General features: G+C 66.9%; 53 protein-coding genes (1 of these 53 running past the window's edge). 42 read left to right on the forward strand and 11 right to left on the reverse strand.

Features of this window, described 5'->3' with window-relative positions; genetic code table 11:
* Positions 1-52 precede the first annotated feature (52 nt).
* The 3 genes from ACV229_RS23285 to map are packed head-to-tail and all read right to left on the reverse strand — an operon-like array spanning position 53 to position 5,427.
* Complete coding sequence (locus ACV229_RS23285; RefSeq protein ID WP_448085467.1) at positions 53-1,972, reverse strand: pseudouridine synthase; 1,920 nt, start codon at positions 1,970-1,972, stop codon at positions 53-55.
* Between the two features lie 16 nt (positions 1,973-1,988).
* Positions 1,989-4,565 (reverse strand): [protein-PII] uridylyltransferase, encoded by a 2,577-nt coding sequence (locus ACV229_RS23290; protein WP_448085468.1) that lies wholly within the window; start codon positions 4,563-4,565, stop codon positions 1,989-1,991.
* A 46-nt stretch (positions 4,566-4,611) separates the two neighbouring features.
* On the reverse strand, positions 4,612-5,427 hold the full coding sequence (gene map / locus ACV229_RS23295) for a type I methionyl aminopeptidase (protein ID WP_448085469.1): 816 nt from the start codon (positions 5,425-5,427) through the stop codon (positions 4,612-4,614).
* A 417-nt stretch (positions 5,428-5,844) separates the two neighbouring features.
* Here map and rpsB point away from each other — a divergent pair, with 417 nt between their 5' ends.
* The 16 genes from rpsB to ACV229_RS23375 all read left to right on the forward strand — a co-directional run bounded on the left by rpsB (position 5,845) and on the right by ACV229_RS23375 (position 21,493).
* Complete coding sequence (rpsB, locus tag ACV229_RS23300) at positions 5,845-6,585, forward strand: 30S ribosomal protein S2 (protein ID WP_448085470.1); 741 nt, start codon at positions 5,845-5,847, stop codon at positions 6,583-6,585.
* Between the two features lie 162 nt (positions 6,586-6,747).
* Positions 6,748-7,629, forward strand: coding sequence for a translation elongation factor Ts (gene tsf, locus ACV229_RS23305; protein WP_448085471.1), 882 nt, complete (start codon positions 6,748-6,750; stop codon positions 7,627-7,629).
* Between the two features lie 156 nt (positions 7,630-7,785).
* On the forward strand, positions 7,786-8,499 hold the full coding sequence (gene pyrH, locus ACV229_RS23310) for a UMP kinase (RefSeq protein ID WP_448085472.1): 714 nt from the start codon (positions 7,786-7,788) through the stop codon (positions 8,497-8,499).
* Between the two features lie 116 nt (positions 8,500-8,615).
* The gene (gene frr, locus ACV229_RS23315) at positions 8,616-9,176 is read left to right on the forward strand and encodes a ribosome recycling factor (protein WP_448076033.1); all 561 of its coding nucleotides are present in this window, start codon (positions 8,616-8,618) and stop codon (positions 9,174-9,176) included.
* A 49-nt stretch (positions 9,177-9,225) separates the two neighbouring features.
* Entirely contained in the window at positions 9,226-10,008 is a 783-nt protein-coding gene (gene uppS, locus ACV229_RS23320; RefSeq protein WP_448085473.1) for a polyprenyl diphosphate synthase, read from the forward strand.
* Positions 10,002-10,826, forward strand: a complete 825-nt coding sequence (locus ACV229_RS23325; protein ID WP_448085474.1) for a phosphatidate cytidylyltransferase — start codon at positions 10,002-10,004, stop codon at positions 10,824-10,826. The genes uppS and ACV229_RS23325 overlap by 7 nt, the downstream gene beginning before the upstream one ends.
* A gap of 16 nt (positions 10,827-10,842) precedes the next feature.
* Positions 10,843-12,039, forward strand: a complete 1,197-nt coding sequence (locus ACV229_RS23330) for a 1-deoxy-D-xylulose-5-phosphate reductoisomerase (RefSeq protein WP_448085475.1) — start codon at positions 10,843-10,845, stop codon at positions 12,037-12,039.
* A gap of 11 nt (positions 12,040-12,050) precedes the next feature.
* Positions 12,051-13,424: an RIP metalloprotease RseP gene (gene rseP, locus ACV229_RS23335; protein ID WP_448085476.1), complete on the forward strand. Its 1,374-nt coding sequence runs from the start codon at positions 12,051-12,053 to the stop codon at positions 13,422-13,424.
* Between the two features lie 61 nt (positions 13,425-13,485).
* Complete coding sequence (gene bamA, locus ACV229_RS23340; RefSeq protein ID WP_448085477.1) at positions 13,486-15,795, forward strand: outer membrane protein assembly factor BamA; 2,310 nt, start codon at positions 13,486-13,488, stop codon at positions 15,793-15,795.
* A 64-nt stretch (positions 15,796-15,859) separates the two neighbouring features.
* Entirely contained in the window at positions 15,860-16,357 is a 498-nt protein-coding gene (locus ACV229_RS23345; RefSeq protein ID WP_448085478.1) for an OmpH family outer membrane protein, read from the forward strand.
* Between the two features lie 16 nt (positions 16,358-16,373).
* Positions 16,374-17,456, forward strand: a complete 1,083-nt coding sequence (gene lpxD / locus ACV229_RS23350) for a UDP-3-O-(3-hydroxymyristoyl)glucosamine N-acyltransferase (protein ID WP_448085479.1) — start codon at positions 16,374-16,376, stop codon at positions 17,454-17,456.
* A gap of 129 nt (positions 17,457-17,585) precedes the next feature.
* A complete protein-coding gene (gene fabZ / locus ACV229_RS23355; RefSeq protein WP_006495559.1) occupies positions 17,586-18,053 on the forward strand; it encodes a 3-hydroxyacyl-ACP dehydratase FabZ in 468 nt (155 codons plus the stop codon).
* A 58-nt stretch (positions 18,054-18,111) separates the two neighbouring features.
* Entirely contained in the window at positions 18,112-18,900 is a 789-nt protein-coding gene (gene lpxA / locus ACV229_RS23360) for an acyl-ACP--UDP-N-acetylglucosamine O-acyltransferase (RefSeq protein WP_448085480.1), read from the forward strand.
* 3 nt (positions 18,901-18,903) lie between these two features.
* On the forward strand, positions 18,904-20,073 hold the full coding sequence (gene lpxB, locus ACV229_RS23365; RefSeq protein WP_448085481.1) for a lipid-A-disaccharide synthase: 1,170 nt from the start codon (positions 18,904-18,906) through the stop codon (positions 20,071-20,073).
* Positions 20,070-20,714 (forward strand): ribonuclease HII, encoded by a 645-nt coding sequence (rnhB, locus tag ACV229_RS23370; RefSeq protein ID WP_448085482.1) that lies wholly within the window; start codon positions 20,070-20,072, stop codon positions 20,712-20,714. Before lpxB ends, rnhB begins: the two co-directional genes overlap by 4 nt.
* A complete protein-coding gene (locus tag ACV229_RS23375) occupies positions 20,711-21,493 on the forward strand; it encodes a TrmH family RNA methyltransferase (RefSeq protein ID WP_448085483.1) in 783 nt (260 codons plus the stop codon). Before rnhB ends, ACV229_RS23375 begins: the two co-directional genes overlap by 4 nt.
* Positions 21,494-21,592: 99 nt before the next feature.
* Here the strand turns inward: ACV229_RS23375 and ppsR are convergent, their stop codons facing one another.
* Complete coding sequence (gene ppsR / locus ACV229_RS23380) at positions 21,593-22,408, reverse strand: posphoenolpyruvate synthetase regulatory kinase/phosphorylase PpsR (RefSeq protein WP_448085484.1); 816 nt, start codon at positions 22,406-22,408, stop codon at positions 21,593-21,595.
* Positions 22,409-22,795: 387 nt separating this feature from the next.
* Between ppsR and ppsA the strand changes: the two genes are divergently transcribed.
* The 3 genes from ppsA to ACV229_RS23395 all read left to right on the forward strand — a co-directional run bounded on the left by ppsA (position 22,796) and on the right by ACV229_RS23395 (position 26,816).
* The gene (gene ppsA / locus ACV229_RS23385; protein ID WP_448085485.1) at positions 22,796-25,195 is read left to right on the forward strand and encodes a phosphoenolpyruvate synthase; all 2,400 of its coding nucleotides are present in this window, start codon (positions 22,796-22,798) and stop codon (positions 25,193-25,195) included.
* Positions 25,196-25,405: 210 nt separating this feature from the next.
* Positions 25,406-25,837: an NfeD family protein gene (locus ACV229_RS23390; protein WP_448085486.1), complete on the forward strand. Its 432-nt coding sequence runs from the start codon at positions 25,406-25,408 to the stop codon at positions 25,835-25,837.
* Positions 25,838-25,868: 31 nt separating this feature from the next.
* The gene (locus ACV229_RS23395; protein WP_448085487.1) at positions 25,869-26,816 is read left to right on the forward strand and encodes an SPFH domain-containing protein; all 948 of its coding nucleotides are present in this window, start codon (positions 25,869-25,871) and stop codon (positions 26,814-26,816) included.
* Between the two features lie 83 nt (positions 26,817-26,899).
* Here the strand turns inward: ACV229_RS23395 and smpB are convergent, their stop codons facing one another.
* Positions 26,900-27,346 (reverse strand): SsrA-binding protein SmpB, encoded by a 447-nt coding sequence (gene smpB / locus ACV229_RS23400; protein ID WP_017331942.1) that lies wholly within the window; start codon positions 27,344-27,346, stop codon positions 26,900-26,902.
* A gap of 97 nt (positions 27,347-27,443) precedes the next feature.
* On the opposite strand from smpB, the gene ACV229_RS23405 reads away from it, so the two are divergent.
* Both ACV229_RS23405 and ACV229_RS23410 read left to right on the forward strand, forming a co-directional pair.
* A complete protein-coding gene (locus ACV229_RS23405) occupies positions 27,444-27,881 on the forward strand; it encodes a type II toxin-antitoxin system RatA family toxin (RefSeq protein ID WP_448076051.1) in 438 nt (145 codons plus the stop codon).
* A gap of 4 nt (positions 27,882-27,885) precedes the next feature.
* Positions 27,886-28,209: an RnfH family protein gene (locus tag ACV229_RS23410; protein ID WP_448085488.1), complete on the forward strand. Its 324-nt coding sequence runs from the start codon at positions 27,886-27,888 to the stop codon at positions 28,207-28,209.
* Positions 28,210-28,294: 85 nt separating this feature from the next.
* Here the strand turns inward: ACV229_RS23410 and ACV229_RS23415 are convergent, their stop codons facing one another.
* The 3 genes from ACV229_RS23415 to ACV229_RS23425 form a co-directional block, all read right to left on the reverse strand.
* Positions 28,295-29,263 (reverse strand): DMT family transporter, encoded by a 969-nt coding sequence (locus ACV229_RS23415; RefSeq protein ID WP_448085489.1) that lies wholly within the window; start codon positions 29,261-29,263, stop codon positions 28,295-28,297.
* 116 nt (positions 29,264-29,379) lie between these two features.
* Positions 29,380-30,066 carry a Vgb family protein gene (locus ACV229_RS23420; RefSeq protein WP_448085490.1) on the reverse strand — a complete coding sequence of 229 codons (687 nt, stop codon included), beginning with the start codon at positions 30,064-30,066 and terminating at the stop codon, positions 29,380-29,382.
* A 31-nt stretch (positions 30,067-30,097) separates the two neighbouring features.
* Positions 30,098-31,318: a helix-turn-helix domain-containing protein gene (locus ACV229_RS23425; protein WP_448085491.1), complete on the reverse strand. Its 1,221-nt coding sequence runs from the start codon at positions 31,316-31,318 to the stop codon at positions 30,098-30,100.
* A 138-nt stretch (positions 31,319-31,456) separates the two neighbouring features.
* Between ACV229_RS23425 and ACV229_RS23430 the strand changes: the two genes are divergently transcribed.
* The 5 genes from ACV229_RS23430 (at position 31,457) to guaA (ending at position 37,222) form a co-directional block, all read left to right on the forward strand.
* Positions 31,457-32,221 (forward strand): DUF899 domain-containing protein, encoded by a 765-nt coding sequence (locus ACV229_RS23430; protein WP_448085492.1) that lies wholly within the window; start codon positions 31,457-31,459, stop codon positions 32,219-32,221.
* 94 nt (positions 32,222-32,315) lie between these two features.
* Positions 32,316-33,128, forward strand: a complete 813-nt coding sequence (locus tag ACV229_RS23435; protein ID WP_448085493.1) for a DUF2182 domain-containing protein — start codon at positions 32,316-32,318, stop codon at positions 33,126-33,128.
* A 270-nt stretch (positions 33,129-33,398) separates the two neighbouring features.
* Positions 33,399-34,859: an IMP dehydrogenase gene (gene guaB / locus ACV229_RS23440; RefSeq protein WP_448085494.1), complete on the forward strand. Its 1,461-nt coding sequence runs from the start codon at positions 33,399-33,401 to the stop codon at positions 34,857-34,859.
* Between the two features lie 6 nt (positions 34,860-34,865).
* Positions 34,866-35,492, forward strand: a complete 627-nt coding sequence (locus tag ACV229_RS23445; RefSeq protein ID WP_448085495.1) for a hypothetical protein — start codon at positions 34,866-34,868, stop codon at positions 35,490-35,492.
* A gap of 110 nt (positions 35,493-35,602) precedes the next feature.
* Positions 35,603-37,222 (forward strand): glutamine-hydrolyzing GMP synthase, encoded by a 1,620-nt coding sequence (gene guaA, locus ACV229_RS23450; protein ID WP_448085496.1) that lies wholly within the window; start codon positions 35,603-35,605, stop codon positions 37,220-37,222.
* 333 nt (positions 37,223-37,555) lie between these two features.
* Here guaA and ACV229_RS23455 read toward each other — a convergent pair whose 3' ends face one another.
* Positions 37,556-38,479, reverse strand: a complete 924-nt coding sequence (locus ACV229_RS23455; protein WP_448085497.1) for a LysR family transcriptional regulator — start codon at positions 38,477-38,479, stop codon at positions 37,556-37,558.
* A gap of 111 nt (positions 38,480-38,590) precedes the next feature.
* On the opposite strand from ACV229_RS23455, the gene ACV229_RS23460 reads away from it, so the two are divergent.
* The 4 genes from ACV229_RS23460 (at position 38,591) to ACV229_RS23475 (ending at position 42,694) form a co-directional block, all read left to right on the forward strand.
* Positions 38,591-39,196 carry an FMN-dependent NADH-azoreductase gene (locus ACV229_RS23460; protein ID WP_448085610.1) on the forward strand — a complete coding sequence of 202 codons (606 nt, stop codon included), beginning with the start codon at positions 38,591-38,593 and terminating at the stop codon, positions 39,194-39,196.
* 39 nt (positions 39,197-39,235) lie between these two features.
* A complete protein-coding gene (locus ACV229_RS23465) occupies positions 39,236-40,141 on the forward strand; it encodes an NmrA/HSCARG family protein (protein WP_448085498.1) in 906 nt (301 codons plus the stop codon).
* 122 nt (positions 40,142-40,263) lie between these two features.
* Positions 40,264-41,118: a pirin family protein gene (locus tag ACV229_RS23470; RefSeq protein WP_448085499.1), complete on the forward strand. Its 855-nt coding sequence runs from the start codon at positions 40,264-40,266 to the stop codon at positions 41,116-41,118.
* Between the two features lie 76 nt (positions 41,119-41,194).
* On the forward strand, positions 41,195-42,694 hold the full coding sequence (locus ACV229_RS23475) for a DHA2 family efflux MFS transporter permease subunit (protein WP_448085500.1): 1,500 nt from the start codon (positions 41,195-41,197) through the stop codon (positions 42,692-42,694).
* Positions 42,695-42,811: 117 nt separating this feature from the next.
* Here ACV229_RS23475 and ACV229_RS23480 read toward each other — a convergent pair whose 3' ends face one another.
* Entirely contained in the window at positions 42,812-44,065 is a 1,254-nt protein-coding gene (locus ACV229_RS23480) for a lipoprotein-releasing ABC transporter permease subunit (protein WP_448085501.1), read from the reverse strand.
* A 473-nt stretch (positions 44,066-44,538) separates the two neighbouring features.
* Between ACV229_RS23480 and ACV229_RS23485 the strand changes: the two genes are divergently transcribed.
* Positions 44,539-45,762: an MFS transporter gene (locus ACV229_RS23485; protein WP_448085502.1), complete on the forward strand. Its 1,224-nt coding sequence runs from the start codon at positions 44,539-44,541 to the stop codon at positions 45,760-45,762.
* A gap of 69 nt (positions 45,763-45,831) precedes the next feature.
* Here the strand turns inward: ACV229_RS23485 and ACV229_RS23490 are convergent, their stop codons facing one another.
* Positions 45,832-46,914: a LuxR C-terminal-related transcriptional regulator gene (locus tag ACV229_RS23490; RefSeq protein WP_448085503.1), complete on the reverse strand. Its 1,083-nt coding sequence runs from the start codon at positions 46,912-46,914 to the stop codon at positions 45,832-45,834.
* Positions 46,915-47,487: 573 nt separating this feature from the next.
* On the opposite strand from ACV229_RS23490, the gene ACV229_RS23495 reads away from it, so the two are divergent.
* From ACV229_RS23495 to ACV229_RS23545, 11 genes are all read left to right on the forward strand, one after another.
* Positions 47,488-47,760, forward strand: a complete 273-nt coding sequence (locus ACV229_RS23495) for a DUF4148 domain-containing protein (protein WP_448085504.1) — start codon at positions 47,488-47,490, stop codon at positions 47,758-47,760.
* Positions 47,761-48,024: 264 nt separating this feature from the next.
* A complete protein-coding gene (locus tag ACV229_RS23500; RefSeq protein WP_448085505.1) occupies positions 48,025-48,426 on the forward strand; it encodes a DnaJ family domain-containing protein in 402 nt (133 codons plus the stop codon).
* A complete protein-coding gene (gene tadA / locus ACV229_RS23505) occupies positions 48,423-48,998 on the forward strand; it encodes a tRNA adenosine(34) deaminase TadA (protein ID WP_448085506.1) in 576 nt (191 codons plus the stop codon). The genes ACV229_RS23500 and tadA overlap by 4 nt, the downstream gene beginning before the upstream one ends.
* A gap of 76 nt (positions 48,999-49,074) precedes the next feature.
* The gene (ldcA, locus tag ACV229_RS23510; protein WP_448085507.1) at positions 49,075-50,013 is read left to right on the forward strand and encodes a muramoyltetrapeptide carboxypeptidase; all 939 of its coding nucleotides are present in this window, start codon (positions 49,075-49,077) and stop codon (positions 50,011-50,013) included.
* A gap of 310 nt (positions 50,014-50,323) precedes the next feature.
* On the forward strand, positions 50,324-51,031 hold the full coding sequence (locus ACV229_RS23515) for a GntR family transcriptional regulator (protein WP_448085508.1): 708 nt from the start codon (positions 50,324-50,326) through the stop codon (positions 51,029-51,031).
* 149 nt (positions 51,032-51,180) lie between these two features.
* Positions 51,181-52,683, forward strand: coding sequence for an NCS1 family nucleobase:cation symporter-1 (locus tag ACV229_RS23520; RefSeq protein WP_448085509.1), 1,503 nt, complete (start codon positions 51,181-51,183; stop codon positions 52,681-52,683).
* Positions 52,684-52,693: 10 nt separating this feature from the next.
* On the forward strand, positions 52,694-53,548 hold the full coding sequence (locus ACV229_RS23525; protein WP_448085510.1) for an aspartate/glutamate racemase family protein: 855 nt from the start codon (positions 52,694-52,696) through the stop codon (positions 53,546-53,548).
* A gap of 146 nt (positions 53,549-53,694) precedes the next feature.
* Positions 53,695-54,648 (forward strand): allantoinase PuuE, encoded by a 954-nt coding sequence (gene puuE, locus ACV229_RS23530; RefSeq protein ID WP_448085511.1) that lies wholly within the window; start codon positions 53,695-53,697, stop codon positions 54,646-54,648.
* Positions 54,645-55,166, forward strand: coding sequence for a 2-oxo-4-hydroxy-4-carboxy-5-ureidoimidazoline decarboxylase (uraD, locus tag ACV229_RS23535; RefSeq protein WP_448085512.1), 522 nt, complete (start codon positions 54,645-54,647; stop codon positions 55,164-55,166). Before puuE ends, uraD begins: the two co-directional genes overlap by 4 nt.
* 60 nt (positions 55,167-55,226) lie before the next feature.
* Positions 55,227-56,240: an allantoicase gene (gene alc / locus ACV229_RS23540; RefSeq protein ID WP_448085513.1), complete on the forward strand. Its 1,014-nt coding sequence runs from the start codon at positions 55,227-55,229 to the stop codon at positions 56,238-56,240.
* On the forward strand, positions 56,237-56,597 hold the 5' portion of the coding sequence (locus ACV229_RS23545; RefSeq protein WP_448085514.1) for an ureidoglycolate lyase. 152 nt of this gene lie beyond the right edge of the window; the window shows 361 of its 513 coding nt (coding positions 1-361); its start codon is at positions 56,237-56,239; its stop codon lies off the right edge, out of view. The genes alc and ACV229_RS23545 overlap by 4 nt, the downstream gene beginning before the upstream one ends.

The raw sequence follows: 56,597 nt of genomic DNA on the forward strand, positions 1-56,597 counted from the left end.
CCGCTTGCGCGGGCTTTTTCACGCCTGGCGAGTGCGGCGCAGGCCGCCGCCGTCAGAACGTCTCGTCGGCTGACAGGTAGCGCCATTGTCCCTGCGGCAGCGCACCCAGCATCACGCGGCCCATCCGTACGCGCTTGAGGCCGATCACTTCGAGGCCGACCAGCTCGCACATGCGGCGGATCTGGCGCTTCTTGCCTTCGCGCAGCACGAAGCGAAGCTGCTCGCCGTTCTGCCAGCTCACCATCGCGGGCTTCAACGCAACGCCGTCGAGCTCGAGCCCGTGGCGCAGCTTCGCGAGCGATTCAGCGGGGAAGTGCTGGTCGATGTCGACGAGCCGTTCGCCGAAGCGCACGCGCACCAGGTATTCCTTGTCGATGTCCGACTGCTCGCCGATCAGCTGCTTCGCGATCCGGCCGTTCTGCGTCAGTACGAGCAGGCCCGTCGAATCGATGTCGAGCCGTCCGGCCGGCGCGAGCGCGCGCAGGTGCTGCGGCGAAAAGCGCACCGGCGAGCGGTCGCCGCTCCAGTGGTTCTCGCGCGTGATCAGCACGGTCGCGGGCTCGTAGCCGTCTTCCGCCTGGCCCGACACGTAACCGACCGGCTTGTGCAGCAGGATCGTCATCTGTGCGGCCTGTTCGGCCTGCGCGCGTTCGTCGATCTCGATGCGCTGGTCGGGCCGGACCTTGGTGCCGAGCGTGTCGATGCGCTCGCCATCGACGAGCACCCAGCCTTTCTCGATCCATTCGTCGGCTTCGCGGCGCGAACACAAGCCGAGTTCGGACATGCGCTTCGACAGGCGCAGGAGGCCCGATTCGTCGCCGTGATCCACGTCGGCCGTCCGGCGCTTCACCGGCTGCGCGGTCTTGAAGCCCGTGCCGGACGACGGCCGCTCGACGCCGCCGCGCTTCGGGCGCGCGTCCGCGCTGCGCGCGGCGCGTTCGCCGTCGCGCGGCGCACGGGCCGGACGTTCGGACGTCGTGCGGCGCTCGCCGAAGCTGCGCTTCGCGCCTTCGCCGCCCGTCGCGTCGCGATAGGGCGCACGCTTGCCGCCTTCGGTGCCGGTGCTCGTGCGGCGGGGCCGCGCGTCGCGCGCGTCGTCGTCGCCGCGGCGGGCCGGGCGTGCGTCGGATGGGCCACGGCTGAACCTGCTGTCCGTGCTGCGGCGCTCGCCTGCGGGTTTGCCTTCCGCGCTGCGGTACGGGCGACCTTCGGGCCGGCCTTCGCCGAAGCGACCTTCGCCCCGTTCGGAGCGCCCGGCGGGCTTCGCGTCCGCGCCGCGATACGGACGGCCTTCGCCACGTTCGCCGCGCGCTGCGGGTTTGCCTTCCGCGCTGCGGTACGTGCGACCTTCGGGGCGACCTTCGCCGAAGCGACCTTCGCCACGCTCGGACCGCCCGGCGGGCTTCGCGTCCGCGCCGCGATACGGCCGGCCTTCACCACGTTCGCCGCGCGCAGCGGGCTTGCCTTCCGCGCTGCGGTACGGGCGGCCTTCGGGGCGACCTTCGCCGAAGCGACCTTCGCTACGTTCGGACCGCCCCGCGGGCTTCGCGTCCGCGCCGCGATACGGACGACCTTCACCACGTTCGCCGCGCGCAGCGGGTTTGCCTTCCGCGCTTCGATACGGGCGCCCTTCGGGCCGGCCTTCGCCGGTGCGGCCCGCGCCGCGTTCGGTGCGGCCGACAGGCTTCGCACCGCCGCCGCGCACGCTCCGCTCGACGCCGCCATCGCGCGGCGGACGCTTCGCCGGTGCGCGATCGGCGCCCGGACGGCCCGCGTCACCGGCAGCGCGCGGTTTGAACGTGCGCTCGCCGGCGGCCTTCGGCGCGGGCGCCTTCTTCGGGCCGGCCGGCTTGGCTGCCGCGACAGGCGCAGCGGGGCGCACCGGCTTGCGTGCGACGTGGCTGCCGGAACGGACGGGGGCGCGGGTCGGCGAGGCCGGCCGCGGATTCTTGACGGTCAATTTGGTGCGCATAAACGCTGGAATACATTCAGACTGCGATCGCTCGCAGCAATTCGGTTTCTAACTGGATCTGCAGACGGTTGTCGGACAGGCCGGCACCGTGGAGCAGGAAGATGTCCTCGACACGTTCGCCGAGCGTATTGATCCGCGCCGCATGGACGCCGACCCGGTGCTCGGCCAGCACGCGAGCGATCGAATAGAGAAGGCCCGGCCGGTCGTTGGCGGACACGGACAGGATGTAGTACTGGCCGCGCTCGTCGGCCCGCAGGTCGACGCGCGGCGTGATCGGGAACGTCCGCGACAGCCGCGACAGCCGGCCCTTGGACGGTTCCGGCAGCGGCGCCGCCTCGGCGAGACGCATCGCGAGCTGCTGCTCGACGAGGTTCGCGATGTCGCGGTACTGCACGTCGTGCTCGGTCTGCGTGACGATGAAGTTGTCGAGCGCATAGCCGTGCCGCGTCGTGCTGACGCGCGCGTCGAGCACCGACAGCCCGTTGCGGTCGAAATACGCGCAGATGCCCGCGAACAGGTCCGCGCGGTCCTTCACGTACACGAGCACCTGCAGTGCGTCACCGACAGGCGACGGCCGCGCGCGGACGATCGCGGTCTCGGCGTTCACGTGCCGGTACAGCACGCGGGTCTGCCACGCGATGTCGGCGGCGTCGTGACGCAGGAAGAAGCCGACGTCGAGCTGGTCCCACAGCGCGCGGTGCGCGTCGGTCGGCACGGTTTCGAGGCGCAGCAGCGCGAGCGCTTCCTCCTGGCGCGACTTCAGCTCGGAGTGCGTGTCGGGCTGTGCGCCGCCGAGCACGGCGAGCGTCGCGCGGTACAGGTCCTCGAGCAGCTTGCCCTTCCACGTGTTCCAGACCTTCGGGCTGGTGCCGCGGATGTCGGCGACGGTCAGCAGGTAGAGCGCCGTCAGCCTGCGCTCGCTGCCGACGAGGTCGGCGAAGCGCTTGATGACTTCCGGGTCGCTCGTGTCCTGCTTCTGTGCGACCTGGCTCATCGTCAGGTGATGCTGGACGAGCCACACGACCAGCGCCGCGTCGTCGTCGGCGACGGCGTGCTCGCGGCAGAAGCGCCGCGCGTCGGCCATCCCGAGCGTCGAGTGGTCGCCGCCGCGGCCCTTCGCGATGTCATGGAACAGCGCTGCGATGTACAGCACCCACGGCCGCTCGAAGTTGCCGATCAGCTGGCTGCAGAACGGATATTCGTGCGCATGCTCGGCGACCGCGAAGCGGCGGATGTTGCGCAGCACCATCAGGATGTGCTGGTCGACCGTGTACACGTGATACAGGTCGTGCTGCATCTGGCCGACGATGCGGCGGAAATTCAGCAGGTAGCGGCCTAGCACGCTCGTCTGGTTCATCAGCCGGAACGCGTGCGTGATGCCTTCGGGCTGCTGCAGGATCTGCATGAACGTCTGGCGGTTCTGCGGATCGCGCCGCCACGCGTTGTTCATGATCTCGCGCGAGTTGTACAGCGCCCGCAGCGTGCGCGCGGACAGGCCCTTCACGCCGCGCGTCGTCTCGTACAGCAGGAATGCTTCGAGGATCGCGTCCGGATGACGTTCGAACACGCCGTCGTCGACGATCTCGAGCATCCCCTGCTTTTCGACGAAGCGGTCGGGCGACAGCACGCGCGTGATGCCGCTCGTCGCGGGAAAGAGCTGGGCCTCGATGTTCTGGATCAGGATCGTCGCGAGCTGCGTGACGGCCTTCGCGGCCCAGTAGTATCGGCGCATCAGCTGTTCGCTCGCGCGCTTGGCAGGCGTCGGCTTGTAGCCGTAGCTTTCCGCCGCCTGGGTCTGCAGGTCGAACACGAGCATGTCCTGGCGGCGCCCGGCGATCACGTGCAGCCGCGCGCGCAGCGTCTTCAGGAAGCCTTCGTTGCGACGCAGCTCGCGTGCTTCGCGGTCGGTGATGAGGCCGCGCGTGTCGAGCTCGCGCCAGCTGCTGCCGAAGCCGGCCGCGCGCGCGATCCACAGGATCGTCTGCAGGTCGCGCAGCCCGCCCGGGCTTTCCTTCACGTTCGGCTCGAGGCTGTACGGCGTGTCCTGGAACTTCGCGTGGCGCTGGCGCATCTCGAGCACCTTCGCGGTGAAGAACGCGCGGGCGTCGAGCGCCTCGTGGTAGCGCACCGTAAAGCGCTCGAACAGCGCGGTGCTGCCGACGATGCGGCGCGCCTCGAGCAGCGACGTCTGCACCGTGACGTCGTTCGACGCCTCCTCGATGCACTGCGCGACCGAGCGCACGCTGCTGCCGATCTCGAGGCCGAGATCCCACGCCATGCCGATGAAGCGCTCGATGCGCGCGTCGAGTTCGGTGTCGTGCCCGTCGGGCAGCAGCACGAGAATGTCGACGTCGGAATAGGGCGCGAGCTCGCCGCGCCCGTAGCCGCCGACGGCGACGAGCGCGAGCGTTGCGGGCAGCCCGCAATCGTCCCACACGCGCTTGAGCGCATCGTCGGTGGCCTTCGACAGCGCGTGCATCAGCGGCGCGACGTTGGCCGCGCTGCGAAAGCGCGCAAGCAGGTCGGCCTTGGCGGCCTTGAATTCGGCGCGCCGCGACAGCGCTTCGGACGACGGGGCTGCGTGAGCGCTCATGGGCGGCCGGTCAGATGGGGGGCGGGGCGGGCTGGCGCGGACGCGCTCAGACCGCCGTGGCCGAGTTGGCGAACACGGGGCGGGCCGGCGAGCCGGCGGACACCGTCAGCACGTCGTAGCCGGTCTCGGTGACGAGCACGGTGTGCTCCCACTGCGCGGACAGGCTGCGGTCGCGCGTCTTGACCGTCCACTGGTCGGGCATCGTGCGGATGTCGCGCTTGCCGGCGTTGATCATCGGCTCGATCGTGAAGATCATCCCCGGCTTCAGCTCGACGCCGGTGCCCGGACGGCCGTAGTGGACGACCTGCGGATCCTCGTGGAACACCGTGCCGATCCCGTGGCCGCAGTATTCGCGCACGACGCTGTAGCCCTGCGCTTCCGCGTGCTTCTGGATCGCGTGGCCGATGTCGCCGAGATGCGCGCCCGGCTTGACCTGGTCGATGCCGAGCCACATGCATTCGTAGGTGGTCTGCACGAGGCGCTTCGCGAGGATCGATCCTTCGCCGACGATGAACATCCGGCTCGTGTCGCCGAAGTAGCCGTTCTTGATGACCGTGACGTCGATGTTGAGCGCGTCGCCGTTCTTGACCACCTTGTCACCCGGGATGCCGTGGCAGATCACGTCGTTGACCGAGATGCAGGTGGCCTTCGGGTACGGCGGATAGCCGGGCGGCTGGTAATTCAGCGGCGCGGGAACCGTGCCCTGTTCCTTGACCATGTACTCATGGCAGAGGCGATCGAGTTCGGCCGTCGTGACGCCCGCGACGACATGCGGGGTGATGAAATCGAGCACTTCGCTCGCCAGACGGCAGGCGACGCGCATCTGCGCGATATCGTGTTCGTTTTTGAGCGTAATAGCCATCGAGGTGTGCCTGGAAAGCGGTGAATTGACGAATTATCGCACCTTATGCCGGGCGTCGCAGCCCCCGGCGCCTGAGCAGGCGCGGGTTTTTGCGGATTGCCGGGCGCGCGGCGGCCGGTGCGGCAAAGTGGCGGGCGACTTGAGGGCCGACAAATCGGCGTGCTATACTCTTTGGCTAAGTCGACACTCAAATGCCTTTCATGTCCCGATTCGGGGTGGCTTCAGGGATTGAAGCGGGGCATTGGGCGGTGGAGGCTTGCGGCACGGGCATTCCGCACGTGCCGAATCGCAAGCCGGCGCAACCAGGGTGCCGGCCGCGCGGAATCTGGCGCCCTTCGGGGGTGGCAAGCCTTTCGGGGCACGTTCGCGCGGCGGTACGGCAGCCGGCTTAAGACCTAACCCTCGTGGAGAATTCACATGGCAGTCACGATGCGCCAAATGCTGGAAGCAGGTGTCCACTTCGGTCACCAGACGCGCTTCTGGAACCCGAAGATGGCACCGTTCATTTTCGGTCATCGCAACAAGATTCACATCATCAACCTCGAAAAGACGCTGCCGATGTTCACGGACGCACAGAAGTACGTGCGTCAGCTGGCAGCGAACCGCGGCACGATCCTGTTCGTCGGCACGAAGCGCCAGTCGCGCGACACGATCGCGCAGGAAGCACAGCGCGCAGGCATGCCGTACGTCAACGCACGCTGGCTCGGCGGCATGATGACCAACTTCAAGACGCTGAAGGTGTCGATCAAGCGCCTGAAGGACATGGAAGCAGCGGTCGAGGCAGGCGAGCTCGAGAAGATGAGCAAGAAGGAAGCGCTGCTGTTCGAGCGTGAAATCGCCAAGCTGCAGAAGTCGATCGGCGGCGTGAAGGACATGGGCGGCATTCCGGACGCGATCTTCGTCGTCGACGTCGGCTACCACAAGATTGCCGTCACCGAAGCGAACAAGCTCGGCGTGCCGGTCATCGCCGTGGTCGATACGAACCACTCGCCGGAAGGTGTGGACTACGTGATCCCGGGCAACGACGACTCGAGCAAGGCAGTCGCGCTGTACGCGGAAGGCGTGGCCGACGCGATCCTGGAAGGCCGTGCGAACGCGGTCAACGAAGTGGTCCAGGCAGTGCGTGGCGACGACGAGTACGTCGAGGAAAACGCGTAACTGGCCCCGAGCCGGCGCAAAAAGGGGGCTCTCAACAGGCCCCCTTTTTTTAAGCTTGTGCGCCGGACCTGATCGCGCCGTGTCGGCGCGGGTCCGGAAACGAATCTCGGCCGTTCGCGTCAAAGCGGGCGGCGTTGTGAATACAGACTCAAGGAGCGAATGATGGCGGCAATTACCGCAAGCATGGTGGCAGAACTGCGCGCAAAGACCGACGCACCGATGATGGAGTGCAAGAAGGCGCTGACGGAAGCCGACGGCGATCTGGCCAAGGCTGAAGAGCTGCTGCGCGTCAAGCTCGGCAACAAGGCGAGCAAGGCGGCATCGCGCGTGACGGCCGAAGGCATCGTCGCGTCGTTCGTCGGCGGCAACGCCGGCGCGCTCGTCGAGCTGAACTGCGAAACCGACTTCGTCGCGAAGAACGACGACTTCAACGCATTCGCGAAGACCGTCGCGGAACTCGTCGCGACGCAGAACCCGGCTGACGTGGCTGCGCTGTCGGCGCTGCCGCTCGACGGCAGCACGGTCGACGCAGTGCGCCTCGCGCTGGTCGGCAAGATCGGCGAGAACATCTCGATCCGCCGTTTCGTCCGCTTCGAAACCGCGAACAAGATCGCGACCTACCTGCACGGCGCGCGCATCGGCGTGATCGTCGAGTACACGGGCGCGGAAGAGCAGGTCGGCAAGGACGTCGCGATGCACATCGCGGCAATGAAGCCGGTCGCGCTGTCGTCGGCCGACGTGCCGGCCGATCTGATCGAGACGGAGCGCCGCGTGGCCGAGCAGAAGGCTGCGGAATCGGGCAAGCCGGCCGAGATCGTCGCGAAGATGGTCGACGGCAGCGTCCAGAAGTACCTGAAGGAAGTGTCGCTGCTGAACCAGACGTTCGTGAAGAACGACAAGCAGACGATCGAGCAGATGCTGAAGGCCGCGAATGCTGCGGTGCAAAAGTTCGCACTGTTCGTCGTCGGCGAAGGCATCGAGAAGCGCCAGGACGACTTCGCCGCCGAAGTGGCCGCGCAAGTCGCAGCAGCAAAGCAGCAGTAAGCAGTCAAGCAATACCCGCGGCGGGCGTCCGTCCCGCCGCGGCCGGCGGCGCCGCCGGCCGGCCGGCAAGTCCGGTCCGACCGGCGGCGCTTGCCCGAATCAGTATTTCGCCCCTACAGTTCGTGGTTGTCATCCTCTCGTCGCTCGGAAGCCCCTATGCCCAATGCCTATAAACGCGTCCTCCTCAAACTCTCCGGCGAAGCGCTGATGGGCGACGATGCCTTCGGCATCAATCGCGCTACGATCGAACGGATGGTGGCTGACATCGCCGAAGTCGTGCGTCTCGGCACGCAGCTCGCGGTGGTGATCGGCGGCGGTAACATTTTCCGCGGTGTCGCGGGCGGCGCGGCCGGCATGGACCGCGCGACGGCCGACTATATGGGGATGCTGGCGACGATGATGAACGCACTGGCGCTGCAGGACGCGATGCGCCACGCGGGCATCGAGGCGCGCGTGCAGTCCGCGCTGCGGATGGACCAGGTCGTCGAGCCGTACATTCGCCCCCGTGCGATCCGCCAGCTCGAGGAGGGTCGGGTGGTGATCTTCGCGGCCGGCACCGGCAACCCGTTCTTCACGACGGATACGGCCGCCGCGCTGCGCGGCTCGGAAGTGGGCGCCGAGGTCGTGCTGAAGGCGACGAAGGTCGACGGTGTATATTCCGCCGATCCGAAGAAGGATCCGTCCGCCACGCGCTACACGACGATCAGCTTCGACGAGGCGATCAGCCGTAATCTGCAGGTGATGGATGCGACCGCGTTCGCGCTGTGCCGCGACCAGAAGCTGCCGATTCGCGTGTTTTCGATCAACAAGCCGGGCGCGCTCAAGCGCATCGTGCTGGGCGAGGAAGAAGGCACGCTCGTCCACGTGTAAACTCCCGCGGATGCGGTCGACCGGATGCGGGCGGCCGGCGTGCGCGACCGCCGTGGGCGTCGGCGCGTACGCGAGAGGCCCGCGATCATTGAAGAATTGAAGGTTCGGAGGTTGAAATGAGTGTCGCTGATGTCAAGAAGGGCGTAGAGCAGAAGATGCAGCGCTCGATCGAAGCGTTCAAGAACGATCTGGCGAAGATCCGCACGGGCCGTGCGCACACGGGCCTGCTCGATCACGTGCAGGTCGACTACTACGGCTCGATGGTGCCGATCTCGCAGGTGGCCAACCTGACGCTCGTCGACGCGCGCACGATCGGCGTGCAGCCGTGGGAAAAGAACATGGTCGCGAAGGTCGAGAAGGCGATCCGCGAAGCCGATCTGGGCCTGAACCCGGCGACGGCCGGCGACCTGATCCGCGTGCCGATGCCGGCATTGACGGAAGAGCGCCGCCGCGAGCTGACGAAGGTCGTGAAGGGCGAGGGCGAAACGGCCAAGGTCGCGATCCGCAACCTGCGCCGCGACGCGAACGAGCAGCTCAAGAAGCTCGTGAAGGACAAGGAAATCTCGGAAGACGACGAGCGCCGTGCCGGCGACGACGTGCAGAAGCTGACCGACAAGCACGTTGCTGAAGTCGACAAGCTCGTGCAGACCAAGGAAGCCGAGATCATGACGGTCTGACGACCGTCCTCGCGTGCCGCCTTCTTCCCGCATTACAGTCTCAACGGCCATGACTTATACCAGCTCTACCGTTCGCGTGCCTGACGTCGGCGCCGTGCCGCGTCACATCGCGATCATCATGGACGGCAACGGCCGTTGGGCGACCGAACGCCGACTGCCGCGCGTCGCGGGGCACACCCGCGGCGTGGACGCCGTGCGGGCGGTGGTCGAAGGTTGCGCGCGCGCCGGCGTCGAATACCTGACGCTGTTCGCATTCAGTTCGGAAAACTGGCGGCGGCCGACCGACGAAGTGTCGTTCCTGATGCGGCTCTTCATCACCGCGCTCGAGCGCGAGGTCGGCAAGCTCCATGCGAACGGGATCCGCCTGCGTGTGGTCGGCGATCTCGAGCGTTTCGAACCGCGCATCCGCGAACTGATCCGCCGCGCCGAAACCAAGACCGCGCGCAACACGCGCCTCACGCTCACCATTGCCGCGAACTACGGCGGCCGGTGGGACATCCTGCAGGCGACGAAGAAGCTCGTCGAGCAGGCCGTGCGCGAGGGGCGCGAGGTGGAGGTCAGCGAGGATTCGTTCGCGCCCCATCTGGCGATGGCCTACGCGCCGGAACCCGATCTCTTCATCCGCACCGGCGGCGAACAGCGCATCAGCAACTTCCTGTTGTGGCAGCTCGCGTACGCCGAGTTCTATTTCACCGACAAATACTGGCCGGATTTCGACGGTGCCGCGCTGGCCGACGCGCTGGCGTCGTATACCGACCGCGAGCGCCGTTTCGGGCGTACGAGCGCGCAAGTCGAGTCGCAGTCGCAGAACGCCGACTCCCTTTCATGCTGAAAACCCGTGTAATCACGGCGATCGTGCTGCTGGCGGTGCTGCTGCCGGTGACGCTGTTCGCGCCGCTGATGGCGTTCGGCGCGTTGATCGGCGTCGTGCTGGTGTTCGCGGCCTGGGAATGGGCGCGTCTGCTGAAGCTGAGCGGCGCTGGTCCGGTCGTCTACGCGATCGTCGCTGCGCTGGTGCTCGCCGCGACCACGCGGCTCGGCATCGGCGAATCGTCATCCCGCCCCCTCTTTGCGGCAGCCGGCGTGTTCTGGCTGCTGGTCGGCCCGTTCGTGCTCTCGCGCAAGCCCGTGCTCGCCGGCGGCGTGTGGCGGCCGTTCCTGCTTGCGGCCGGCCTCGTGATCTTCTCGGCCTGCTGGCATGCGCTGGTCGCCGCGCGCGCGCAGGGCGTGCCGTTCGTGCTGTCGCTGCTGCTCGTCGTCTGGCTGGCCGATATCGGCGCATACTTCGCGGGCAAGGCCTTCGGGAAGCGTAAACTGGCCGTGACGATCAGCCCCGGAAAGACCTGGGAAGGCGCTGTCGGCGGCTGGCTCGCCGTGATGATCGTCGCGAGCGCCGCGATGGCGGCTCACCTGTTCGAGCCGACCCTTTTTTCTGCATTTGCCGCACGGTTCGGCGGGCCGGGTGCGTGGGCTGCGCTGACGCTGCTCGTCGCTTACAGCGTGATCGGCGATCTGTTCGAGTCGCTGCTGAAGCGCCAGGCGGGCGTGAAGGATTCGAGCGGGCTGCTGCCGGGGCATGGCGGGGTGCTTGACCGCGTCGACGCGCTGCTGCCCGTGCTGCCGATCGCGATGCTGCTGTTTCACGGTTAAAACCTACACTTCTGTTATGCAAAAACGCCTGACATTGCTCGGTTCGACGGGCTCGATCGGAGACAGCACGCTCGACGTGGTCGCGCGCCATCCGGAGCGCTTTTCGGTCTACGCGCTCACCGCGCACCGCAACGGCGACAAGCTGGTCGCCCAGTGCCTGCGCTTCGCGCCCGAAGTGGCCGTGGTCGGCGATGCCGACACTGCCGCGCGCGTCGAGGCGCAGCTGCGCGCGGCCGGCAGCAGGACCGAGGTGGCCTACGGGCCGCAGGCGCTCGTCGACGTGTCGAAGAGCGACAACTGCGACACCGTCGTCGCGGCGATCGTCGGCGCGGCGGGCCTCGCGCCGAGCCTTGCGGCCGCGCGTGCCGGCAAGCGCATCCTGCTCGCGAACAAGGAATCGCTCGTGATGTCGGGCGCGATCTTCATGGACGCGGTGCGCGACCACGGCGCGATCCTGCTGCCGGTCGACAGCGAACACAACGCGATCTTCCAGTGCATGCCGCGCGATGCGGCCGAGCACGGCGGGATCGCGAAGATCATCCTGACCGCGTCGGGCGGCCCGTTCCGCACCCGCGAACCGGCGACGCTCGTCGACGTGACGCCCGACGAGGCGTGCAAGCACCCGAACTGGGTGATGGGTCGGAAGATCTCGGTCGATTCCGCGACGATGATGAACAAGGGCCTCGAGGTGATCGAGGCGCACTGGATCTTCGGGCTGCCGGGCGACCGGATTGACGTGCTGATCCATCCGCAGAGCGTGATCCACTCGCTCGTGTCGTACCGTGACGGCTCGGTGCTCGCGCAGCTCGGCAACCCCGACATGCGCACGCCGATCGCGCACGCGCTCGCTTACCCGGCCCGCGTCGACGCGGGCGTCGAACAGCTCGACCTCGCGCAGATCGCACAGCTGTCGTTCGAGAAGCCCGACTACGCGCGCTTCCCGTGCCTGGCGCTCGCGCTGAAGGCGCTCGCCGAAGGCGGCGTCGCGAGCGCCGCATTGAACGCGGCGAACGAGGTTGCGGTCGAAGCGTTTCTCGAGCGCCGGATCGGCTTCATGGCGATCGCGTCGACGGTCGATGCCGTGCTCAACGCGTTGCCGAACCGTGCGCCGAACGGGCTCGACGACATCCTTGCGGCCGATGCCGAGGCGCGCCGCCTCGCTGCGGAAATCATTGCGAAAGCGCCTGCGCCACGCGTGGAGCGCACTGCCTGAATGAGGTGCTCATGAACGTGCTGGTTGAACTGATCGCGTTTGCGGTGGCGATCGGGGTACTGGTCGTCGTGCATGAGTACGGGCACTATCGCGTCGCACGCTGGTGCGGCGTGAAGGTGCTCCGTTTCTCGATCGGCTTCGGGCAGCCGGTTGCACGCTGGGTCAGCCGGAAGACGGGCACCGAGTGGACGCTGTCCGCGCTGCCGCTCGGCGGCTACGTGAAGATGCTCGACGAGCGCGAGCCGGGCCCCGGCGTGAAGCCGGAAGAGCTCGGGCAGGCGTTCAACCGCCAGTCGGTCGGCAAGCGCATCGCGATCGTCGCGGCCGGGCCGATTGCCAACTTCCTGCTGGCAATCGTGCTGTTTTCCGTTGTTTTCGCAACGGGCGTGACCGAACCCGCGGCGGTGATCGCGCCGCCGGCGCCCGGCACGGTCGCGGCCCGGGCCGGGTTCGACGGCAACGAGACGATTGTGTCGATCCGCGACGCGCACGGCGGCGACGCGCAGCCGGTGCGCTCGTGGTCGGACCTGCGCTGGAAGCTCCTCGCGGCCGCGTTCGATCGTCGGGAAGTCGTGCTCGGCGCGCGCGACGGCGGCGCGTCGACCTACGATTTCCGCGTCGATCTGCGTCATCTTCCGGAAACCGACCTCGACGACGATTTCATGATGCGGCTCGGCTTCGATACGGGCGGCGGCGCGCTGTCCGTCGCGTCGGTGCAGCCGGGCAGCGCGGCCGAACGGGCCGGCCTGAAGAGCGGCGACACGCTGCTCGCGCTCGACGGCGAGCGGATCGGCGGCGCGTCGCGCTTCATCGATGCGGTGAAGCACCATGCGGGCAAGTCGCTCACGCTCAGGATCGAGCGCAACGGTGCCGCGCAGACGGTCACGATCATGCCGCAGGCGCAGCGCGACGACGAAACCGGGCAGCCGGTCGGCCGCATCGGCGCCGCGCTGTCGATGCACACGCCGAGCGTCGACGTGCGCTACGGGCCGATCGAGAGCCTGAAGCTGGGCGCGCGCCGCACGTGGGACATCTCGGTGTATTCGTTGCGGATGTTCGGGCGGATGGTGACCGGCGACGCGTCGCTGAAGAACCTGTCCGGCCCGGTGACGATCGCCGACTACGCAGGCAAGAGCGCGCGGCTCGGTCCGTCGGCGTTCCTGTCGTTCCTCGCCCTTGTCAGCATTAGCCTTGGCGTACTTAACTTGTTGCCGATTCCCGTTTTGGACGGGGGGCATCTGTTATATTATCTGGTTGAAGCCGCGACCGGGAAAGCCGTTTCGGAGCGCTGGCAACTGATTCTGCAAAGAGCCGGGTTGATCTGCATCGTCGCATTGTCGGCGATCGCGCTGTTCAACGATCTGGCTCGGTTAATCCATTTCTGAAGCATCAGGCGGCGGCCGCAGGGCAGTCGCCTGATTTGATGCAGCTAAATATTGGGGATGCATGTTGTTCAAACCTCATCGCTTTGTACCTAAGACAGTTGCAGCGGCGGCGCTCGCTGCGCACGGCCTCGCGGCGCATGCAGCGGCACCGTTCGTGGTGCAAGACATCAAGATCGAGGGCTTGCAGCGCGTCGAACCCGGTTCCGTGTTCGCATACCTGCCGATCAAGCAAGGCGACACGTTCACCGACGACAAGGCATCCGAAGCAATTCGCGCGCTGTACGCGACGGGCTTTTTCAACGACGTGCGCATCGCCACCCAGGGCAACGTCGTGATCGTGCAGGTGCAGGAGCGCCCGGCGATCGCATCGATCGACTTCACCGGCACGAAGGAGTTCGACAAGGACAACCTGACGAAGGCGCTGCGCGCGGTCGGTCTCGCGGATGGCCGCTACTACGACAAGGCGCTCGTCGACAAGGCGGAGCAGGAGCTCAAGCGCCAGTACCTGACGCGCGGCTTCTACGCGGCCGAGGTCAAGACGACGGTCACGCCGGTCGACGCGAACCGCGTGTCGATCCTGTTCGCGGTCGCCGAAGGGCCGAGCGCGAAGATCCGCCAGATCAACTTCATCGGCAACAAGGCATTCAGCACGAGCACGCTGCGCGACGAGATGCAGTTGTCGACGCCGAACTGGTTCTCCTGGTACACGAAGAACGACCTGTACTCGAAGGAAAAGCTGACGGGCGACCTCGAGGCGGTGCGCTCGTACTACCTGAACCGCGGCTACCTCGAGTTCAACATCGAGTCGACCCAGGTGTCGATCTCGCCGGACAAGAAGGACATGTACCTGACGGTCACGCTGCACGAAGGCGAGCCGTACACGGTGTCGGGCATCAAGCTGTCGGGCAACCTGCTCGACCGCGAGGCCGAGCTGACCAAGCTCGTCAAGGTCAAGCCGGGCGACCGCTTCTCGGCCGAAAAGCTGCAGCAGACGACGAAGGCGATCGTCGACAAGCTCGGTGAATACGGCTACGCATTCGCGACCGTCAACGCGCAGCCGGACATCGACCAGGCGAACCACAAGGTGAACCTGACGCTCGTCGTCGATCCGAGCCGCCGCGTGTACGTGCGCCGCATCAACGTCGTCGGCAACACGCGCACGCGCGACGAGGTCGTGCGCCGCGAAATGCGCCAGCTCGAGAGCTCGTGGTTCGATTCGAACCGCGTCGCGCTGTCGAAGGACCGCGTGAACCGTCTCGGCTACTTCACCAACGTCGACGTGACGACGGTGCCGGTCGAAGGCACGAACGACCAGGTCGACGTGAACGTGAAGGTCGACGAAAAGCCGACCGGCGCGATCACGCTGGGCGCGGGCTTCTCGTCGACGGACAAGGTCGTGCTGTCGGCCGGCGTGTCGCAGGACAACGTGTTCGGTTCGGGCACGAGTCTCGCAGTGAACGTGAACACCGCAAAGAGCTACCGGACGCTGACCGTCACGCAGGTCGACCCGTACTTCACCGTCGACGGCATCAAGCGGATCACGGACGTCTACTACCGTACGTACCAGCCGCTCTACTATTCGACGAGCTCGAGCTTCCGGATCATCAGCGCGGGCGGCAACATGAAGTTCGGCATCCCGTTCTCGGAAGTCGATACCGTCTACTTCGGCGCGGGCTTCGAGCAGAACCGCCTCGACGTCGATTCGGCGACGCCGCAGAGCTACCAGGATTACGTGAACGAGTTCGGCCGCGTGTCGAACACGGTGCCGCTGACGGTCGCGTGGTCGCGCGACGCGCGTGACAGCGCGCTGATCCCGAGCCGCGGCTACTTCACGCAGGCGAACATGGAGTACGGCGTGCCGGTCGGCAAGATCCAGTACTACAAGGCTGACCTGCAGGCGCAGTACTACTATTCGTTCTCGCGCGGCTTCATCCTCGGCCTGAACCTGCAAGGCGGCTACGGCAACGGCATCGGCAACCCGTACCCGATCTTCAAGAACTACTACGCGGGCGGTATCGGCTCCGTGCGAGGCTATGAGCCGAGCTCGCTGGGCCCGCGCGACACGAAGACGAACGACCCGATCGGCGGCTCGAAGATGGTCGTCGGGAACATCGAGCTGACGTTCCCGCTGCCGGGCACCGGCTACGACCGCACGCTGCGCGTGTTTACGTTCCTCGACGGCGGTAACGTGTGGGGCAATGCGCCGGGCGGCACGAGCACGGGTGCGAACGGCCTGCGCTACGGTTACGGCGTCGGTCTCGCGTGGATTTCGCCGATCGGTCCGCTCAAGCTGAGCCTCGGCTTCCCGCTGCAGAAGCACGATGGCGACCAGTACCAGAAATTCCAGTTCCAGATCGGGACGGCGTTCTGATCGAACGCATGACAACAGCAACGAGAGGGTAATTTTGCTAACCGGTAAGTTTTCGAAACGAGTGATGTGTGCGCTGACCGTTGCGCTGGCCTTGGGCGCGACGACGGTGCACGCACAGGACGTCGCCCGCATCGCGGCGGTCAATTCGGATCGGATCCTGCGCGAGTCCGCGCCCGCAAAGGCGGCGCAGACGAAGCTCGAAGCCGAGTTCGCGAAGCGCGACAAGGATCTGCAGGACCTGGCGGCGCGCCTGAAGTCGATGTCCGATTCGCTGGACAAGAGCGGCGCGTCGATGTCGCCGGGCGATCGCGCGCAGAAGCAGCGCGACCTCGCGCAGCTCGACACCGATTTCCAGCGCAAGCAACGCGAGTTCCGCGAAGACCTGAACCAGCGTCGCAACGAAGAGCTGGCGGCCGTGCTCGAAAGAGCGAACAAGGTCATCAAGCAGATCGCCGAGCAGCAGAATTACGACCTGATCGTGCAGGAAGCCGTGTACGTCAGCCCGCGCATCGACATCACCGACAAGGTGCTCAAGGCGCTCGCGTCCGGCTCCACGAACTGAACGGAGCAGACGACGAATGGCATTGACGCTTGATGTACTCGTAAAGCGGTTCGGCGGCGAGATCGCCGGCGACCGCCAGTACCCGGTCGGCGGCCTTGCGCCGCTCGACCAGGCCGGCCCCCAGCAACTCGCGTTCCTCGCGAACCCCAAATACCTGTCGCAAGTCGAGACGACCCGCGCAGGCGCGGTGCTGATTGCGCCGAAGGATCTGGAAAAGCTGGGTGCGGCCGCTACCGGCCGCAATTTCATTGTGACGCCGAATCCGTACGCGTACTTCGCGCGCGTCGCGCAGATGTTCATCGACCTCGCCGCGCCGCCGCGCGCCGCGGGCGTGCATCCGAGCGCGACGATCGATCCGGCCGCGCAGGTCGCCGCAACCGCGGTGATCGGCCCGCACGTGACGATCGAGGCGGGCGCGGTGATCGAGGACGGCGTGCAGCTCGACGCGAACGTGTTCGTCGGCCGCGGCACGACGATCGGCGCCGGCTCGCACCTGTACCCGAACGTATCGGTCTACCACGGCTGCAGGATCGGCCCGCGCGCGATCGTCCATGCGGGCGCCGTGATCGGCTCCGACGGCTTCGGTTTCGCGCCGGACTTCGTCGGCGAAGGCGAGGCGCGCACCGGCAGCTGGGTCAAGATTCCGCAGGTCGGCGGCGTGTCGATCGGCCCGGACGTCGAGATCGGCGCGAACACGACGATCGACCGCGGCGCGATGGCCGACACGGTCGTCGAGGAATGCGTGAAGATCGACAACCAGGTCCAGATCGGCCACAACTGCCGGATCGGCGCCTACACGGTGATCGCCGGCTGCGCGGGCATCGCCGGCAGCACGACGATCGGCCGCCACTGCATGATCGGGGGTGCAGTCGGCATCGCCGGCCACGTGACGCTCGGCGACTACGTGATCGTCACCGCGAAGTCGGGCGTGTCGAAGTCGCTGCCGAAGGCCGGCATCTACACGAGCGCGTTCCCGGCCGTCGACCACGGCGACTGGAACAAGAGCGCCGCGCTCGTGCGCAACCTCGACAAGCTGCGCGACCGCATCAAGGCGCTCGAAACCGCACTCGCCGCGCAGGGCGGCGGCGCGGACGCGTAACCCATACCATGCGACACATGAACCGGGCACGGGCAGCGCGTACCGCCCGGTTCGACCGACAGGGCCGGGCGACGGCCCGCATCAGCATCTGCTTCACCACCGCGCAGCCTCTGCGTGAGACGAACCATCATGAGCACTGAAAAAATCAATCTCGACATCCACAAGATCCTCACGCTGCTGCCGCATCGCTACCCGATTCTGCTCGTCGACCGCGTGCTCGAACTCGAGCCGCACAAGGGCATCAAAGCGCTGAAGAACGTGTCGATCAACGAGCCGTTCTTCCAGGGGCATTTCCCGAAGCGGCCGGTGATGCCGGGGGTGCTGATTCTCGAGGCGCTCGCGCAGGCTGCCGCGCTCCTGACCTTCGCGGAAGAGCAGCCGAAGGATCCGGAAAACACGCTGTACTACTTCGTCGGGATCGACGGTGCACGCTTCAAGCGCGTCGTCGAGCCGGGCGATCAACTGATTCTGAACGTGACGTTCGAGCGCTATATCCGCGGCATCTGGAAGTTCAAGGCGGTGGCGGAAGTGGACGGCAAGGTCGCGGCGGAAGCCGAGCTGATGTGCACGGTCAAGACGGCCGACGCGGCGCCCTGAGCGACGCGGCAAGCATGGGCAACGCAACGCGACACATCACACTGAGAGGCAACGGCGCATGACCAGGATTCATCCCACGGCGATTGTCGAGGCGGGCGCGCAGATCGACGAATCGGTCGAGATCGGCCCGTACGCGGTCGTTGGCCCGCACGTCACGATCGGCGCGCGCACCACGATCGGTTCGCACAGCGTGATCGAGGGCCACACGACGATCGGCGAGGACAACCGCATCGGCCATTACGCGTCGGTCGGCGGCCGGCCGCAGGACATGAAGTACAAGGACGAGCCGACCCGGCTCGTGATCGGCAACCGCAACACGATCCGTGAATTCACGACGATCCACACGGGCACCGTGCAGGATGCCGGCGTCACGACGCTCGGCGACGACAACTGGATCATGGCGTACGTGCACATCGGCCACGATTGCCGCGTCGGCAGCCATGTGATCCTGTCGAGCAACGCGCAGATGGCCGGGCACGTCGAGATCGGCGACTGGGCGATCATCGGCGGCATGTCGGGCGTGCACCAGTTCGTGCGCATCGGCGCGCACTCGATGCTCGGCGGCGCGTCGGCGCTCGTGCAGGACGTGCCGCCGTTCGTGATCGCGGCCGGCAACAAGGCGGAGCCGCACGGCATCAACGTCGAAGGGCTGCGCCGCCGCGGTTTCTCCGCGGACGCGATCTCGGCGCTGCGCAGCGCGTACCGGCTGCTGTACAAGAACGGCCTGTCGCTCGAGGAAGCGAAGGTGCAGCTGCGCGAGCTGGCGGAAGCCGGCGGCGACGGCGACGCGCCGGTCAAGTCGCTCGTCACGTTCATCGACGCGTCCCAGCGCGGCATCATCCGCTAAGCGATGCCGCTCACGACCAACCAGCTCCGGCTCGCGATGGTGGCGGGCGAGCCGTCGGGCGACCTGCTCGGGGCGTCGCTCCTCGGCGGGCTGCGCGAGCGGCTGCCGGCGTCGGCCCGGTATTACGGGATCGGCGGCCAGCGGATGATCGCGCAAGGCTTCGACTCGCACTGGCAGATGGACAAGCTGACGGTGCGCGGTTACGTCGAGGCGCTGGGTCAGATTCCCGAGATCCTGCGGATTCGCGGCGAACTGAAGCGCCAGCTGCTCGCGGAGCGGCCGGATGCGTTCATCGGCATCGACGCGCCGGACTTCAACTTCAACGTCGAGCAGGCGGCACGGGACGCGGGCATTCCGGTGGTCCACTTCGTGTGTCCATCGATCTGGATCTGGCGCGGCGGCAGGATCAAGAAAATCGCCAAGTCGGTCGACCACATGCTGTGCCTGTTCCCGTTCGAACCGGCAATTCTCGACAAGGCGGGCGTCGCGTCGACCTACGTCGGCCATCCGCTTGCCGACGAGATCCCGCTCGAGCCCGACATGCGCGGCGCGCGGATCGCGCTCGGCCTGGCCACAGACGGCCCGGTGATCGCCGTGCTGCCCGGCAGCCGGCGCTCGGAAATCGCGCTGATCGGCCCGACGTTCTTCGCGGCGATGGCGCTGATGCAGCAGCGCGAGCCGGGCGTGCGCTTCGTGATGCCGGCGGCGACGCCGGCGCTGCGCGAGCTGCTGCAGCCGCTCGTCGACGCGCACCCGCAACTGGCGCTGACGATCACCGACGGCAGCGCGCAGGTCGCGATGACGGCGGCGGACGCTGTCCTCGTGAAGAGCGGCACCGTGACGCTCGAGGCGGCGCTGCTGAAAAAGCCGATGGTGATCTCGTACAAGGTGCCCTGGCTGACCGGGCAGATCATGCGCCGGCAGGGCTACCTGCCGTATGTCGGCCTGCCGAACATCCTCGCCGGGCGCTTTGTCGTGCCGGAACTGCTCCAGCATTTCGCGACGCCCGAGGCGCTCGCCGATGCGACGCTCACGCAGCTGCGCGACGACGCGAACCGCCGCACGCTCACCGAAATCTTTACCGAAATGCATCATTCGCTGCGGCAGAACACGGCCGCGAAGGCCGCGGAAGCGGTCGTTCGCGTGATCGAACAGCGCAAGGGGCGCGCATGACGGCAGCACGTGCATCGCGTCGCCGTGCGCCGGCCGACGCGCAGGGCGGCTTCGACTTCAGCCGCCCCGACGAGATTGTCTGCGGTGTCGACGAAGCCGGGCGCGGGCCGCTCGCGGGCCCGGTCGTGGCCGCCGCGGTGATCCTCGATCCCGCGCAGCCGATCGACGGGCTCGACGATTCGAAGGCGCTGTCCGCGAAGAAGCGCGACGCGCTGTACGAGCTGATCGTCGCGCGCTCGCGCGCCTATTGCGTCGCGTCGGCGAGCGTCGACGAAATCGACACGCTGAACATCCTGCACGCGACGATGCTCGCGATGAAGCGTGCCGTCGAAGGGCTCGCGGTCGTGCCGACGCTCGCGCAGATCGACGGCAACCGCTGCCCGACGCTGTCGGTGCGCGCGGAGGCGATCGTCAGCGGCGACGCGCTCGTGCCGAGCATCTCGGCGGCGTCGATTCTCGCGAAGGTCACGCGCGACCGCATGCTCGTCGACCTGCACGAACGCTTCCCGGTCTACGGATTCAACGTGCATGCGGGCTACGGCACCGCGAAACACCTTGCCGCGCTGCGCGAGCATGGCCCGTGCGAAGCGCATCGCCGCTCGTTCGCGCCCGTGCGCGCGGCGCTCGAATTGATTCGATGAAAGTCATTACCTCCCGCGACAACCCGCTGTACAAGCGCCTGAAGGCGCTCGCCGGTTCGACGCACCATCAGCGCAAGAGCGGGCAGGCGCTGCTCGAAGGATTCCATCTCGCGAGCGCGTATCTCGACACCGGCGCGATTCCGGAGCTGTGCGTCGCGACCGAAGGCGCGCTGCGCCACGACGAGGCGCAGGCGATCGTCGCGCGCATCGACGCGCACCGGGTCGTCACGTTGCCCGATGCGCTGTTCGGACAGCTGTCGAACGTTGTCAACGGCGTCGGCTTCCTGCTGCTCGTCGATCGGCCGTCCCATCCGCTGCCCGCGCGCGTCACGCAGGCGTCGGTCGTGCTCGACGGCGTCCAGGACGCCGGCAACGTCGGTTCGATCCTGCGCAGCGCGGCGGCGGCGGGCGTGCAGCATGTGTTCTGCGCGCCGGGCACCGCATACGCGTGGTCATCGAAAGTGCTGCGCTCGGGGATGGGCGCGCACTTCCTGCTGTCGATCCACGAGGACGTCGCGGCCGATGAGCTGGCCGAGCGGATCGGCGTGCCGATCGCGCTGACCGATTCGCACGGCGCGCAGGCGATCTACGATTGCGACCTCGCAGGGCCGGTCGTATGGGTGTTCGGCAACGAGGGCGCGGGCGTGTCGGCGTTCTGGCGCGACGCGGCGACGCATCGCGTGACGATTCCGCAGCCGGGCGGGATGGAGTCGCTGAACGTCGCGGCCGCCGCCGCGGTGTGCCTGTTCGAGCAGGTGCGGCAGCAGCGGGGCGCGTGACGCGCCGGCACACGCCAACCGTCCCCAAAAGCGAAAAAGGCCGCGTCGAACGCGGCCTTTGCTTTTTGCGGCAGCGGCCCTGCATGGCCGCGCGCGGGGTCAGTACGACTGCCGGTCGAGACGGACTTCCTGCAGGATCGTCGTCGCGATCTCCTCGATCGACTTGTGCGTCGACGACAGCCACTTGATCCCTTCGCGGCGCATCATCGCCTCGGCCTCGTTGATCTCGTAGCGGCAGTTCTCGGGTGCCGCGTACTTGCTTCCCGGCCGGCGCTCGTTGCGGATCTCCGACAGGCGCTGCGGATCGATGGACAGCCCGAACAGCTTTTCGCGATGTGCGCTGAGCGCCGACGGCAGCTTGCCGCGTTCGAAGTCTTCCGGAATCAGCGGATAGTTTGCCGCCTTCACGCCGTACTGCATCGCGAGATACAGGCTCGTCGGCGTCTTGCCGCTGCGCGACACGCCGACCAGGATCACGTCGGCCTCGGACAGGTTGCGGTTCGACTGGCCGTCGTCGTGCGCGAGCGAGAAGTTGATCGCCTCGATCCGCGTCTTGTATTCCTCGGTGTCCGCGTTCTGGTGGCCGCGGCCCATCGCGTGGCTCGACTTCAGTTGCAGCTCCTGCTCGAGCGGCTCGACGAAGCGCTGGAACATGTCGAGCACGAGCGCGTTCGAGCGCTTGACGATCTCGTTCGACTCGCTGTCGACGAGCGTCGTGAACACGATCGAGCGGCGGCCGTCGTGCACGGCGGCTTCGTTGATCTTCTCGACGGTCGAGTAGGCCTTGTCGAGCGAGTCGACGAACGGCACGCGCACGAGGCGGAATTTCTGGTCGAACTGGGAGAGGATCGAATGCGCGAAGGTCTCGGCAGTGATCCCGGTGCCGTCGGAGACGATGAAAACGGTAGGCAGCATGAATCTGGACGTCGAACGTGAAAGGCGGGCGGCGCGCACGGCTGGAGGTTGCATTCCAGACGCAATGACAAGGTCGCGCCACATCCGGCAGCCGGCACGGTAGAATAGCGGCAACCTGTTGGATAAGCAATTGCGGGGACAGTGCGCGAATCGGACCGAGCGCGCGCCGGATCCTGACCGCAAGCGATCGAGAATTCCCGGCAAGTTCGGCGATGTGGCTTCAGATTTCGCCTTTCTGCCGGGATTTTTGCAAATCGGGTCGGAAGATGTTCCGGGCCGCGATTGTTTATCTAACAGGTTGCGCAAGACGCGCCGCGCCTTTTTGCAAGCGCCCGCGTCCAAGCCCACTTGCGCAATCGAGCATTTTTTTCACACTTAGGGGCTTGTATGACTAACGCAGCAAACGTCGCAAAGGACCAGGCGTATGTAATTCCGTTCGAGCAGTTGCGGATGACCGATGTGGAGATCGTCGGCGGCAAGAATGCGTCGCTCGGCGAGATGATCAGCCAGCTTGCCGAGGCAGGCGTGCGCGTTCCCACCGGTTTCGCCACGACCGCGCTCGCGTTCCGCGATTTCCTCACGCACAACGACCTCACCGACCGCATCGCGAAGCGTCTCGAGTCGCTCGACATCGACGACGTGAAGGCGCTCGCCGAAGCCGGCGCCGAGATCCGCAAGTGGATCGTCGATGCGCCGATGCAGTCGCGTCTCGAACAGGACATCCGCGCGCAGTTCGAAGTCCTGCAGAACGGCTCGCCGGGCGAGCTGTCGTTCGCCGTGCGCTCGTCCGCGACCGCGGAAGACCTGCCGGACGCATCGTTCGCGGGTCAGCAGGAGTCGTACCTGAACGTCGTCGGCATCGAAGACGTGCTCGACCGCATGAAGCACGTGTTCGCGTCGCTGTATAACGACCGCGCGATCTCGTACCGCGTGCACAAGGGCTTCACGCACGCCGAAGTGGCGCTGTCGGCCGGCGTGCAGCGCATGGTCCGTTCGGACGTCGGCGCGGCCGGCGTGATGTTCACGATCGACACCGAATCGGGCTTCAAGGACGCCGTGTTCATCACGTCGAGCTACGGCCTGGGCGAAACGGTCGTGCAGGGCGCGGTGAACCCGGACGAGTTCTATGTGTTCAAGACCACGCTCGCGCAGGACAAGTACCCGATCATCCGCCGCTCGATCGGCTCGAAGCTGATCAAGATGGAATTCACGCAGCCGGGCGAGCCGGGCCGCGTGAAGACGGTCGACGTGCCGCACGAGCAGCGCAACCGCTACTCGATCACCGACGAAGACGTGATCGAGCTCGCGAAGTACGCCGTCATCATCGAGAAGCACTACCAGCGTCCGATGGACATCGAGTGGGGCAAGGACGGCCGCGACGGCAAGATCTTCATCCTGCAGGCGCGCCCGGAGACGGTGAAGAGCCAGGCGAGCGGCAAGGCCGAGCAGCGCTTCAAGCTGAAGGGCCAGTCGCAGGTGCTGGCGACGGGCCGCGCGATCGGCCAGAAGATCGGCGCGGGCCCCGTGCGCGTGATCCAGGATCCGTCGGAAATGGAACGCGTGCAACCGGGCGACGTGCTGGTTGCCGACATGACCGACCCGAACTGGGAGCCGGTGATGAAGCGTGCGGCCGCGATCGTCACGAACCGTGGCGGCCGGACCTGCCACGCAGCGATCATCGCGCGTGAGCTCGGCGTGCCGGCGGTGGTCGGCTGCGGCGACGCGACCGACGTGCTGAAGGACGGCTCGCTCGTCACCGTGTCGTGCGCGGAAGGCGACGAAGGCAAGATCTACGACGGGCTGCTGGAGACGGAAGTCACCGAAGTGCAGCGCGGCGAACTGCCGGAAATCCCGGTGAAGATCATGATGAACGTCGGCAACCCGCAGCTCGCGTTCGACTTCTCGCAGCTGCCGAACGGCGGCGTCGGCCTCGCGCGTCTCGAGTTCATCATCAACAACAACATCGGTGTGCACCCGAAGGCGATCCTCGAGTACCCGAACATCGACCAGGATCTGAAGAAGGCGGTCGAGAGCGTTGCGCGCGGCCACGCGTCGCCGCGTCAGTTCTACGTCGACAAGCTGACGGAAGGCGTCGCGACGATCGCCGCGGCGTTCTATCCGAAGCCCGTCATCGTGCGTCTGTCCGACTTCAAGTCGAACGAGTACAAGAAGCTGATCGGCGGTTCGCGCTACGAGCCGGACGAGGAAAACCCGATGCTGGGCTTCCGCGGCGCATCGCGCTACATCGCCGAGGACTTCGCCCAGGCGTTCGAGATGGAGTGCCGTGCGCTGAAGCGCGTGCGTGACGAAATGGGCCTCACCAACGTCGAGATCATGGTGCCGTTCGTTCGTACCGTGAAGCAGGCGGAGCGTGTCGTCGGCCTGCTCGAGAAGTTCGGCCTGAAGCGCGGCGAAAACGGCCTGCGCCTGGTGATGATGTGCGAAGTACCGACGAACGCGATCCTCGCCGAAGAGTTCCTGCAGCACTTCGACGGCTTCTCGATCGGTTCGAACGACCTCACGCAGCTCACGCTCGGCCTCGATCGCGACTCGGGCATGGAACTGCTCGCCGTCGATTTCGACGAGCGCGACCCGGCGGTCAAGTTCCTGCTGAAGCGCGCGATCGACACCTGCCGCAAGATGGGCAAGTACGTCGGCATCTGCGGCCAGGGCCCGTCCGATCATCCGGACTTCGCGCAGTGGCTGACCGACGAAGGCATCGTGTCGATCTCGCTGAACCCGGACACGATCATCGAAACGTGGCAGGCGCTCGCCAACCGCAAGTAACGGTCGGTAACGCGCTCTCGGCGGAAGTGCGGCGGCGCCGCACTTTCGTTGAAGGCAAAACGCAAGGTTCATGCTATAAACACCCCGGTAAGCACCGGGGTGTTTTTGCTTGTCGGTACGCGCCGGGCTGCCCCAGGCGTGCCGACCGTCCCCACGGGGTGGGGCAGCGAATACAGTGAGCGTGGGGCCGTTTTTTCTGGAGACCACACGATGTCAGGGCATCTGTTCTGGTGGGTCGGGGTCGGCGTGCTGGTCGTCGCCGAAACGCTGACGGGGACGTTCTACCTGCTGATGATCGCGCTCGGCTTTCTCGCGGGCGGGCTGCTGCAGATGGCCGGCTTCACGCCGCACGCCCAGTTCGGGACGGCCGGCGTGGTCGCGATCGTCGCGATGGTCGTGCTGCGCCGTTCGGGGCTCGGGCGCAAGCAGCGGCGCGACTCATCGGCCAATCCCGACATCAATCTCGATATCGGCGCGATCGTCACGGTCGACGCGTGGCGCGATCGCCGCGCGCGCGTCCAGTACCGGGGCGCCGATTGGGACGTCGAGCTGGCCGACGGCGAGCGCGACGATGCGCGCGTTTATCAGGTGAGTGCCGTGCGCGGCAGCTGTCTCGTGGTCGTGGCGAAACCCGCGGGCTGATCGTCCGCTGACAACAAGGAGGGAACGCTTCATGGACTCGTTGATCATCTGGGTCGTCCTGCTCGTCATTGCGATCGTGATCGTATCGAAGACGGTGAAGATCGTGCCGCAGCAGCATGCGTGGGTGCTCGAACGCTTCGGGCGCTATCACGCGACGCTGTCGCCCGGTCTCAACATCGTGCTGCCGTTCGTCGATCGCATCGCATACCGGCATGTGCTGAAGGAAATTCCGCTCGACGTGCCGAGCCAGGTCTGCATCACGCGCGACAACACGCAGCTGCAGGTCGACGGCGTGCTGTACTTCCAGGTGACCGATCCGATGAAGGCGTCGTACGGGGCGAGCAACTTCGTGCTCGCGATCACGCAGCTCGCGCAGACGACGCTGCGTTCGGTCGTCGGCAAGCTCGAGCTCGACAAGACCTTCGAGGAGCGCGACTTCATCAACCACAACATCGTGTCGGCGCTCGACCAGGCCGCGTCGAACTGGGGCGTGAAGGTGCTGCGCTACGAGATCAAGGACCTGACGCCGCCGAAGGAAATCCTGCATGCGATGCAGGCGCAGATCACCGCGGAGCGCGAGAAGCGCGCGCTGATCGCCGCGTCCGAAGGGCGCAAGCAGGAGCAGATCAACCTGGCGTCCGGTGCGCGCGAGGCCGCGATCCAGAAATCCGAAGGCGAGCGACAGGCCGCGATCAACCAGGCGCAGGGCGAGGCTGCGGCGATCCTTGCGGTCGCCGAGGCGAACGCGCAGGCGATCCAGAAGATCGCGAACGCGATCCAGTCGCAGGGCGGGATGGATGCGGTGAACCTGAAGGTGGCCGAGCAGTACGTCGGCGCATTTTCGAATCTCGCGAAGCAGGGCAACACGCTGATCGTGCCGTCGAACCTGTCGGATCTCGGCACCGCGATCGCGTCGGCGTTGTCGATCGTCAAGCGTGCGGCGCCGGCAGGGTCCGGCGCGCCGGCCGGCAAGGCGTGATCGGTTCCGTCCGGTGACAGGTCGCAAAAACGCAACGGCCCGCTTCGAGCGGGCCGTTGTGCTTGCAGGGAAGACCGCGGGCGTCAGGTGCCGGCGCGCATGATGCGTGCCTTCTCGCGTTCCCAGTCGCGCTTCTTCTCGGTTTCGCGCTTGTCGTGCAGCTTCTTGCCTTTCGCGAGGCCGATGTCGCACTTCACGCGGCCGCCCTTGTAGTGGAAGTTCAGCGGCACGAGCGTGTAGCCGCGCTGCTCGACCTTGCCGATCAGTTTCTTGATCTCCTCGGCATGCAGCAGCAGCTTGCGGGTGCGCACCGGATCGGGCTTGATGTGCGTCGAGGCCTCGGGCAGCGGGCTGATGTGCGTGCCGATCAGGAAGATCTCGGCGTTCTTCACGACCACGTAGCCTTCCTTGATCTGGCCACGTCCGGCGCGCAGTGCCTTGACTTCCCAACCCTCGAGCACGAGCCCCGCCTCGTAGCGTTCCTCGATGTGGTAATCGAAGTGCGCTTTCCTGTTGTCGATGATGCTCATGAAAGGATCGGGCCAACTCGTTTAAAATCACGATTTTAGCAAAGCAGGGCGGGAATCGCCCGGCTTGCGTTCCCACCTTTGCGATGCCGCGCGATTTATGGCAGATGTCCAGAAAACCGTATTGATCCGCCATTCGGCGGAACAGATGTTCGACCTCGTCACCGACGTGGCCGATTACCCCAATTTCCTGCCCTGGTGCGGTGGCGTCGAGATTCGCCGCCAGGACGAGAACGGGATGGAGGCGCGCATCGACATCAGCTTCAAGGGCATCAAGCAGCACTTCGCGACGCGCAACACGCAGCAGCGCCCGACGCGGATCGACATGGAGTTCGCGGACGGCCCGTTCAAGAAGTTCACGGGATCGTGGCGCTTCACGCCGTTGCGCGCCGATGCGTGCAAGATCGAGTTCGCGCTGCATTACGAGTTCTCGAACATCATCCTCGAGAAGCTCATCGGGCCCGTGTTCAACCACATCGCGAACACGTTCGTCGATTCGTTCGTCAAGCGGGCGGACCAGCGCTACGGCAAGGGGTGACGCGATGCTGTCGATCGAAGTCTGTTACGCGCTGCCGGACCGCCAGACGCTGATTCCTGTCACGCTGCCGGACGGCGCGACCGTCCGTGAAGCAATCGACGCGAGCGGCGTGCTCGCGCTGCACCCGGAGATCGATCTCGCGCAAGCGAAGACGGGCGTTTTCGGCAAGCTCGCGGCGCTCGACGCCGTGCTCGCTGACCACGACCGCGTCGAGATCTACCGGCCGCTGACCGTCGACCCGAAGGTCGCGCGCCAGCGCCGCGTCGAAAAGTCGCGCCGCGAGGGCTCCGTCGAGGGGCGCAAGTGGATGCACAAGGATGCGCGCTGAAGCGCGTCATCCGTTGCCGATCGCCGCTTCGGCGCCGGCCGGCCGTTACCGATTTGTCCGATTCGTCCGATGAAACCCGCCGCGCTCAATGCGCGGTGAGGTTGGCATTCAGCGGATCATCGTCCGAATGTGCGGCGCTGTGCCGGCGCACCGACCCGTAGACCCCCGCAAGCAGCAGCACGAGGGCCGCGATCTCGAGCATGCGCGGCAGCCGGTGGTCGTAGATGAACGCGTACAGCAGCGCGAACACGGTCTCGAACACGATCAGTTGGCCCGACAGCGTGAGCGGCAAGCGCTTCGACGCGGCATTCCACAGACCGTTGCCGAGCCACGACGCGCCGATCGCAAGGCCGAGGTTCAGCAACCAGAACAGCTGCCAGCGCGACGCGGGCAGCGCCTGCTGCACCGTGCCGGCGGGCAGCGCGAGGATCGCGATCCAGCAGAGCCCGCCGATCAGCCCCGTCACGACGCCCCACAGCACCGACCATTCGTTGCCGTCGAAATGATGGTGGCGCTGCAAGTAGCGCGCGTTCGCCACCGCATACCAGGTCCAGCTTGCGAGCGCGCCGGTCGCGCACGCGATGCCGGCGAGCTTCTGGCCGAGCGTCGTCGCGTGCGCGGCCTCGGACGTGAAGAGATCGACGTTGATGCACACGATGCCCGCGACGACGAGCGCGAGCGGGCCCGCGAGCCGCTTGAGCGGCACCGCGCCGTGGTCGCCGAGGCCCGCGAGCGTGACGGTCACGGGCAGCACGCCGACGATCAGCGAGCTCGGCGCAATGCCGATCATGTGTATCGCGGCCGACAGCAGAAGGTAGTAGGCGACGTTGCCGACGAGCGCCAGCTTCACGAGCGCGACGAGATCCGCGCGCGTGAGGCGCGCGACCAGCGAGCGCGCCGCCGGCAGCGCGGCCGCGACCGACACGAGGCCGTACATCGCGTAGCGGCCGACGCTGAGCAGCAGCGGCGAAAAATCCGTCAGGAGCCGCGGCACCAGGAACACCATGCCCCACAGGGCGCCCGCCAACACGCCATACACCACACCGCGCTGCATCGACTTCTCCAACCGAATCAACTAATGAGCGCGCATCTTAGCGAGGTCGGCGGGGACGCGTCTTGTTCATTCCTGCACTCGGTTCGAATCGGCGTATCGTCGGCAGCGTGCTGGTTCTATCTGTCCGACGAATCGGCCGGCGTCGCGGCATCGCAGCCGACCTGCGCGGCATGCCCGGGGCGCCGTACCGCGCGGACCTTGCCGCTGTTGCCGCCGCCGCAGTAGAAGCGGTCGCCGCCGTCGCATTCGAGCCCGGACACGCCGACGCCGGGCGGCATCTCGAGCCGTTCGAGCACATCGCCCGAGCGCGGATCGAGCCGTCTCAGTTCGCTTTGATCGCCTTCCCACGTGCCGTGCCACAGCTCGCCGTCGACCCATGTCACGCCGGTGACGAAACGGTTCGACTCGATCGTGCGCAGCACCGCGCCCGATTGCGGATCGACCTGGTGAATCTTGCGCGCGCGATACTCGCCGACCCACAGCGTGCCTTCGGCCCACGCGAGCCCCGAGTCGCCGCCGTCGCCGGGCGCGGGGATCGTCGCGAGCACGCGGCCCGTCTGCGGATCGAGCTTCTCGATCCGGTTCTCGACGATCTGGAACAGGTGGCGGCCATCGAACGCGGTGCCCGCGTGCGCCGCGACGTCGAGCGAGCGGCGCACCGTCCCGCTGGCCGGATCGAGTGCGTTGAGCTTGTCGCCGGACGCGAACCAGACGTCCCGGCCATCGAATGTGACCCCGTGCACGCCTTCGACGCCCGGAAAGGGGCCATATTCACGGATGATTTCTGCAGCGGCGCGTTTCATGTCGGCATCCTCGTCGTTGGGTAACGACATCCTAGTCACCCGGCAGCGGCGCGGGGAGTAACAAGGTCGTCGCGAATCCCGGCATCGGCGGCGTCATCCAGCGGCGCGCGCGGCCGAGGCCGAACGCCTGCACCTTGCCGGCCGCCGCGAGCGCGTCGAGCGCGCGCTGAACGGTGCGCTGGCTCGCGCCGAGCGCCAGCGCCAGCGCGGAACTCGACCACGCTTCGCCGTCGGCGAGCAGCGCGAGCACGGCCGCATGGCGCTCGTCGACCGGGCGCGCCAGCACGACGACGTCGCGCGCGCCGAGCGGCGCCAGCGCGAAGCCGCGCTTCGTCGCCGACACGTCCGCGAGCGGCCGCAGCATCGCCCGCAAGCGTCCGATCTCGACGCGCAGCCGTGCGCGATGCGTGTCGTCCGCGTGTCTGGTGCGGAACGCCTGCGCGATCAGCGCATCCCGCGGCAGGTCGGCCGGCCACGCTTCGCCAAGTGCGCGCGCCAGCGCGAACAGGACCGGCCGCCGTGCGAGCGGGACCGTGGTGCGCGCATCGCGCACCGCATGGCGGCACGCATCGACGACGAGCGTGTTCGACGCCAGCAGCGTCTCGACTTCGTCGAGCCGCAGGATCCGCGCGTCGCCACGTGCGATCAGGCGCGCAGCCGGCGCGTCGAGGAGGCGCCGCGCGCTATCGATCTCGGCCGTCAACGCGTGGATGCCGGCATCCTGCGCAGCCTGTGTCGCGCGGGCGAGCGCTTCGCGGGCGGCTTGGGTCCGGATGCGGCGCATCGCGATCCCGGCCGTCACGAGCGCGTGGGCGGCGCGCGACGCGGCAGGGAGGGGCGCCGGGTCGAGCCCGGCGAGCGTGCGCTCGGCGTCGTCGATCCGGCCGATCAGCAGCAGGCGGCGCACCTGCAGATAGCGCGCATGCGCGGCGTTGGCATGGTCGCCGTGCGCTTCCAGCGTGGCGCGCGCCGTGTCGAGCGCCTTCGTCGGCCAGTTGAGATCGCGCGACACGAGCGCGATCTCGGCTTCCGCGACGACGCAGCGCGCGCGGGCCACGGCTTCCCGCGGGCCGAATGCGCGCGCGGCGCTGCGCACGAGGGCCTTCGCGCGCTCGAAGTCGCCGAGCTGCGCCATCGCGATGCCGCGCAGCGCGAGCGCGGGCGCATCGTCGCGCAGCGCGACCCGGTTCAGCGCGCCGAGCGGGTCACCCGCGGCAAGCGCGCGCGCCGCCGCGGTGATCAGCGAATCCATCCGAATCCCGACACACTTGTCACTCCCCCCCGTTCGGCGCCCGGCACTAATCTAGCACCACGCTTTCCGCCCGGCACGCCGTGCCGGTGCCGGAATGTGCAACGCAGGACACCAGGACACCGAAAGGAGGGACGCGCAATGACGACACATCTCACCGGCACGAGAGAGGAATGGCTGGCGGCGCGCATCGCGCTGCTCGACGCGGAGAAGGCGCTGACGCACCAGAGCGACGCGCTCGCGCGGCAGCGTCAGGCGCTGCCGTGGGTGCGGATCGACAAGACGTACCGGTTCGACACCGACGCCGGGCCGGCGACGCTCGCGGAGCTGTTCGGCGGCCGCTCGCAACTGATCGTCTACCACTTCATGTTCGGGCCCGACTACAAGGCCGGCTGTCCGTCGTGCTCGTCGCTCGCGGACGGCTTCAACGGCTTCGTCGTCCATCTGGCGAACCACGACGTCACGCTGACGGCCGTGTCGCGGGCGCCGCTCGCGAAACTGCAGGCGTACAAGCAGCGGATGGGCTGGACGTTCCCGTGGGCATCGTCGGTCGGCAGCGACTTCAATTTCGATTTCAACGTGTCGTTCACCGAGGCCCAGCAGCGCACGGGCGACGTCGAATACAACTATCGGCGCGCCGGGCACGCGCTGGACCTGACGCCGCCGCCGGAGCCCGTTGCGCGTTTCGCGGCCTCCTGTGGCACCGACGCGGCCACGTTTTCGCGCGATCGGCCCGGCATGAGCGCATTCGTGCTCGAGGACGGCGTGATCTATCACACCTATTCGACCTATGCGCGCGGACTGGACGGCCTGTGGGGCATGTACCAGTGGCTCGACCGCGCGCCGAAAGGACGCAACGAGCAGGGCGTCTGGTGGCGCCGTCATGATGAATATGACCAGCGTTGAGCCGGGATTCGGGCGACGCTTCGGCCTGCAATTCGGGCAGCGATTCGGGCAGCGATTCGGGCGCAGGGTGCGCCGCCGGCGGGCGGCGGCGGACATGTCGCCGCGCATTGCGGGCGGCCGTGCTTCCCTGCAGGCATTCACCGGCGTAATGGCCGTGCTGTTTGCCGCGGGTGTCGCGGTGACGATCGTGGAAAGCGCGTCGATGACGGCGATGGGCGGCGTACCGATGGCCGGCGGCTGGACGTTGTCGATGGCGTGGGGGCCGCTGTGCGGGCAGACATGGGCGGGCGCCGCGGCCGCGTTTCTCGGCATGTGGGGCGCGATGACGGTGGCGATGATGCTGCCGGCGCTGGCGCCGACGCTCTGGCGTTACCGGCAGGCGATCGGCGCGATCGGTATAACCGGCGGTGCGCGCGTCGGATGGCTGACTGCGCGCGTCGGCGCCGCGTATTTTTCGGTCTGGGGTGCGTTCGGCCTGGCCGTCTTCCCGGCCGGCGCGGTTCTGACCGGGATCGCGGCGCGACTGCCGGAGGTTTCGCGTGCATTCCCCGTTCTGGCCGGGGTCGTGGTCCTGCTCGCGGGCGCGCTCCAGTGTTCTGCGTGGAAGGCGCGCCGGCTCGCCTGCTGCCGGGGCGAGACCGCGCATGCCGCGCCGCGTTCGGCGGGCGCCCGCACCGCATGGCGGCACGGCCTGCGCGCCGGTCTCCACTGCGGCGCGTGCTGCGCGAACCTGATGGCGATCGCGCTCGCGACGGGCATCATGGATCTGCGCGTAATGGCCGCGCTTGCGGTGGCGATTGCCGCCGAACGCGTTGCGCCGGACGGCCGGCGTGCGGCGCGGATCGTCGGGGGCGGGGCGGTCATCGCGGGCCTGTCGATGCTCGCGCACGCAGCCGGGCTGGGGTGAAGGCGCGGGCGCAAGCCGGCCACGGCCGCGCGCGTCCGTCACGGTGGCGGGGCGCACCGGAGCGCGGAGATGGTGGCCTCTGGCCGCGTGCCGGCCGCCGGCGCGAACGGACATGCCGCCGGGCAAAACGAAACCGGTTCGAAAACGACCCGAACGGCGAACCGAACGATTCGGGTCCCCGCCCGCCCGGAAACGGCTAAGCCTTTGTTCGTGTTGTGAAATTCAACGGCACATCGCGTATAATTCGATTTTGCGCCCATAGGATTTGCCATGCGTCTGATCCAAAAAGCACTCACTTTCGATGACGTGCTCCTCGTCCCGGCCTTCTCCGACGTTCTGCCGCGCGACACCAGCCTCAAAACCCAGCTGACCCGCAACATCTCCCTGAACATGCCGCTCGTGTCCGCCGCCATGGACACGGTCACCGAAGGCCGACTCGCGATTGCGATGGCGCAGCAAGGTGGCGTCGGCATCATCCACAAGAACCTCACGCCTGCCGAACAGGCCCGCGAAGTCGCGAAGGTCAAGCGCTTCGAGTCCGGTGTCGTCCGCGACCCGATCACGGTGCCGCCGCAGATGAAGGTGCGCGATGTGATCGCGCTGTCGCGCCAGCATGGCATTTCGGGCTTCCCGGTCGTCGAGGGCCCGCAGCTCGTCGGCATCGTCACGAACCGCGACCTGCGTTTCGAATCGCGTCTCGACGAGCCGGTCAAGTCGATCATGACGCCGCGCGAGCGCCTCGTGACGGTCAAGGAAGGCACGCCGCTCGCCGAAGCGAAGGCGCTGATGCACAGCCACCGCCTCGAGCGCGTGCTGGTCGTCAACGACGCGTTCGAGCTGCGCGGCCTGATGACGGTCAAGGACATCACGAAGCAGACCGAGCACCCGGACGCATGCAAGGACGAGCACGGCAAGCTGCGCGCCGGCGCGGCGGTCGGCGTCGGCCCGGACAACGAAGAGCGCGTCGAGCTGCTCGTGCAGGCGGGCGTCGACGTGATCGTCGTCGATACCGCGCACGGCCACAGCCAGGGCGTGCTCGAGCGCGTGCGCTGGGTCAAGCAGAACTTCCCGCACGTCGAAGTGATCGGCGGCAACATCGCGACGGCCGCGGCTGCGAAGGCGCTCGTCGAGTATGGCGCGGACGCGGTGAAGGTCGGCATCGGCCCGGGTTCGATCTGCACGACGCGGATCGTCGCGGGCGTCGGCGTGCCGCAGATCAGCGCGATCGCGAACGTGTCCGATGCACTGAAGGGCACGGGCGTGCCGTGCATCGCCGACGGCGGCATCCGCTTCTCGGGCGACGTGTCGAAGGCGTTGGCCGCCGGCGCGAATGCGGTGATGATGGGCAGCATGTTCGCGGGCACCGAAGAGGCGCCGGGCGACGTGTTCCTGTATCAGGGCCGCCAGTACAAGTCGTACCGCGGCATGGGCTCCGTCGGCGCGATGAAGGACGGCGCGGCGGACCGCTACTTCCAGGACAACTCCGCGAACATCGACAAGCTCGTGCCGGAAGGCATCGAAGGCCGTGTCGCGTACAAGGGTTCGGTCAACGCGATCATCTTCCAGCTGATCGGCGGCGTGCGCGCGAGCATGGGCTACTGCGGCTGCAAGACGATCGCCGAGCTGCACGACAAGGCCGAATTCGTCCAGATCACCGCGGCAGGCATGCGCGAGTCGCACGTGCACGACGTGCAGATCACGAAGGAAGCGCCGAACTACCACGTGGACTGATCGCCGATGAAACCGCTGCTGCGAGCCGTGCTGGTCGTCGACGCCGTGCTGCTGCTGGCGTTCGGCGTGCTGTTCGTGCTGACACCGTGGCGTGCGCTGTTCAACGCGCTGCAGCTTGCGAACGTCGAGCCGGCGATGCTCGGCCAGGCGTTCGGCATCGCGCTGCTCGGCCTCGGCTGGCTCGCGCTGCACGCAGCGGTCAACGGCGACCTGACGGCACCGGTCGCACGCGTCGTCGGCCACGTGAACTGGCTGACCGGCGTGCTGACGATCGTGTGGGCGCTCGGCTCGCACGGCCCGGCGCTTGCAGCGGCCGGCCAGGCGCTATCGGCAGCGGCGGGTGCGGTGCTGATCGTGCTCGGCTTCGGCGGCGCGCGCATTGCTGCTGCCGTGCGGCGGCGCGAGAAGGCGCAGGCGCTCGATGCGCGCGCGGCGAAGCGGCCGGCCGAGCCGGCGGCGGCTCCGTCGCGGCGGGTCGAGCCGGTCGTCGGCGGCACCGCGGCGCCGGTGGCGTCCGTTGCACCGTCGGCAGCGCCCGGCGCGGCGCCGTCCGCACCGGAGCGCGCATCCGCCGCAGCCGGCAAAGCGTCGGACACCGTCGCGCTCGACGAGCGTCCGCCGATGCAGGATTGACCGGCCGTGCGTCGCGTGCGATCGCCGCCCGACGCCGCCGTCCATGCTATTGACGCAGCGCGATTCGCGCTGCCTTTCTCATTCGTTTGTACTTCATCCCGTCCGCAGCCATGCACGACAAAATCCTGATTCTCGACTTCGGTTCGCAAGTCACCCAACTGATCGCACGACGCGTGCGCGAAGCGCATGTCTATTGCGAAATCCACCCGAACGACGTGTCCGACGAATTCGTCCGCGAGTTCGCACCGAAAGCGGTGATCCTGTCGGGCAGCCACGCGAGCACGTACGAAGACCACCAGCTGCGCGCGCCGCAGGCCGTGTGGGATCTCGGCGTGCCGGTGCTCGGCATCTGCTACGGCATGCAGACGATGGCCGTGCAGCTCGGCGGCAAGGTCGAGTGGAGCGACCATCGCGAGTTCGGCTACGCGGAAGTGCGCGCGCACGGCCACACGCGCCTGCTGAATGGCATCGAGGATTTCACGACGGCGGAAGGCCACGGGATGCTGAAGGTCTGGATGAGTCACGGCGACAAGGTCGCCGAGCTGCCGCCGGGCTTCACGCTTCTGGCGTCGACGCCGAGCTGCCCGATCGCCGGCATGGCCGACGAGGCGCGCGGCTACTACGCGGTGCAGTTCCACCCGGAAGTCACGCACACCGTGAAGGGCCGCCAGATGCTCGAGCGCTTCGTGCTCGACATCGCCGGCGCGAAGCCGGACTGGATCATGCGCAACCACATCGAGGAAGCCGTCGCGCGCATCCGCGAGCAGGTCGGCGACGAGGAAGTGATCCTCGGCCTGTCGGGCGGTGTCGATTCGAGCGTCGCGGCCGCGCTGATCCATCGCGCGATCGGCGATCAGCTCACCTGCGTGTTCGTCGACCACGGCCTGCTGCGCCTGAACGAAGGCAAGATGGTGCTCGACATGTTCGAGGGCCGCCTGCACGCGAAGGTCGTGCACGTCGACGCATCGGAGCAGTTCCTCGGTCATCTGGCCGGCGTGACGGATCCGGAGCAGAAGCGCAAGATCATCGGTCGCGAGTTCGTCGAGGTGTTCCAGGCCGAGGCGAAGAAGCTGACGAACGCCAAATGGCTCGCGCAGGGCACGATCTATCCGGACGTGGTCGAATCGGGCGGCACGAAGACGAAGAAGGCGACGACGATCAAGAGCCACCACAACGTCGGCGGGCTGCCGGAAACGCTCGGCCTGAAGCTGCTCGAGCCGCTGCGCGACCTGTTCAAGGACGAAGTGCGCGAGCTGGGCGTCGCGCTCGGCCTGCCGCCGGAGATGGTGTACCGTCATCCGTTCCCGGGCCCGGGCCTCGGCGTGCGGATCCTCGGCGAAGTGAAGCGCGAATACGCGGACCTGCTGCGCCGCGCGGACGCGATCTTCATCGAGGAACTGCGCAACACGACCGCAACCGCGCAGGATGCGGCCGCCGGCCTGTGCGGTGAAGCCGACGTCGGCAAGAGCTGGTACGACCTCACGAGCCAGGCGTTCGCGGTGTTCCTGCCGGTGAAGTCGGTCGGTGTGATGGGCGACGGCCGCACGTACGACTACGTGACGTCGCTGCGCGCGGTGCAGACGACCGACTTCATGACCGCACACTGGGCGCATCTGCCGTACGCGTTGCTCGGCCGCGCGTCGAACCGGATCATCAACGAGGTGCGCGGGATCAACCGGGTCGTGTACGACATCTCCGGGAAGCCGCCGGCGACAATCGAGTGGGAGTGACCTGAACGGCTCCCCAGTCGTTCCGGGTGCTTCGGTTTTGCCTGTTTTCCCTTGAACAAACAGGCGGTTGTTGTCCGGTGTGATCCACTGCGATCCGGGTAACGCCAGGTGGAAATGTCGGTTTCGGTGACGGCACCGACGTTTCCTCCTCTGACGGCCTTATCCGACACCGCCAAGTCGACCTGACTTTTCTATCCATCCCCAGCGTTCGGCGCGCACTTCCTCTCCGGCTGCGTCGAGTTTCTGCGCACGCGCCGAAGGGATCCCTCCGCTGGTCGACCCCGATCTTCGTTTGTCCTTGCTCCGTCTCGGCAATGTGAAGGATCCGATCCATTACGGGCTGACGTGGCTTTGCGAAGGGCCAGTCAATCCGTCGCCCAGTTTCTCCAGCAGAAATTCCGCAAAGGCCGCTACTGCGGGCGGCACTGGTGGACGGCTCGTGTACACGAGCTGCAAGCCGAGCTCGGTGCTTGCGCGCCGATAGGTCGGCAGCACGCGTATCAGCTTCCCCTGCGCGATGATCGGCTCGACCATCAACTGCGGCAGTAGCGCGATACCCAGTCCGGCGATGCAAGCCTGCACCAGCACGCGCATGTCGTTGACCGCGAACCGGCTGTTGATCGACACCTCCTGACTGCCGCGTGGACCCTGCAGACGCCACGTGTTGCGACCCTGGCGGCTGGAAATCGTCAGACAGTCGTGTTCGGCCAGGTCGCGCAGCGTGCGTGGCGCAGGGCGCCGTTCCAGGTAGGCCGGACTCGCCGCGAGGATCGTCGTATTCGGCGCCAGCCGACGTACCCGGAAGCCGCTGCCGGTCTCGATGCCCATGCGCAGGGCCAGATCGATGCGCTCGGCGATCAGGTCGGTCGGCGTGTCGTCGAGCAGGAACTCGACGCTGATGTGCGGATAGCGCGTGTAGAACTCGACCAGCCATTCCATGCGGAAGAACTCGAACAGGCCGGCCACCGCGGTGACGCGGACCGAGCCGGACGGTGCCTGCCCACCCGCAAAGCGCTGCTCGATCTCGAAGATCTGGTCGAGCGCCGGCGCATAACGGTCGAACAGCGCCTGGCCTTCCGCGCTCGGCGCAAGTTTGCGTGTCGAGCGAAGCAGCAGACGCGTGCCGAGTTGCCCTTCGAGCTGATCGATGCGCCGGCTCAGCGTATTGGCCGGCATGCGCAAACGCCGTGCCGCCTCAGAGAAGCTGCCGGCGCGGACTACCTGGACGAACATCGCCAGATCATTCAGGTCGAGCATGAGATTTCTCCAAAAATGGATTAATCAAATCCTATTTTACCGTCTAGTGTGAAGCGCTCCCGATCTCCATACTTGAGTCGTCAACAGCAATCCCGTTCGGAGAGATATCTCATGAAACTGCTACACGTCGATTCCAGCATCCTCGGGCAAGGATCCGTCAGCCGCGATCTGTCCGCGGAGGTCGTCGCGACCTTCCGGGGCAGCGATCCCGACCTTTCGGTCGCACGTCTCGACCTTGCCGCCACACCGATCGGCCATCTGACGGCAGCACACCTCGCGGCCGCGCAAGGCGCTCCGGTCGACGACGCATTGAAGTCCGACGTTGCGATGGGCCAGGCCGCGCTCGACGCGTTCCTCGCAGCCGACATCGTGGTCGTCGGCGCGCCGATGTACAACCTGGGCGTGCCCTCCCAACTGAAGGCCTGGATCGACCGCATCTCCGTCGCGGGGAAGACGTTCCGCTACGGCGACCACGGCCCGGTCGGGCTGTGCGGCGGCAAGAAGCTGGTCATTGCATCGTCGCGTGGCGGTGTTTACAGCGAAGGCTCGCCTGCCGCCTTGTTCGATCATCAGGAAACCTATCTGAAGGCGGCCTTCGGCTTCCTGGGCATCACGGATATCACGTTCATCCGTGCGGAAGGCGTGGCGATGGGTCCGGACGCGCGTAGCGGGGCCATCGCCTCGGCAAAGAAAGAGACCGCCGCGCTCGCTGCGTGAGGTCGTAACGTTCCAACGAATTCCCACTGGAGAGCGACCATGTCGAACACCCAGAAGCTCATTGCCGTCGTCGGCGCGACCGGTCAGCAAGGCGGTGCCGTTGTGCGTGCACTGCAGGCAAGCGGTCGATTCAAAGTGCGCGCGTTGACGCGCAATCCGGACAAGCATCCAAAGCTCGCCGACGAAGTCGTTCTGGCGGATTTCAAGCGTCCGGAAACGCTGAAAGCCGCGTTTGCCGGCGCACACGGCGTTTTCCTGGTGACCAATTCGTGGGAAGCCGGTGCGGATGAACCCGAGCAGGCACACGCCGCCGTCAACGCGGCGAAAGACGCCGGCGTGCAGCATCTCATCTGGTCGACGCTTCCGAACGTGGAGACGATCAGCGGCGGCGCGATCGATGTTCCGCATTTCACTGCGAAGGCGAAGGTCGAGCGCGTCGTGCGGGAAGCCGGATTCGCTTGGCACACGTTCGTGATCGCGCCGTTCTACTACCAGAATCTGCTCGGCGTAATGGCCCCGCAGAAACAAGCGGATGGCACCGCAGGTTGGGTGCTGCCGCTTGATCCCGAGCAGCGGGTCATCCACATGGGCGACATCACGGAACTCGGCCGTATCGTCGCGGGTGCGTTCGCGCAGCCGGAACTCGCGGGGCACGGTGAGCACCTGCCGCTGGTCGGTGATTTCCTGAGCTTCAACGAGGTCATCGCCACCCTGAATCGTCAAGGAAACAACTTCTCGTTCAAGCGCGTTCCGCGCGAGGTCTTTGCCGGCTGGTTCCCGGGCGCCGAGGACATCGCGGCGATGCTCGCCTACTTCGAAGCGCACACGTATCTCGGCTCGGACGCGCGCGACGCGATCGCGCTGGCCAACAGAATCGCCGGCCGGCAGCCGACGAATTTTGCTGCGTGGGCCAAAGCGAACTTCGTGATCCCGGCAGCCGCCTGAAATCACACCGCGCCGAACGAGAAGGTTCCTTGAAGCGCACGAAGACCTCACGCGCGCGAACCGATACAGACATCTGACCAGGCACCTCATCCGTGGCTGGTCAAATACCTGGAAAGCACCCCATGAATGCCGTCATCCAAACTCCGCCGACCCCCGTCGCCGACGTTGGCCGTAACGTGATCTTCCGCACGCGCGGCTCCGCACACGGGCCGGTCGTCCGCATGGTCAGCCCGTCCGACATCGGCGAGATGATCAAGCCGTTCGTATTTCTCGATCTCGTCGATTCGCAAGCGGCGACCGGCCAACAGAGTTTTGGCTGGCATCCGCATTCGGGCATCGCTACGTTGACCCTGGCGATGGAAGGGCAGGCGCGGTATGTCGAATCCCTCGGCCACGAGGGAACGATGGGGGCGGGCGATATCGAATGGATGAGCGCCGGTCGTGGCGTCTGGCATTCCGGCGTCGTCGAGCCTCCGATGAAGGCTTTCCAGTTGTGGGTCGCGTTGCCGCCAGAGCGCGAACTGGCTCCCGCGTTCAGCCAGCATCTTTCGGTCAACGACATCCCGTCGGACGGCCCGGCGCGCGTGCTGCTCGGCCGTAGCGGCGACGCGGTCAGCCCGATCGATGCGCCGCCGGGCGTCAACTATTTCGTCGTGGAGCTCAAAGGCGGCCAGCGCTGGCGCTACGAGCCGCCGCGGGGCTACCGGGTTGGCTGGGTCGCGGTGATGGACGGTAGCCTGCGCACGCCCGACCCGGTCGACAAAGGTGAGCTGGCCGTATTCGACCCATCCGATGCGGCGATCGAATTCGAAGCCGTGACCGATGCGCGCTTCGTGCTCGGTACGGCGATCCCGCATCCGCATGATCTCCACCTTGGCTATTACTCGGTGCACACCAGCCGCGCAGCGCTGGTCGAGGGCGAGCGCGAAATCGCGCGCATCGGTCGCGAGCTGCACGCCAACGGCGTGGTGCGTTGAGTCGACGATCGACTTGCCCATTTCCCTCATATCCGCTGTGCAGTCCTGAACTGCCGGCATCCGACCGGAGCTTTCCATGACGCATGGCATCGACGAACGCAAACGCTGGCTTGCCCTCATCGTGCTCTGCCTGGGCATGCTGATGATCGTACTGGACACGACCATCGTGAACGTCGCACTGCCATCGATCCGGGCAGACCTGGGCTTCACCGAAACCTCGCTCGTGTGGGTGGTCAACGCCTACATGCTCACCTTCGGCGGGTGCCTGCTGCTTGGCGGGCGGCTGGGCGATCTTTACGGCCACCGCAAGCTGTTTCTCGGCGGCATTGCGCTGTTCACGCTGGCGTCGCTCGCATGCGGCACGGCGAATTCGCAAATCGTGCTGGTATGCGCGCGCGCCGTGCAGGGCTTGGGCGGCGCGGTCGTCAATGCCGTTTCGCTGTCGCTGATCATGACCCTGTTCACCGAGACAGGAGAACGGGCCAAGGCGATGGGCGTGTACGGCTTTGTCTGCGCGGGGGGCGGCAGCATCGGCGTATTGCTTGGCGGTCTGCTGACCAACCTGCTGAGCTGGCACTGGATCTTTCTCGTCAACTTGCCCATCGGCATCGCCGTCTATGCGCTGTGCGTCGCGCTGCTGCCGTCTGCACGCGGCCAGGCTCACGGCGAACGGCTCGACGTGGCCGGCGCGGTGACGGCGACGGCTTCGCTGATGCTCGCCGTCTACGCAGTCGTGAACGGCAATGAAGCGGGCTGGACTTCGGCACGGACGCTGGGCCTGCTGTTCGCCGCGCTGGCGCTGCTGGCCGCGTTTCTTGCCATCGAGGCGCGCGCGCAGCATCCGCTGATGCCGCTCGGCCTGTTCCGCATGCGCAATGTCGCGACTGCCAATGCGGTGGGCGTACTTTGGGCGGCGGCGATGTTCGCATGGTTCTTCATGTCCGCGTTGTATCTGCAGCGCGTGCTCGGCTATCGGCCGTTGCAGGTCGGCCTCGCGTTTTTGCCGGCCAGTCTGATCATGGCGTTCTGTTCGCTCAGCGTGTCTGCGCGCGTGGTCATGCGCTTCGGTCTGCGTCTTCCGCTTGCCGTCGGGCTGCTCGTCGCGGCGTGCGGCCTCGCGCTGTTCGCGCGAACCCCGGTGAACGGCAATTTCGTATTCGACGTGCTGCCCGGCATGATCCTGTTCGGTGTCGGCGCGGGCATCGTATTCAATCCCGTGCTGCTGGCTGCGATGAGCGACGTCGATCCGAGCGATTCTGGTCTCGCGTCCGGTATCGTCAATACGTCGTTCATGATGGGCGGCGCGCTCGGCCTCGCCGTGCTCGCAAGTCTCGCCGCCGCGCGCAGCGACGCGATGCGGGCTTCCGCAAGCGCCACGGCCGCGCTCAACAGCGGTTATCACGCGGCGTTCCTGTCCGGTGCGATCATCGCGGCGGCGGCGGGTGTGCTGGGCGGTGTGTTGCTGCGGCGCGGGCAGCCAGGCGGCGCCGGCGCGCGACCGGCTGCCGACAGCGACGGCGTGACGACAGCGCGCTCCGCACCGCCCCCGGGCAGCGCGGCAGCGACGGAGCATTGATGACGTGTCGTCAGCCGTTTCGGCGGTCAATCACGCCCGACCGCAAAACCGCAAGCGCGATCGGATGCACCGGTTCGCTACGCGCGCGCGATTGCCCGCGTGGCACCGACCCGACACTTACTCGTACCGCAGCGCCTCGGCAGGGCGGACCCGCGCGCTGCGCCAGCTCGGATAGAGCGTCGCGAGCGACGACATCAGGAATGCGACCACGCCGACTTCGACCACATCGGTCGCGACGAGCTTCGAAGGAAGCTCGCTGAGGAAATACACGGACGGCGTCAGAAACTGGATGCCGAGCGCGTGCTCGATCGCGGGCAGCAGCCACGGGATGCTCGCCGAGATCGCACAGCCGAGCGCCACGCCCGCCATCGTCCCGACGAGGCCGATCGTCATGCCCTGAATCATGAAGATCTTCGTGATCGAGCCCGGTTGGGCGCCGAGCGTGCGCAGGATCGCGATATCGGCCTGCTTTTGCGTGACCGTCATCACCAGCGAAGAAACGAGATTGAACGCCGCCACGGCAATGATCAGCAGCAGGATCACGAACAGCATGCGTTTCTGAAGCTGCTCGGCGACGAACCAGGTCTTGTTCTGCTGGGTCCAGTCGCGGATGTAGAGATCGCCGGAAAGCGACCGCGACAGCTGCAGCGCGATGTCCGGCGCGCGCTCCATGTCGTCGACGCGCAACCGCACGCCCGTCGGCGCGGCGAGATGGAACAGTGTTTGCGCGTCGCCGATGTGGATGAACGCGAGCGCGCTGTCGTACTGGTAGTGTCCGGACTCGAACGTGCCGACCACCTTGAATTGCCGGAACTGCGGCAGCAGGTCGTGCATCGGCGTCGAGCCGCCGGGCGCGAAGAACGTCAGCCGGTCGCCGACCTGCACCTGCAGGCTGGCGGCGAGTGCGGACCCGAGCACAATGCCGAGCTCGCCCGGAACGAGCGCGTCGAGGCGGCCGCTCTTCATGTCTTTCGCGATGTCGGACACCCGGGGCTCGAGCCGCGGATCGATGCCGCGCAATGCGACGCCCGTCACCTTGCCGCCGTGCGTGAGTAGCGCCTGGGCCTCGACGTACGGTGCCGCAGCCTTGATCGACGGGTTGCGCAGCGATTCGTCGGCGGTCCGCGTCCAGTTCGGCATGGTTCCGGTCGGCGAGAAGATTTCGATGTGCGCGAGCACCGACAGCATGCGGTCGCGCACTTCGCTCCTGAACCCGTTCATCACCGATAGCACGATGATCAGCGCCGCCACGCCGAGCGCGATGCCCGCCATCGACACGGCGGCGATGAACGAAATGAAGCCATTGCCGGTCGTGCGCTTGCCGGCGCGCGTATAGCGCGATCCGATCTGCCATTCGTACGGGAGTTTCAACCGGATTTCCTCTGCGTGCGCGCCGTGCGTAAAGCGGAGCATTCTAGCGAATATCGTTTGCGCGACTTGTCCGGAATTGTGGCGCCGGTGTGGAGGATGCGTCGAGCATTGCGACGATCGTTCCGTTTCGTCGGACCGTCGATCCGGCCCCGTCGCGCTCCGGCCGCGCGCTGACCGGGCAGCGCCGGTCGCCTGGCCGGCAAGACCGTCCCGATCGCCTGGCCGGCAAAGACGCCCCGGCGCGCATCATCAGCCGGAATCAGGATGCGGCGTGAATTCAGTGCGCCACGCATGTCGATTCATGAACGTGTCGACCGTCGTATCTACGTCGACGCAGGGCTCCAGCGGGGCCGGATCGTGGGCCGGTTGCAGCGGTATCGCCCGTCAGCGGCGCCTCTTCGGCCGGCGACGGCGCCGTCGTGTCGACACCTCCACGAAGACCGGAACGAATCGCCGATACAAGGAGACGCCAAATGCCTGATTCCCGTTACCGCTGGGTCATCGTCGCCGCGGGCGGCTTGTTGAGCTGTGTCGCGATCGGCGCGATGTTTTCGCTGCCCGTGTTCCTGCGGCCGATCGCGCACGACACCGGCTGGTCGGTGACCGGCATCTCGAGCGCGATGACGATCGGCTTCATCGCGCTGGCGTTCGCGAGCATCGCATGGGGCAGCCTGTCGGACCGCGTGGGGCCGCGCATCGTCGTGGTGTCGGGCGCAGTGCTGCTGGCCATGAGCCTCGCATGGGCGAGCCGCGCGACGTCGCTGGTCGCGTTTCAGCTGATCTTCGGCGTTGTCGTCGGCAGCGCGACGGCCGCGATCTTCGCGCCGGTGATGGCGTGCGTGACCGGCTGGTTCGATACGCATCGCAGCCTAGCGGTGTCGCTCGTGTCGGCCGGCATGGGCATGGCGCCGATGACGATGTCGCCGCTCGCCGCGTGGCTCGTGTCGATGCACGGCTGGCGGACGTCGATGCTGATCATCGCCGCGCTCGCGGCAACGGTGATGATCCCGGCGGCGTGCCTGATCCGCCGCGCGCCCGCGCTCGACAGCGGGCAGGGCGCCGAACCGTCGGCGCACGCGCTGCAAGGGTCGCAGGCATCGATGTCCGCCGGGCAGGCGCTGTGGTCCCCGCAATTCGCGTTCCTGCTGCTGACCAATTTCCTCTGCTGTGCGACGCATTCGGGGCCGATCTTCCACACCGTGAGTTATGCAGTGAGCTGCGGGATACCGCTGATCGCAGCGGTCTCGATCTACAGCGTGGAAGGGCTCGCCGGGATGGGTGGCCGCATCGTGTTCGGCGTGCTCGGCGACCGCCTTGGCGCAAAGCGCATGCTGGTCGCGGGTCTGCTGATCCAGGCGTTCGGTGCGTTGGGGTACTTCTTCGTTCGCAGCCTCGACGGCTTCTATGCGGTCGCGACGCTGTTCGGTTTCGTCTACGCCGGCGTGATGCCGCTGTATGCGGTGCTCGCGCGCGAGAATTTTCCGCTGCGGATGATGGGCACCGTGATCGGCGGTAGTGCGATGGCCGGCAGTCTCGGGATGGCGGCGGGGCCGGTTGCCGGCGGCCTGGTTTTCGATGCGCTCGGCAGCTACGGCTGGCTCTATGTCGGTTCGTTCGGCATTGGCGTCGGCGCGTTCCTGATCGCATTGACGTTCCGGCCGTTTCCGCATGACCGGTCGATGCCCGCAGCCGCATGACCCGGCCCGGATACGGAACCGTGCAGGCTCCGACGACGGAGCGGAGGCCGGCGTGCGCGGATCGCCGCGCTAACCGTGCGAGCCGAGCCGAAACACGCTGCGCAGTTCGTCGTGATTGTGCACATTGAGCTTGCGATAGATCTTCCGCACGTGGTCGACGACGGTGCTGTCGCGCAGCGCGAAGCCGCGGGCAATCTCGCTGTGCGAGCGGCCGAGCACGAGCTGCGTGCAGAGCTGGCGCTGGCGCTCGGTCAGGCCGAACTGGAAGCCGAGCCGTTCGATTTCGAGCTCCAGCGGCGGAAAGTGCTCGATGTAGACGACGATCGCGAAGTCGCGCCGCAATGCGCCCGCGTCGGCGAAGCGATAGGCCTTGAAACGGAAGCGGCCGGCGGTATTGCGGCGCTCGAGCGTCGCGGGCGGCGCGGGGTAGCCGCGCCAGATCCGGTTCACGTTCGACAGCAGTGGCATGAGCCAGTCCGGCAAGCGGTCGTGACGATAGAACGCGAGCGGCTCGCCGGTCGCGAGCGACAGCATCCGGATGCTGTCCGCGTTGTGCAGCAGGAGCCGGCCCGTGTCGTCGACGACCACGATCGCGGACAGGCAGCCTTCCGCTTCGTGAAGCGGCGCTTGCACCGGCCGCGACAGCGCATGCGCGAGATGCCGCGCGATGGGCTCGAGATCGCGATGATTCTTTTCCGAGAACGGAGGACTTCCCGGCGCGCGTGAAAGCTGCAGGCTGCCCCAGCCGCGCGTGCCGTCCGTCGCGGTGAGTTCGAGGCAGTGCCGCATCGAGACCGGCTGCCACAGGTCCGCATACATTGCGCTCGACAGCAGTGCATCGTCGTAGCGGACGCTGTTGTCGAAGCCGCGCCCGCGGCGCATCGCTTCGGAGAACGTGACGCCGAGCACTTCCTGCCGCGCGGTGTTGTGGACGTTCGCGAAATACGCGGGCAGCATCGAATAGACCGAGTCGTTCTCGCTGTACACGTCGGACAGCGCATAGTGCTCGTCGGCGTAGAAGAACATGCCCCAGTCGGCGCCGACGATGTGCCGCGCAGCTTCTATCACATGAGGAATGACGAGGCGCGGCTCGACGCCGAGCGAACAGAGCCGTCGAATGTGACTCGCAAGCGCGACGTGCTTGTCAGACATGAAGGTGCTCCCCGAGCGTGCGGCCAATGCGCTCGCGGGAGTGCAGCGAGGCGGCCGTTCGCGCGCTCTGCAACGTGTGTCCAGATTAGACGCCCAACATGACAACTGCGGCAATTGCCCCCTTTCAAGGGGGCGTCAAACCGGCGAGCCGTTCCTATCATTGCGCCATTCCGGCTGCATTTACGTTGTGCGGACATCATCGCGTCCGGCGCGCGGGATTCGTCCGATGCAATGCGATGGCGGCCGGAGTATCCGATCCGCGATGCGGCGACACGCGCCAGCAACACGACGACTCGAAACGCGCGACACGACTGCACCGCGACTGTGCGCATTCCGATGCGCTGACCCGGGGGAAACGTAGGGGGATCGTCACGGATGAACGACGCTACCGCGCGCGTGCGAGCCGGCGGGCGCAGTCCTGCCGATCTCGCGTGCAGACGCGGCGCACGTCACGATGCAGGTGACTGCGTGACGCAGCGACACGAAAGCGGAGCGTCGAAATGTGCGGACGGTGAAGTATCTGCGCCGCTCGCATCGTATGTGTCGCATGGCGGCTTCATGTGAGGTGCCACGATGAAGACTGTGTACAAGGCGGCGCTGGCCGCCGTTTGCGTGCTGGGCGCGGTTGGGCTCGCCCGGGCGCAGGAGGGGAGCGCACCGGCGTCGTCCATGACGCCTTCGGACTCCGCGATCAGTGCAACGGCGGTGGGCGGCATGCCCAGTGCCGGTTCGCAGGCGGGTAGCCCGGCCGGACTCACGCGTGCACAGGTCAAGCAGGAATATTTGCGCGCGAAGCAGTCGGGCGAGCTCGATCGCCTCAACCAGCTCTATGGCGGCGGCCAGTAGCAATCGGCGCGAGGACACGGCGCGGCCGCCGCAAGGCGGCTCGGCCGTGTCGCCCGCCGGCGCCGCGCAGCGCGCGGCGTATCGTGATGGGGTGCGATCATGCATCGCCGACGGGCTGATTCCAGTATAAAAAGGGGAGGAACGCTGGTTGTGCAAGCACGCCGCGAGCGTGCCGTCAATGCAATATCGAGCATTCGTTCGAAGGGCCTGTCACACGCGCGTCACCCTGCTAGAATTCGGCTGCCGCATTGTTTCGATTGACCGATGAGATTGCTTGACGCCCTGGTCGAACAGCGTATTGCCGCCGCCGCCGCGCGGGGCGCGTTCGACGATTTGCCGGGTACCGGCGCGCCGCAGGCGCTGGACGACGACCTGCTCGTGCCCGAGGAGGTGCGGGTGGCCAACCGTATTCTGAAGAATGCGGGCTTCGTGCCGCCGGCCGTCGAGCAACTGCGCGCGCTGCGCAATCTGCATGACGAACTGCGCGCGGTCAGCGACCGCGCGACGCGTTGCCGGCTGCAGGCGAAGATGCTGGCGCTCGACATGGCGCTCGAATCGCTGCGCGGCGGCCCGATGACGGTGCCGCGCGAATACTGCCGCCGCATCGCCGAGCGCCTGTGCGAGCGCGGACTCGACGACACGGCCGCAGAAGCGGGGCCGATGTGACGTCCGACGTGCTGCCGGGCGCGCCTGCCGAACCCACGACCGATATTCCCGCACCCGTTGCCACACCGGTATCGGCGCGTGACGCGCATTTCATGCGTCTCGCGCAGGCCGCCGCCGAGGAAGCGCGTGCCGCCGGCGAAGTGCCGGTCGGCGCCGTGCTCGTGCGCGGCGACGAGGTGATCGCACGCGGCTTCAATCATCCGATCGGCGGGCACGACCCGTCCGCCCATGCTGAAATGGCCGCGCTGCGCATGGCCGCCCAGCACCTGCAGAACTACCGGATGCCCGGCTGCGAGCTGTATGTGACGCTCGAACCGTGCCTGATGTGTGCAGGCGCGATCATGCATGCGCGGATCGCGCGCGTCGTGTACGGCGCAACCGACCCGAAGACGGGCGCATGCGGCAGCGTGATCGACGCGTTCGCGAATCCGCAGCTCAATCACCACACCGAGGTCGTCGGCGGCGTGCTGGCCGACGAGTGCGGCGCCGCGCTGAAGTCGTTCTTCGCCGAGCGCCGCCGCGCATTGCGCGAGGCGCGGCTCGCGCGCGAGCCGGCGTCCGGCGCGTCGTGATGCCGGCGCGGCGCGATCGTGAACCCGATGCGGTTCCGGCCCTCTAAGCTGCTTTGACCACCGACACGTCCCACTCATGTCCGTCCCGTCCGCCGCCTCCTATTCCATCCGCCTGCTGGCACCGTCCGGCTATCCGCACGACCCCGGCGCGATCAATCGCGCGCTCGAACGCCTGAGCAACGCGCAGCACCGCATCGACAACATCGAGGCGACGCAGCGCCGCTACCAGCGCTTCGGCGGCACCGACGGCGAGCGCGCGGGGGACCTGAACCGGCTCGCCGATCCCGCGCGGCCGCTGCCCGACATCGGGCTCGCCGTGCGCGGCGGTTACGGCGCGGCGCGCATCCTGCACGGGCTCGACTATCGCGGCCTCGAACGCCGGTTGCGCGACCAGCCGATCGCGCTCGTCGGCCACAGCGATTTCACGGCGATCCAGCTCGCGCTGTACGCGAAGGCGCGCATCAAGACGTTCGGCGGCCCGATGCTGTCCGCCGATTTCGGCGCGGAAACGCAGAGCGAATTCACGATGCGCCATTTCTGGCAGACGATCGCTCAACCGGCCACGACGATCGTCGCGGAGGCGCCGCAAGTGCAGAACGTCAATGTGTCCGGCACGCTGTGGGGCGGCAACCTCGCGATCCTCACGTCGCTCGTCGGCACGCCGTACATGCCCGACATCGAGGGCGGCATCCTGTTCGTCGAGGACGTCAACGAACAGCCGTTCCGGATCGAGCGGATGATCTACCAGCTTCATCTGTCGGGCGTGCTCGCACGCCAGCAGGCACTCGTGATCGGCCAGTTCACCGGCGCGAAGCCGTTCGACTACGACAACGGCTACGACATGCAGGCGATGCTCGAGCAGGTGCGCGAGGTGATCGGCATTCCGGTCGTCACGGGGCTGCAGTTCGGCCACGTGCCCGACCTGGTGACGCTGCCGTTCGGCGCTCAGGCGCAGCTCGTCGCGAATGCGCACGGCTTCCGGTTGACGCTGTCGGACTACCCGCATCTCGGCTGACGGCCGGCAGCATGCGAATGAAATAGGCGGGGCTTCCGCCTTTTTCTTCAAGTAGATGCGCAACTAACGGTCGAGATTTCTGACCTGCTTCGACAGCGGCGCGCTTGCGTGCTGCACCAGTTTTGTCAACAAAAAATCTGCTTTCAGGTGCGCCTGACTGGCCTCGGGTGGCCTATGGAGGCTTGTCGCGCGCGGATTTGATGCGAAATGCACCGAGTCGTGACATCGCGATGCGCGCCGATTGTGCAAAATTATCGAAAAGAATTGTTGACAATCTTTATGTCCGTTCTACGATAAGGACCATCACCCGATGCAGATCATGAACGAACCCGAATCCGTCCCGTCCGGCGCCCCCGGTCCCGAAGCGATTGCCGAACGCATCCGCACCGCGATCCTCGAGCATCGGCTCGCGCCCGGCGCGAAGCTGACCGAGGCGCAGCTCTGCGACGTGTTCGGCGTGAAGCGGGGGACGATCCGGCAGGCGCTCACGCTGCTCGCGACCGACCGGCTCGTCGACCTGGAGCCGAATCGCGGCGCGTTCGTCGCGAGCCCGACGCTGCAGGACGTCCACGAGGTGTTCGAGATGCGCCGGATCATCGAGCTGGCCGTCGTCGAGCGGCTCGCGACCGGGCCGGGCGCGAAGCGACTGAAAGGCGTCGCGGCGCTGATCGACAAGGAACGCAAGGCGTTCGAACGGCGCGATTTTCCAGCGTGGATCCGCCTGTCGGGCGAGTTCCATACGGCACTCGCGGCGCTGATGGGCAACGAGACGCTCAGCGCGTGCCTCGACGGGCTCGTCGCCCGCTCGACGCTGATGTCCGCGCTGTATGAATCGCACGGACGCAGCCCGTGCTCGTTCGACGATCACAGCGAGATCCTCGCCGCGCTGGAGGCGGGGGACGCGAAGCGTGCGGCGGCGCTGATGGCGCATCACCTGCAGCACGTCGAACTGAAAATGCTGGACCGTCCCGCGCAAGGGGCGGTCGACCTGCGCGAGGTGTTCGGCGGCGCCGCATAAGCGGCGACCCGAACCGGCCGCGCGCCACAAGAACCGAAGCATGCCGACCCGCGGCGCACGCCGCGGATCGCAAGTCCGGCTCCGGGCAACGATCCGGGGCGATTTCGATGACGTTGGAGCGGCCGTCCGGCCGCGGTCAAGGAGAGGTCATGGCTCAGGTCAGTGTGGCGCACGACAGCGCGTATCCGGCGGAAGGCGGCGAGGAAGAGCGTGGTGCAAGCATGCCGAATGGTTTCAGCGAACGTCTGTACAACGAAGACTTGGCACCCCTAAAAAACCAGACGTGGGGGTCATACAACATCTTCGCGTTCTGGATGTCGGATGTGCACAGCGTCGGCGGCTACGTGTTCGCGGGCAGCCTGTTCGCGCTCGGGCTGACGAGCTGGCAGGTGCTGATCGCGCTGATCGTCGGCATCGGCCTCGTCAACGTGCTGTGCAACCTGATCGCGCGGCCGAGCCAGCAGATCGGCGTGCCATATCCGGTCGCGTGCCGCGCGACGTTCGGCGTGCTCGGCGCGAACGTGCCGGCCGTGATTCGCGGGCTGATCGCGATCGCGTGGTACGGCATCCAGACCTATCTCGCGTCGAGCGCGCTCGTGATCGTCGTGCTGAAGTTCTTCCCGCAATGGCTGCCGTATGCGGACGTGCACCGCTACGGCTTTCTCGGGCTGTCGGCGATCGGCTGGGCAGGCTTCATGCTGCTGTGGGTGCTGCAGGCATTCGTGTTCTGGAACGGGATGGAGACGATCAAGAAGTTCATCGACTTCGCGGGCCCGGCCGTCTACGTCGTGATGTTCATCCTCGCGGGCTACATGGTGTGGCGCGCGGGCTGGCGCAACATCGGGATCAACCTCGGCGGCGTCAAGTATCACGGCGCCGAAGTGATTCCGGTGATGATCACGGCGATTTCGCTCGTCGTGTCGTACTTCTCCGGGCCGATGCTGAACTTCGGCGATTTCTCCCGCTACTGCCGGACCTTCGGCGACGTGAAGCGCGGCAACTTCTGGGGGCTGCCGGTCAACTTCCTTGCGTTCTCGCTCGTCACGGTGATCACGACCGCCGCGACGCTGCCGGTGTTCGGCGAGCTGATCACCGATCCGGTCGAGACGGTCGGGCGCATCGATCATCCGACCGCGGTCATCCTCGGCGCGCTGACGTTCACGATTGCGACGATCGGCATCAACATCGTCGCGAACTTCGTGTCGCCGGCATTCGACTTCTCGAACGTCGCGCCGCGTCTCATCAGCTGGCGCGCGGGCGGGATGCTCGCGGCCGTCGCATCGATCTTCATCACGCCGTGGAACCTGTTCAACAACCCGGCCGTGATCCACTACACGCTCGACGTGCTCGGCGCGTTCATCGGCCCGCTGTACGGCGTGCTGATCGCCGACTTCTACCTCGTCAAGCGCGGCCGGCTCGTGCGCGACGACCTGTACACGATGTCGGAGCGCGGCGCGTACTGGTACACGGGCGGCGTGAACCGCCGCGCGCTCGGCGCACTGCTGCCGGCCGCGGTGATCGCGATCGTGTGCGTGATGATGCCGGGCTGGCAGGGCGTCGCGAACTTCTCGTGGTTCATCGGCGCGGCGCTCGGGTTCGCGTTCTACCGGGTGCTCGTCGGCACCCATCGCAACACCGGCGCCAAGGCCTGAGGAGCGTGCGATGAAGATCAAGCTGATCAACCCGAACACGACGCAGCGGATGACCGACGCGATGGGCCGCTGCGCACGCGAGGTCGCGGCCGCCGGCACCGCGGTGGTCGCGGTGAGCCCGCCGATCGGCCCGCCGTCGATCGAGGGGTATTACGACGAGGCGCTCGCGACGCCCGGGCTGCTCGCCGAAATCGCGCAAGGCGAGCGCGACGGCTTCGATGCGTACGTGATCGCCTGTTTCGGCGATCCGGGGCTGTATGCGGCGCGCGAGCTCGCGCGCGGGCCCGTGATCGGCATCGCGGAAGCCGCGATGCATGCGGCGAGCGTGCTCGCGCCCGGCTTCTCGGTCGTCACGACGCTCGCGCGCACCTGCGGGATGGCGTGGCATCTCGCCGAGCGCTACGGGATGAAGCGGTTCTGCCGCAACGTGCGCGCGACCGACGTCGCGGTGCTCGAGCTCGATCGGCCGGGCTCGGCCGCACGCCGGATCATCGTCGACGAGTGCCGGCGCGCGCTCGACGAGGACGGCGCCGACGCGATCGTGCTCGGCTGCGCGGGCATGGCGGAATTCGCGCGCGAGATCGAGCAGCAGATCGGCGCGCCGGTGGTCGAAGGCGTGACGGCGGCGGTGAAATGGGCCGAGGCGCTCGTCGCGTTGCGGCTCGCGACCGCGAAACGCGGCGACTACGCCCGCCCGCTGCCGAAGCGCTACGACGGAGAATTCGTGCGCTTCAGCCCGTCCGCGGACGAGTCGGCCGCGGTCCCGGCGCCAAGTGTGGCCGTTGCTTCAGGGGGCGCCGCACCGGGGGCTGCCGCACCGGAGCCGGTCCCCACTTTGCCGCATCCGCACATACACACCGTCTGACACGCACTATCTGCGCCGCTGTATGGGCGCATATGGACGTTTTCGCTACACTGGGCCGTCATCGCATCGGTCCGCGTGGCCGGGTCAGGCGCAGCGCGGTCGATGCGAACCCATTATTTCAGCCAGCTTTCGTTGCACATCGAACCATGTCACTCGATTCCAACTACCCACGCGATCTGATCGGCTACGGCCGCCATCCGGTGCAGGCGAACTGGCCCGGACGGGCGCGTGTCGCCGTGCAGTTCGTGCTGAACTACGAGGAGGGCGGCGAGAACTGCGTGCTGCACGGCGATCCGGGCTCCGAGCAGTTCCTGTCGGAAATCGTCGGCGCGGCCGCGTATCCGGACCGCCACATGAGCATGGAGTCGATCTACGAGTATGGGTCGCGGGCCGGCGTCTGGCGCATCCTGCGCGAGTTCGAGAAGCGTGGGCTGCCGCTGACCGTGTTCGGCGTCGGCATGGCGATCGAGCGCCACCCGGAGCTCGCGCGGGCATTCGTCGAGCTGGGCCATGAAATCGCGTGCCACGGCTGGCGCTGGATTCACTACCAGAGCGCGACGCCCGAACTCGAGGCCGAGCACATGCGTCTCGGGATGGAAGCGATCGAGCGCGTCACGGGCGTGCGGCCGCTCGGCTGGTATACGGGCCGCGACAGCCCGAACACGCACCGTCTCGTCGCCGAATACGGCGGCTTCCTGTACGACTCGGACTACTACGGCGACGACCTGCCGTTCTGGATGGACGTCGAAGTGTCGGGCGGCGGCACGACGCCGCAACTGATCGTGCCGTACACGCTCGACACCAACGACATGCGCTTCGCGACGCCGCAGGGCTTCAACACCGCGGACCATTTCTTCCACTACCTGCGCGACGCGTTCGACGTGCTGTACGAGGAGGGCGACGAGGCGCCGAAGATGCTGTCGATCGGCATGCACTGCCGCCTGCTCGGCCGGCCGGGGCGCATGCGCGCGCTGCAGCGTTTCCTCGATCACATCGAGAAGCACGATCGCGTATGGGTGACGCGGCGTGTCGATATCGCGCGTCACTGGCGTGAACATCATCCGTATCAGCCCAATCATCGAAACGAAGGGAAAGCATGAAGGCGATGCGTTACACGTTGGAGCAACTGAACACGATGGCCCAGGGCGCATTCGTCGCGGCCCTGGCAGGGATCTTCGAACATTCGCCGTGGGTCGCCGAGGTGGCCGCGGGCGCGCGGCCGTTCGTGAGCATCGACGCGCTGCACGAGACGATGTCGGGCGCGGTGGAGGCGGCGGGCGAAGTGCGCCAGCTCGCGCTGATCAACGCTCACCCGGAGCTGGCGGGCAAGGCCGCGGTGCGCGGCGAGCTGACCGCCGAATCGACGCGCGAGCAGAGCGGCGCGGGGCTCGGCCAGTGCACGCAGGACGAGTTCGACAAGCTGCAGACGCTGAACCGCACCTATCGCGAGAAGTTCGGATTCCCGTTCATCCTCGCGGTGCGCGGCTACGATCGCCACGGCATCATCGCGAACTTCGAGTCGCGCGTGAACCACTCGCGCACCGAAGAGCTGCGCGCGAGCCTCGACCAGATCTACCGGATCGCACGTTTCAGGCTCGACGACCTGATCGACGCGTGACACCGCAATACGGCCTGCTGCGTGGCAGCGGCAATTTCGCATTACTGACAAGGACACATCATGGCAATCCCGCTTCTCGATCCCAACGCACCTGAATTCACGCGGCGCTACGTGAACCTCGCGGACCCGCGTCTCGGTGCGCAGGCGCTCGAGGCCAGCGACGATTTCTTCGCGCCGAAGGCGCGCATGCTGAACCCCGAGCCGGCGGTGTTCATCCCCGGCAAGTACGACGATCACGGCAAGTGGATGGACGGCTGGGAAACGCGCCGCAAGCGCACGACCGGCTACGACTGGTGCATCGTCAAGCTCGCGCGCCCGGGCGTGATCAAGGGCTTCGACATCGATACGAGCCACTTCACCGGCAACTTCCCGCCGGCCGCGTCGATCGAGGCCGCGTACGTGGCCGAAGGCGCGCCGACGCATTCGACCGAGTGGGTCGAGATCGTGCCGTCGACGACGCTGCAGGGCAACAGCCACCACTATGTCGAGGCAAGCGATGCACGCGCGTTCACGCACCTGCGCGTGAACATCTATCCGGACGGCGGCATCGCGCGGCTGCGCGTCTATGGCCAGCCGCAGCTCGACTGGGCCGGCGCGAGCGCGACCGAGCAGTTCGATCTGGCGGCGATGGAAAACGGCGGCTACGTGGTCGCCGCGAACAACCAGCACTTCGGCGTCGCGTCGAACCTGCTGCTGCCGGGCCGCGGCGTGAACATGGGCGACGGCTGGGAAACCCGCCGCCGCCGCGAGCCGGGCAACGACTGGGCGATCATCGCGCTCGCGCAGCCGGGCGTGATCCGCAAGATCGAAGTCGACACCGCGTTCTTCAAGGGCAACTATCCGGACCGCTGCTCGATCCAGGCCGCGTACGTGACGGGCGGCACCGACAGCTCGCTGATCACGCAGTCGATGTTCTGGCCGGCGCTGCTCGGCGAGCAGAAATTGCAGATGGACAAGCAGCACTACTTCGAGCACGAGATTGCGTCGCTCGGTCCCGTCACGCACGTGCGCCTGAACATCATTCCGGACGGCGGCGTGTCGCGCCTGCGCCTGTGGGGGACGCTCGACAAATGAAGACGCTTGTCATCGAACCGCTGACCAAGGAAGCGTTCGCGCCGTTCGGCGACGTGATCGAGACGGAAGGCGCGAAGCAGATCCCGATCAACCTCGGCACGACGATCCGCTTCCACGATCTCGCGACGGTCGACGTCGACGACGAAGGTGGGCGCACGCTCGTCAACCTGTTCCGTGGCCAGCCGCGCACGCTGCCGTTCGAGGTGAAGATGCTCGAGCGGCATCCGCTCGGCAGCCAGGCGTTCGTGCCGCTGAACGACAAGCCGTATCTCGTCGTCGTCGCGCCCGCGGGCGATCTCGACCCTGCGAAGATCCGCGCGTTCGTGACGAGCGGCTGGCAGGGCGTCAACTATGCGA

It is taken from the genome of Burkholderia sp. MR1-5-21, from assembly GCF_053427715.1.

Coding starts and splice junctions, on each gene's coding strand:
- ACV229_RS23455 (WP_448085497.1), bottom strand. CDS start 38,479: ATGCTCGACCTGAATGATCTGGCGATGTTCGTCCAGGTAGTCCGCGCC.
- guaB (WP_448085494.1), top strand. CDS start 33,399: ATGCGTCTGATCCAAAAAGCACTCACTTTCGATGACGTGCTCCTCGTC.
- ACV229_RS23495 (WP_448085504.1), top strand. CDS start 47,488: ATGAAGACTGTGTACAAGGCGGCGCTGGCCGCCGTTTGCGTGCTGGGC.
- ldcA (WP_448085507.1), top strand. CDS start 49,075: ATGTCCGTCCCGTCCGCCGCCTCCTATTCCATCCGCCTGCTGGCACCG.
- ACV229_RS23470 (WP_448085499.1), top strand. CDS start 40,264: ATGAATGCCGTCATCCAAACTCCGCCGACCCCCGTCGCCGACGTTGGC.
- frr (WP_448076033.1), top strand. CDS start 8,616: ATGAGTGTCGCTGATGTCAAGAAGGGCGTAGAGCAGAAGATGCAGCGC.
- smpB (WP_017331942.1), bottom strand. CDS start 27,346: ATGAGCATCATCGACAACAGGAAAGCGCACTTCGATTACCACATCGAG.
- lpxD (WP_448085479.1), top strand. CDS start 16,374: ATGGCATTGACGCTTGATGTACTCGTAAAGCGGTTCGGCGGCGAGATC.
- ACV229_RS23490 (WP_448085503.1), bottom strand. CDS start 46,914: ATGTCTGACAAGCACGTCGCGCTTGCGAGTCACATTCGACGGCTCTGT.
- ACV229_RS23475 (WP_448085500.1), top strand. CDS start 41,195: ATGACGCATGGCATCGACGAACGCAAACGCTGGCTTGCCCTCATCGTG.
- ACV229_RS23430 (WP_448085492.1), top strand. CDS start 31,457: ATGACGACACATCTCACCGGCACGAGAGAGGAATGGCTGGCGGCGCGC.
- fabZ (WP_006495559.1), top strand. CDS start 17,586: ATGAGCACTGAAAAAATCAATCTCGACATCCACAAGATCCTCACGCTG.
- ACV229_RS23410 (WP_448085488.1), top strand. CDS start 27,886: ATGCTGTCGATCGAAGTCTGTTACGCGCTGCCGGACCGCCAGACGCTG.
- ACV229_RS23465 (WP_448085498.1), top strand. CDS start 39,236: ATGTCGAACACCCAGAAGCTCATTGCCGTCGTCGGCGCGACCGGTCAG.
- ppsR (WP_448085484.1), bottom strand. CDS start 22,408: ATGCTGCCTACCGTTTTCATCGTCTCCGACGGCACCGGGATCACTGCC.
- ACV229_RS23435 (WP_448085493.1), top strand. CDS start 32,316: ATGTCGCCGCGCATTGCGGGCGGCCGTGCTTCCCTGCAGGCATTCACC.
- ACV229_RS23395 (WP_448085487.1), top strand. CDS start 25,869: ATGGACTCGTTGATCATCTGGGTCGTCCTGCTCGTCATTGCGATCGTG.
- ACV229_RS23375 (WP_448085483.1), top strand. CDS start 20,711: ATGAAAGTCATTACCTCCCGCGACAACCCGCTGTACAAGCGCCTGAAG.
- ACV229_RS23425 (WP_448085491.1), bottom strand. CDS start 31,318: ATGGATTCGCTGATCACCGCGGCGGCGCGCGCGCTTGCCGCGGGTGAC.
- lpxB (WP_448085481.1), top strand. CDS start 18,904: ATGCCGCTCACGACCAACCAGCTCCGGCTCGCGATGGTGGCGGGCGAG.
- ACV229_RS23460 (WP_448085610.1), top strand. CDS start 38,591: ATGAAACTGCTACACGTCGATTCCAGCATCCTCGGGCAAGGATCCGTC.
- ACV229_RS23325 (WP_448085474.1), top strand. CDS start 10,002: ATGCTGAAAACCCGTGTAATCACGGCGATCGTGCTGCTGGCGGTGCTG.
- ACV229_RS23520 (WP_448085509.1), top strand. CDS start 51,181: ATGGCTCAGGTCAGTGTGGCGCACGACAGCGCGTATCCGGCGGAAGGC.
- ACV229_RS23290 (WP_448085468.1), bottom strand. CDS start 4,565: ATGAGCGCTCACGCAGCCCCGTCGTCCGAAGCGCTGTCGCGGCGCGCC.
- rseP (WP_448085476.1), top strand. CDS start 12,051: ATGAACGTGCTGGTTGAACTGATCGCGTTTGCGGTGGCGATCGGGGTA.
- alc (WP_448085513.1), top strand. CDS start 55,227: ATGGCAATCCCGCTTCTCGATCCCAACGCACCTGAATTCACGCGGCGC.
- ppsA (WP_448085485.1), top strand. CDS start 22,796: ATGACTAACGCAGCAAACGTCGCAAAGGACCAGGCGTATGTAATTCCG.
- tsf (WP_448085471.1), top strand. CDS start 6,748: ATGGCGGCAATTACCGCAAGCATGGTGGCAGAACTGCGCGCAAAGACC.
- ACV229_RS23445 (WP_448085495.1), top strand. CDS start 34,866: ATGAAACCGCTGCTGCGAGCCGTGCTGGTCGTCGACGCCGTGCTGCTG.
- ACV229_RS23390 (WP_448085486.1), top strand. CDS start 25,406: ATGTCAGGGCATCTGTTCTGGTGGGTCGGGGTCGGCGTGCTGGTCGTC.
- rpsB (WP_448085470.1), top strand. CDS start 5,845: ATGGCAGTCACGATGCGCCAAATGCTGGAAGCAGGTGTCCACTTCGGT.
- guaA (WP_448085496.1), top strand. CDS start 35,603: ATGCACGACAAAATCCTGATTCTCGACTTCGGTTCGCAAGTCACCCAA.
- uraD (WP_448085512.1), top strand. CDS start 54,645: ATGAAGGCGATGCGTTACACGTTGGAGCAACTGAACACGATGGCCCAG.
- uppS (WP_448085473.1), top strand. CDS start 9,226: ATGACTTATACCAGCTCTACCGTTCGCGTGCCTGACGTCGGCGCCGTG.
- ACV229_RS23415 (WP_448085489.1), bottom strand. CDS start 29,263: ATGCAGCGCGGTGTGGTGTATGGCGTGTTGGCGGGCGCCCTGTGGGGC.
- ACV229_RS23525 (WP_448085510.1), top strand. CDS start 52,694: ATGAAGATCAAGCTGATCAACCCGAACACGACGCAGCGGATGACCGAC.
- puuE (WP_448085511.1), top strand. CDS start 53,695: ATGTCACTCGATTCCAACTACCCACGCGATCTGATCGGCTACGGCCGC.
- ACV229_RS23515 (WP_448085508.1), top strand. CDS start 50,324: ATGCAGATCATGAACGAACCCGAATCCGTCCCGTCCGGCGCCCCCGGT.
- ACV229_RS23330 (WP_448085475.1), top strand. CDS start 10,843: ATGCAAAAACGCCTGACATTGCTCGGTTCGACGGGCTCGATCGGAGAC.
- rnhB (WP_448085482.1), top strand. CDS start 20,070: ATGACGGCAGCACGTGCATCGCGTCGCCGTGCGCCGGCCGACGCGCAG.
- ACV229_RS23345 (WP_448085478.1), top strand. CDS start 15,860: ATGTGTGCGCTGACCGTTGCGCTGGCCTTGGGCGCGACGACGGTGCAC.
- lpxA (WP_448085480.1), top strand. CDS start 18,112: ATGACCAGGATTCATCCCACGGCGATTGTCGAGGCGGGCGCGCAGATC.
- ACV229_RS23500 (WP_448085505.1), top strand. CDS start 48,025: ATGAGATTGCTTGACGCCCTGGTCGAACAGCGTATTGCCGCCGCCGCC.
- bamA (WP_448085477.1), top strand. CDS start 13,486: ATGTTGTTCAAACCTCATCGCTTTGTACCTAAGACAGTTGCAGCGGCG.
- ACV229_RS23405 (WP_448076051.1), top strand. CDS start 27,444: ATGGCAGATGTCCAGAAAACCGTATTGATCCGCCATTCGGCGGAACAG.
- ACV229_RS23420 (WP_448085490.1), bottom strand. CDS start 30,066: ATGAAACGCGCCGCTGCAGAAATCATCCGTGAATATGGCCCCTTTCCG.
- map (WP_448085469.1), bottom strand. CDS start 5,427: ATGGCTATTACGCTCAAAAACGAACACGATATCGCGCAGATGCGCGTC.
- ACV229_RS23485 (WP_448085502.1), top strand. CDS start 44,539: ATGCCTGATTCCCGTTACCGCTGGGTCATCGTCGCCGCGGGCGGCTTG.
- ACV229_RS23285 (WP_448085467.1), bottom strand. CDS start 1,972: ATGCGCACCAAATTGACCGTCAAGAATCCGCGGCCGGCCTCGCCGACC.
- pyrH (WP_448085472.1), top strand. CDS start 7,786: ATGCCCAATGCCTATAAACGCGTCCTCCTCAAACTCTCCGGCGAAGCG.